The following is a 57671-nucleotide window of genomic DNA, read 5'->3' as shown; positions in this document are numbered from 1 at the left end:
ATCTCACTCACGTATTTTACACTGTTGGTATGTTCTTCGCCTTTGTTGTTTTCTTTGTTGCATCCAACAACTATATGATGTTCAACATCACTGTTAACAGTATCAGTAAAGACATCTTCTCTACATTGGGAACAGGTCTGCTGGTGTTCGATACCAACTATCACCTCAATTTATCCAATGAATATGCTGACAAGCTTTTGGGTCTCGACCATGAGCCACATCGTATTCGTTTAAAAGAGATTTTTGAGTTAAATTCAGGCGAGCCACTTAAGATGTTTGAAAAAGCCTCCGAAGGCGATGTAATTGACTATCGATTGACGTCAAAGTTGACAAACAAGGTTATCCTCGTCAATTTCTCTTGCAAATTCGATCGAAGCAACCAGCCAATGTGCTATATCCTTGTTGCTACTGATCTTACTGAAGAAAACCGACTTATCGATGAAGCTCAGGCAGCTAATAAAGCAAAGTCCGAATTCATCAGCAATATTTCTCACGAAATCCGTACTCCTATTAATATTATTTCCGGTATGGATGAGCTGATTCGCCGCGAATGCAAGGATGAAACCATTTTAAAATACGCAGAAAACATCAACGTCGCCTCAAAGAATCTTACATCCTTAATTAATGACGTACTTGATTTCTCAAAGATTGAGTCCGGCAAGCTTGAGGTTGTCGCCGGCGAATACAACATTCAGCATCTTTTAATAGAGTGTTATCACATGTTTACAGGACTTTCTTCCCAGAAGAATCAGATGCTTTCATTTACCTGTGACCCAAATCTTCCAACAGGGCTGATTGGCGACGATATCCGAATCAAGCAGATTCTATCTAATCTTCTATCTAATGCTGTGAAATACACTCCTGAGGGCGGAAGCATACATTTTAGTGCCACTTACAAAGAAAGAAATGATAACTTCCTTGCACTTGTTATTCAGGTCAAGGACAACGGTATCGGTATAAAAGAGGAAGACTTACCTCATATTTTTGAGAACTTCCAAAGATTTGAACTTTCTAGAAATAGAACAATCCAAGGTACCGGCCTCGGTTTAACAATCACCCAAAACCTTGTTTCCTTATTGCATGGTGTTATCAATGTAGAAAGTACTTACCAGCATGGCTCTACATTCACTGTTGAAATACCTCAGCAGATAAGCAACCCTGAACCAATCGGTGAGTTAACTGATTTGGATATGCGCAAGAAGCTTACCTATACAAATAGCTTTATTGCGCCAAAAGCTCGAATACTTGCAGTAGACGATGTGCAAATGAACCTGGATGTATTTGTTGGTCTATTAAAGAAAACACAGATACAAATTGATACTGCTTTAAATGGCCATGACGCTCTCGCTCTGGCACATAAACGTAAATACGATATCATCTTCCTGGATCACATGATGCCAGAGATGGACGGTATCGAAGTGCTTAAGCGCATTCGTGCAAATGGTGCCAGTGCAAACCTTGAAACACCTGTTGTTATGCTTACAGCTAACGCGATGATGGGTGCTGATAAGAAATATCTTGAAAACGGATTTACGGATTATCTTTCAAAACCTATTAAGCCTGATGCTTTAGATGAAATGGTATTGAAGCATTTACCAGAAGATTTGATTCAAGCTACTGAGGAGCCAGAAGCTGATTCTAATCAGGAGCCAGAAGAAAGTGAATTCATCAAATCACTAAGCTTTATAGATGCAAAAGCTGGCCTGGAATTTGCTGCAGGCGATGAAGATTTCTACCGCCAAATTGTAACCACATTTGTTAACGAGGACAAACGTGAAGCGTTGAACAGCCTCCTTCAAAAAGAGGACTGGCCTAATTATCAAATCATAGCCCACTCCCTAAAGGGCACTGCTCTTACTATCGGTGCTGAGGAACTATCCAGTGCCGCAAAGAACCTTGAATTCGCAGCGAAAGAAAACAAAATTGACTATATAAAAAGCCATCACAACGACGTCATCGACCAGTACGGAAAGTTGCTAGAAAAACTAAAAAACGCATTGCAATTATCAATCTAATTTAGTATACTAGTCTGCGGACGCCGGCTTGTCGGAATTGGCAGACGAGGCAGACTCAAAATCTGTTGATGGCAACATCGTGCGGGTTCAAGTCCCGCAGCCGGCATATGGAAATGAAAAAGACCTAGGTACATACCTAGGTCTTTTTCTATAAAATTAAAAATAACTCTGTATTTTCCTCCACAACATTGTTATACTATCCATTAAAAATACAAGGGAGGAACATCATGATTATTAAACACCACATACCAATACTTGAATACGACGACCACTCAGCTGAAGTAATAGCTCCAGCATATGAATGGAATAATGAAGCCCTTCCAAAGAAATGTCTTTTTGCATTCCTAGGTGATGTAGTTGAAAAATACGCCCTGGAGCACAATGCCAGAAAAGTGGAAGAATTCAAAACCTTTTCCCATATTGTAAATATTTATGTTTTGCAGAATGGCGATGAAGATATCTGCCTGGTGCAGCCAATAATCGGTGCTCCTGCCGCTGCTTCACTTTTGGATTCGTTGATAGCATGCGGGTGTGAAAAGATAATCGCAGTTGGTTCCTGCGGTGTACTGGCTGATTTACCTGAAAACGCTTTTATCGTTCCTACAAAAGCCCTCAGAGCCGAAGGCACTTCTTATCACTATCTTCCTGCTTCTCGATTTATAGAGCTTGATACAGAGCCTGTAGAAGCCATTGAAAGCTGTTTTAATGACCATAATCTTCCATTTGTAACCTGCACTACCTGGACTACAGATGCATTTTTCAGAGAGACAAAAGATATGGTTAAACATAGATTAGATGAAGGCTGTTCTGTTGTGGAAATGGAATGTTCTGCCCTTGCTGCTGTTAGCAAAAAGCGCGGCGCAAAGTTCGGTCAGTTCCTCTTCACCGGAGATTCCTTGGCAAACGTTCATGATTACGATGCCAGAGATTTCGGAAAGGACTCTCACGAAAAAGCTTTATTACTAGGACTTGATGTGTTAAAACATTACAACTAATAATTCTCAAGTAAAAACAAAAGACAAGGCCCAATAAGCCTTGTCTTTTTAATATAATCAGCTCTATTTATTTTACATAGTTGATAAGAAGCTTGAATGTGTTTTCAACACCCTTTTTGTGAGAGCGTTCGTATCCGTGGCTTGCATAAACACCAGCTCCGATAAGTCCATGCTTTACATCGTAGCCCGCGTTAAGAGCCGCATCAGCGTCAGAACCATAGTGAGGGTAAACATCTACGGCAAAATCGATATCATTCTCTCTAGCGGCCTTTATCAACGCAGAAACCACATCATAATTGTAAGGGCCACCGCTATCCTTTGCACAGATACTTACCTGTGTCTCCTTGCAATCAAGTCCCTCGCCAATGCATCCCATATCTACTGAAAGAATCTCTGTAACACCATCTGGAACAGTACCGCATGCGCCATGTCCAACCTCTTCATAAACAGTGATATGATGGTATACCTTTCTCTCTGGTGTGATTTTATTGTCTGCCAAATATTTTGCCTGGCCAAGAAGAATTCCAACAGAAAGCTTATCATCAAGGAAACGACTCTTGATGTAGCCTGACTCTGTAACTCTTGTGCGTGGCTCGAAAGCAACGATATCACCAATCATGATACCAAGTTCCTTTGTATCATCTGCAGATGAAACCTCCTCATCAACAACCACTTCCATACCCTTAAACTCACGAGTCTTTGTAGAGTAATCTCCATTAACGTGAACAGATGCGTCATTAAGCTGGAATGTTCCCTCGTAAACCTTGCCATCTCTGGTGTAGATGCGACAGTTTTCAGACTCACCATTGTTTGGATTGAATCCACCAAGTGGAGTAAGCTCAAGATTACCGTTATCCTTAATCTTACAAACCATTCCGCCAAGTGTATCCATGTGAGCTTCGATAAGAAGCGCATCATCCTCTGCCTTGCCTCCCAAATCAACAAGGATACCTCCCTTAGTTGTCATCTGAGGCTTGTAACCAAGCTTTTCATATTCTGCCATCAAATGCTTGGCTGCAGTGGCTGTGAACCCTGTAGGGCTATCTATGCCCAGAATATCAACAGTTTGATTTACCATGTAGTCTACATATTTACTAGTGTCCATTTATATACCTCCTAAAATTATAATCAGTTGTGTAAAATCAGTTTACATTAACACTTTATTATGTTAAAGTATTCCCAATCAGAGAAAAGAAGATAATAAAAAAGAGCTGGTGACGGGAATTGAACCCGTGACCCCTTCCTTACCAAGGAAGTGCTCTACCTCTGAGCCACACCAGCTTGCTTATTCAGCAAGAAAAAGCATATCAAAGTTGAGTATCATTGTCAAGGAGATGAATAGCTATGAAAACCCCATTTGTTACAAAAGAAAAGATTCAAGAAATTACACAAACAATCCCAACTCCTTTCAACATTTATGACGAAAAGGGAATCCGCGAAAATGCCCGTGCGGTAAACAAGGCATTTAGCTGGAATAAAGGTTTCAAAGAATATTTTGCTGTTAAGGCAAATCCAAATCCATTCATCCTAAAGATTCTTCAGGAAGAAGGTTGCGGCGTTGACTGTGCATCATATGTAGAGCTTGCATTATCAGACCAGATTGGTTTCAAAAAAGACGATATAATGTTTTCTTCTAATGATACTCCTGCTAGCGAATTCAAGTACGCTGATGATTTAGGAGTCATTGTAAATTTAGACGACTTTACACACATTGATTTCTACGAGAAAGCCGTTGGTCATTTTCCTAAGAAGATGTGTTGCAGATACAATCCAGGCGGCGTATATGAGCTTTCAAACGGCATCATGGACAACCCTGGGGATAGCAAATACGGAATGACTAAGGAGCAGATTTTCGAGGCATATCAGGTTCTCAGAGATAAGGGCGTTGAGGAATTCGGAATCCATGCATTCCTTGTTTCAAACACTGTTACAAATGATTACTACCCTGCCCTTGCAAAGACTTTATTCGAACTAATTGTTGAGCTTAAAGAAAAGACAGGTATTTCCATTTCGTTTGTTAACCTTTCTGGCGGAGTTGGTATTGCATACCGTCCAGATCAAAAACCAAACGATATTGCAGTGATTGGTGAAGGCGTTCATAAGGCCTTCGATGAAATCCTTGTTCCTGCCGGCCTTGGAGATGTTGCTATCTTCACTGAAATGGGTCGTTTTATGATGGGACCTTATGGTGGACTTGTTACAACTGCTATCCACGAAAAGCACATTTACAAGGAGTACATCGGAGTGGATGCATGTGCTGTAGACCTTATGCGTCCAGCTGTATACGGTTCATATCATCATATAACAGTTCTTGGAAAGGAAAATGCTCCAGAGGATAAGGTATACGACATCACTGGTTCACTCTGTGAGAATTGCGATAAATTCGCTGTAGACCGTCAGCTTCCACAAATCGATATGGGAGACATCCTATTTATCCACGATACAGGTGCACACGGCTACTCAATGGGTTATAACTACAATGGAAAGCTTAAGAGCGCTGAAGTTCTTCTTAAGGAAGATGGTAGCTTCAAGCTTATCCGTCGTCCAGAAACAATCAAGGATTATCTTGCAACATTTGATGGACTTGGGGTTGTTGATAATCTATTAAAATAATCACTTATATGTGCATAAACAAAAAAGCTAGGAGTAATAACTCCTAGCTTTTCTTTATATACAAGCTCTAATGTACAAATCTGTACGCTCCTGCAAATCTACGAACGAACCGTCATCCAGCTGTATTAGTGGACTTGCTAAAGCGTTCTTTTTAACCATAGTGATAATTCCACGAGAATTATCCGAAAGAAGCACACCTGTCCCTATATAGGACTGGGCAATATTCTGTAGAAAGACATGTAATACATTTTGATCGTACTTGCTTGGCTCCACTCTTTGGAACTGAGCAATTACTTCAAATGGACAAATTCCAGCTCGATATACTCTATCAGCTGTCATAGCGTCATACACATCTGTAATAGCTATTATCTTTGAAAATGGATTGATAAAGTCCTTTGTAAGACCATAAGGATAACCGCTGCCATCATTACGCTCATGGTGCTGAAGAGCAGCAAGCTTTATGCGTCTATCTATTGGCAAATCACTAAGCAGATTATATCCGAGAAGTGGATGCTCGGCCATTCGACCATACTCTTCTGCATTAAGTGGACCTGGCTTTGTCAAAATACTGTGAGGCACAAGAGATTTTCCTATATCGTGATAAAGACCACACATAGTAAGAACATCAAGCTCTTTCTCATCTGTAATACCAAGCCATCCTCCACACACTCTGGAAATGATTGCCACATTCACAGAATGCCTGAATGTACTACGGTCAATCTCCTGAATGTTTAGCATCATAGCCATAATGCCAAGACCTGTAGAGTGCTTTTCAAACACCGAATGAATCTCCTGGATTAATTCGGTATCATCCAATGCCCCCTGTTTCTCAGCAAAATCACTGATAATCCCTTCAAGCCTATCGGAGCATTTTTCATATGCTCGCTTGAACTCTTTGAACTCCTCACTATTGAGAATTCGCCAAGACTGGGTCTCACCGATGAACTCATCAGGCGCATCGAATTGATATTTTTCAATCGCATCTTCCTCGTCCTGAATCTTTAGTTCCTTGATGCCATAATAGCTCATGTGCAAAAGCTGCTGAGCTGTTACGGCTGTACCTTCATCGGCAAGAACCTGTCCCTTAGGACTTATTATCTTTTCCGCCAGAATCATTCCCGGCTTCATTTCGTCTACGTTAATTATTTTCATATGACAATTTATCTAGCACCTTTATCGTATGGAATTCCTTCTGCCTTTGGTGCACGTGAATTCTGTGATGTAAATGCAAGAACGATAAGTGAAACAATGTAAGGGAACATGTTGTAAACAGTTCCTGAAATAGGTAATGCATGTAAGAATCCGATTGCTGTATATACGTTTGAAAGTGATCTAAATACAGCGAAGAGGATTGCTGACCACGCAATACGCTCTGGCTTCCACTGACCAAAAATCATAACTGCAAGAGCAAGGAAACCTGCTCCGGCAACACCGTAATCAAAATGCCATGTTGAGTTTGCAGCTGCGATGTAGATAATACCACCGATACCTGCAAGGAATCCTGAAATAAGAACACCTGCATATCTCATAGCGTATACATTGATACCTACTGAATCTGCTGCCTGTGGATGCTCACCACATGCTCTAAGTCTAAGAGCAAACTTTGTCTTGTAGAATACAACAATTGCTGCTACAAGAAGAACTAAACCAACAACCTCGAACCAGTTGAAGTCGATTTTGCTAGTGTGAATAATAAATGCTTTGTAACCTCTGTTGTAATCAAGCTTTGCAGAGAAATCTGAACCGTGAGAACGTGTTGTGTTGAAAGCCTTGATAATAACAGTAGCTGCTGCTGTTGCAAGCATGTTTACAGCTGTACCTACAAGGGTCTGATCTGCCTTGAAGTTGATGCAGGCAACTGCTATTAACAGTGATGAAAGCATACCTGCGATTGCTGCTGCACAAAGTGTGCAAACGATGATTGCTGCCTTTGGCCAATTTTCAGGAACAAGAACCATTACCATAGCACCTGCCATAGCTCCGAATACCATGATTCCTTCAAGACCAAGATTGATGATACCGCTTCGCTCTGAGAACATACCACCCAAAGCTACAAGAATCAGTACTGCTGATGAGATGAGGGTGTATTGAATAAGTAAAGCCATACTACACCTCCTTTTCTTCAGCCTTAGCTGACTTTGTTGCTGGCTCGGCATTGGCGTTAACCTTTACCTTAGCTGGTCTATTAACTAATGTCTTAAAGAACAATACGAAACCGCAAAGGTAAATGATAATAGCGATAACTAAATCAGCAACCTGTGGGTTGTAATAGTTTGTGTTGAGGTACTGACCACCAAGAGTAATGTACTCTACAAATAAGCCAGCGAAAATTGTTCCGATTGGATGTAAACCACCAAGGAACGCAACGGCGATTCCTGAGAATCCCATGCCTGGAACTGAAGCAGAAATTGTGTAGTGCTCCATTCCTGTAAGATAGAACTGAGAAGCTGCAAATCCTGAAATAGCACCTGAAATAACAAGTGTAAGGATGATATTGCGCTTTGCATTCATACCTGCATATTTAGCAGCCTCTTTGTTGTGACCTGTTGCCTTTAATTCATAACCAAATGTTGTCTTGTTAAGAACTACAAGGATTGCGATAGCAATAATAATTGTTGCTGGTATTGCGATTGTTGTGTATTTATTGCCACCGAAGAAATCCTGTATGAATCCAGGTAATATTGCTGAAGGATTAACTGATACAATATCAAATGTCTCAGACTTTGTCTGATTCATACATTTTTCGCCACCAATGATAATGTTGCAAAGATATAAGCCAATCCAGTTGAGCATGATACCTGCGATAACTTCGTTTACGTTGAAGTATGCCTTAAGGAGTCCTGCCATAAATCCCCAAAGAGCACCTGCAGCAATTGCTGCAACAACACATAAGAACCAGTTCCAACCAAGTGCCAATGAGCAATAAAGGCTGGCGATAATACCTACTGTGTACTGACCGGCAGCTCCGATATTGAACAATCCGGCTTTGTAAGCAAAAAGAATTGCTTCAGCACAAAGAATAAGTGGCATTGATTTTACAAGGAATGATCCCATGTATTTCATAAGAACTGTTGAGTTCCCGCTAAACTTGAAAAAGTTTGTAATGATTGCCTGCATACCTTCAGTCGCATGCTCAGCATTCATTGTAAGTAGAATGATATATCCGATGAATATACCTAAAACTGCACATAGAATTGACGCAATAATCGTCTGAACGGCAGGGCGTCTAAAAAAGCTAATCTTCTCTCCCATTAGTTAGCCTCCTTTCCGTTGTCTCGCTTTGCGCCTGACATATAAAGGCCGAGTTCCTGAAGTGTAGTCTGCTTTGGATCTACTTCTCCAACGATTTCACCTTCATACATAACAAGAATTCTATCAGATAGGTTCATAACCTCATCCAACTCTAAAGAAACAAGTAAGATTGCCTTACCGTTGTCTCTCTCTTTAACGATTTCCTCGTGGATATATTCGATAGCACCAACATCAAGACCTCTTGTAGGCTGAACTGCAACAAGAAGCTCATGGTCTCTATCCATCTCACGAGCAACGATAGCCTTCTGCTGGTTACCACCAGACATAGAACGGACAATTGTGCGAGCGCCCTGACCAGAACGAACATCAAATGCACTTGCAAGTCTGTCAGAGTACTGTCTCATCTCTTTCTTTTTGATAAGTCCACACTTCTGGAAAGCTGGCTGGAAATATCTCTGAAGAATCATGTTTTCCTCGAGAGTATAGTCAAGAACAAGACCATGCTTATGTCTGTCTTCTGGGACATGACTCATACCATGTGTGTTCTTATATCTGATAGATTTCTTTGTGATATCCTCACCACAAAGAGTGATTTTACCACTTGAAATATCATCGAGACCTGTAAGAGCTCCAACGAACTCTGTCTGACCATTTCCGTCGATACCAGCGATACATACGATTTCACCGGCGCGAACATTGAATGAAACATTGTGTACAGAATCATTTGAATGAATCTTACTCTTTACACAAACATTTTCTACCTTCAATACTTCTTTGCCAGGATTTGCTGGTGCCTTGTCTACTGCAAACTTTACATTACGTCCAACCATCATAGAAGAAAGCTCTTCCTTGGTAGTGTTTGCAACATCAACTGTACCGATGTATTTACCCTTTCTAAGGATTGAACATCTGTCAGCAACTTCCATGATTTCATTGAGCTTGTGAGTGATGAAAAGGATTGACTTACCTTCTGCTGCAAGCTCCTTCATGATTTTCATAAGCTCATCTATTTCCTGAGGTGTAAGAACAGCTGTAGGCTCATCAAAGATAAGAACTTCGTTATCTCTGTAAAGCATCTTAAGGATTTCTACACGCTGCTGCATACCAACAGTGATATCCTCTACCATAGCATCAGGATCAACCTTAAGATTGTACTTTTCAGACAATCTAATAACCTTTGCTCTAGCTTCTTCCTTTGTGAGGAAACCAAACTTGCTTGGCTCTGATCCAAGAATGATGTTATCAAGTACCGAGAAGATATCTACCAACATGAAATGCTGATGAACCATTCCGATACCTAGGTCAGTAGCATCATTTGGATTACTAATTTTAACCTCTTTACCGTCTTTTTTAATTACTCCCTTTTCTGGAGTGTACAGTCCAAAAAGAACGCTCATAAGCGTGGACTTTCCAGCTCCATTTTCACCGAGAAGTGCATGAATTTCTCCGCGCTTAAGTTGCAAAGTGATGTCGTCATTTGCAATTATGCCTGGAAATTCTTTTGTAATATGCAGCATCTCAATTACATAATCTTCCATCGCAATACCTTTCTACAATAAAATTTTTGATTTACGCCTAGCCTGACTCAGCTAGCAAAACCATAAAAATCATTACACTTCATATAAGGATTTTTATAGCCTTGCTATAATTTCAAAAAAAGGGAAGGACTAAGCCTTCCCTTTGTAATCTAGTTACGCCTTAGTGAATATTATCAAACTCTGTAACCTTGATTGTTGTTGTTGGCATAGCATCGATGCTTACGTCAACTGTGATTGTTCCATCATACATCTGAGAAACAAGTGTGTTGTAATCATCAACTGTGAAGTTTTGCATTGTCCATGTGTCTGTTGGAAGCTGAACATAGTTTAAAGAAGGATCTGTACCTGATACAAGACCAAGGTTCTCGATCTTTCCTGCATGAGCATCCCAATTTCCATTGACAACATCTGTAAGTGTAGCCTCTACTGTTGCAGCAAGACCCTTCATAGCAGATGTTACGCAAAGACCCTCAACATCATACTGATCGTGAATTACGCCTGACTGATCAACGTCGACACCAACAACGTGTCCATCAGCCTTTACAGCAGCTTCGCAAGCTGATGTGTAGATACCACCACCACAAGCGAATACGATTTCAGTACCGTTTGAGTACCAAGAATCCATAGTAGCTGTGATAGCCTCATCACCCTGGAACTGACCACCATATACATAATTAACTTCAACCTCAGAAGAATTTCCAAGCTCCTCAGCAGCCTTATCAGCACCTGCTACGAAACCGTATCCATAACGGATAACAGCTGGAACAGCGATACCACCAAGGAAACCAAGCTTTGTATAGCCTTCTTTAACTACTGCATAACCTGCCATGTAACCAGCAAGCTCTTCCTGGTATGTGAATGCACATACGTTTGAAGGGATTTCTGTCATGCCTGCATCAGCGAAGTCGCCCTCACCACAGTCAAGTGCGATGATTGTAACATCTGGATAAGTGTCAGCAACTTCTGCGATCATAGCAGCGAAAAGATAACCTGGACAAACTACTACGTTGTAACCATCAGCTACTGCGTTCTCAAATGCAGCAACACGGTCATCGTCTGTGTTGTCTGCTGGCTTGTAGTACTGGAAATCAGCACCTGTCTCAGCAGAAAATGCCTGAATAGCCTCGTATGTTGTCTGGTTGAATGACTGATCTGTAATATCACCAGAGTCAGTAATCATTGCGATTCTAAAATCGCTTGCTGCCTCAGTTTCTGCAGCCCCCTCAGTTGTTGTAGCTGATGAGCTATCAGATGATGCAGATGATCCACATGCAACAAATGTTGATACAGCCATAGCAGCTACGAGAAGTACACTTAATAACTTCTTTTTCATTCTTCTATTCCTCCTATTTGCTTTGTTTCCTCTGATAAAGAAACACATAGTTAAATTATAATTTATTTTGCTATTTTTGCAACAAATATAGGACTTTTTGTGACTATTCTATATACAAGTTTTTTGGTCCAAAACCTAGTGGAAGTATCTCTTTTAAGGTTTTGTTTGTCATTTTGACATCATCCTCTGTAATGCTAGACAAATCATCTACATTTTTAACTTCTGCAAGAATAATTCTAAATGTATCAGGATTACCAAATTCATTAAGTACCTGACGGCATACACCACAAGGTGCACAAAGTGGAAGATCCTTTAGATTATCCATTCCACCAACTACTGCAATGGCTTCGTATTCTTTGTAGCCCTCGCTTACTGCTTTGAACACTGCAGTTCTCTCAGCACAATTTGTAGGAGTGTATCCTGCGTTTTCTACATTGCATCCCTTGAAAACTGTGCCATCTTTGCATAAAAGAGCAGCGCCAACTTTATGATGAGAATATGGTGTGTACGCCATTTCTCTAGCTTCTAGAGCTAACTTTACTAATTCAAAATCTGTCATATTATTCACCTACTTCTGTAGCACTTAATTCTGTGTCATCAGCGGCAATGTAAACCTTTGCCTGCTTGCCCCATTTATTACTTGGGTAAAGTTCAACAACACGATTAAAGCATTCAAGTGCTAGCTCAGTCTCTCCTGTAAGTCTGTAGCAGTCTCCAAGTAAGAACAGAGCTGCTCCGCTATTGTATGTCTCATCTATTTCAACAACTGTCTTGAAATTTGTGATTGCACTTTCATAGTTTTCTTCTGTATAGAAGTTATTTCCATCATCGTAATACCCCTGGATAATTGTAGGTGACAAGCTTGCATATAGATTGTCGTATGCTGTCTGCCCCTGTTCCCCAAGCACATCCCTTGTAACAAGCTGAATGTAATCAGCTGCAGTAACACTATCGCCCTCGTTGTAATAATTCTGAGCCGCAAAAAGATTATCGTAAGATGTAGCAATATCCTGCTTGTCGTCATAAGCGCTTAAGCTTGACTGTAAGCTTTCGATTTCTGATTGAAGAGATTCATTCTCTGTTTTTGCATCTGATAATTCTTCATTTAAAGCAAGAACAGTGTCTGTATTATCATCAGTCATGTTGTCTCTAACTGTTGGCACAACAAGGAAGAAACAAATCAACAAACCGATAACCAATCCAAGCAAAATATTCATGAAGCTTGCTCGTGAGTTGTCCAGCATGCTTCTAAATGAATTCTCAGACATGATAACTGTGTCGTTACCATCTGCGAAAGTAACTACATCGTTTTTCTTTCTTCTTCTGCCGGTATTCTGCTCCTTGAGACGTTCCTTCACCTCGTGGATATATCGTATTGTCGTAGTATTATTGCTATCGATTTTAGCTGCCTGACTCAGGAATTTCCTTGCGTCAGCATACTTCTTTTCCTGAATGTAAAGAAGAGAAAGCAACTGCAAAGCCTTTACAAAATTTGGATTCTGGCTTACAACCTTTTTCAGCTGAATCATCGCCAAATCTCTACTACCAGCCTTGCAATATTCGATAGCCTGATTGTATTTTTTGATTGTGGAATTAGTTTTTGTTAATAATCCTGGATCACTCTCGATTTCTGCAAGATATCTGTCCGCATCAGGATTATCCTCTTCCTGCAGATTTTTTGAAAGGACCCATTCGTTTAGAGCTCTAACCATCTCTCCTGTCTGATAATAGCAGAGTCCAAGAAGGTTACGTGCTCTAGTATTATACTTGTAGTATTGAAGTGATGATTTCAGTGAATCAATTGCACCAGATAAGTCCTTGACTTTGGCCTTTTCCAAGCCCTGATTATAGAACACATAGGATGTGTATATGATTTGTTTGTATAACAAAATATCGGCACCGCAGTTGTAACAAACTTTGTCGTTACCAACTTCGGTACCACACATAAAACATTGCATTTATTATTCTCCGTAAAATATAAGCTTCAATTATTTCCCGTTATTCTGCTGAGTAGATAAGTTCATCAACAAATCTGTTAAATCTGTTAAGTCTCTGGCCTTAATATCTGCCTCGGCCTGCTCTACTTCTATGGCAGGTTCATATTTTTTTAATTCTTCTTCGAAATCTATCATGATTTACCTCTGTCTAGCCTCTTATTTTAACCAGTCTTATGCCCTCTTCGCTTTTTTCTATCTCGATTGCTTCATGAGTTTCGTTGATACTTGCATGATGATCATCTACAGAAAGATTGCTTCCTGCATATAGACGTCTATACACCTTGATAGTAGCGTCCTTGCCAGACATAATAACTTCTTTCATGTAATTAAGCTTTTTGGTTTCTTCCAAAACGATTGCCTCATCACGAATACGTACACGCAGAAGCTGCATACGTCTTGGATCTTCTTTTACATTGATACCGCGTTCTTCACCTAGCTTGTCGAAGTCCTCGATACCCTTTTTTATCTTCTGAACATTGGCATTAAGTGCCATTATTTTCTTCGCTAACATCTCGTATTCAGCAGCACGCTCAACATCTACGCCTACTGATACATTTGTAATAGTTCCAAATGAGTTGCCAATATCATTGACCTCTACTCCCTGAACTGCAGAAACATATCCTCCTATAATAGAAGCATTGTTTCCATTTAATTCTATATGACCATCACAGGAGATTTTACTCTTAAAGAAATAATCTGCTGTAATATTGCCTGAACATGTGATGATTGCATACTCTACGAACTGAGCTGTGATAGAGCCCTTGCAATCAATAATTGTTTTTTCATTTCCCTTTACGCCTGAAAGCAAAAATAAATCCTTGCCTGCGCGAATGTCACAATCCTCTATAAGCCCATGTATTATGACATTTCCTGCTGCATCAATAACGGCACCATCATGTACGCCGCCATGCACAATAACATCACCGTTAAACTTGATGTTACCTGTTTCTATGCCAACATCACCTTGCACTTCATGAACAGGAGAAACTAAAATCTTTCCCTGGTTTACCTCTATTTTCCCATCAATCTTTGCTGTGTATGTAAGATTGTCACTTGATCTGTCAAAGCCTCTACCAATCAATGGTGGCAAATCTCTCACAGGCTTAGGCTCGAGAATCTGTCCACGAACAGACATACCTCTACTGCCTTGAACCGCTGGGTGATATGTAGCAATAACATCGCCCTCCTGCACTGTCTCTATTGTTTTAATACTCATATAGTCGGCAGTGCCATCTGGACGAATTGTTGGTTTTCTATTGAAGTTTGTATCAAAAAGATACTCATAATATCCCGGGGTACCTTGCTGCTGTGGTGTGCCCGCTGCAACCTTGATAGGCCTTCCGTAAATAGGACTATCGGCAAGCCTTGCCAACATCTCTTGGTCGATACCAAAGGAAACATTGGCATTACTCAAGAACCCAAGTAACTGTGCTGCAGTAAACTTAGGTACTTCATTTTTTCCATCAGGAATCTTGAAAGTCATAGTAGCTTCCAAGCCATCTGATGATACTTGTACTTTTGGTGCAAACGCGCTAACCGGCTGAGCCATAAGTCCCCCAAAACATTATGCTAGTAGTATTTTAAGTACATAATAACCATAGTACACGTACAGTACTATATTAAGATAATTATAGTTATTATTTCTAATTTTGTCATGAAATATTCTAATTTTACTAGAATTTTCATGAAAATTTCACAGCTGATTAGTATTTACCGTCGTTTGGAAGTCCTTTTACAGCTTTTACAACTCTACTTGTACCAAGTCTAGATGCTCCAAGGTCGATAAACTTCTGAGCATCCTCAAGTGAAGCAATTCCACCTGCAGCCTTGATAAGCTTGCCATTTGTCATGTGCTCTGCCATAAGCTTGATGTCATCAAATGTAGCTCCGCCTGTAGAGAAGCCTGTTGAAGTCTTGATGTAATCTGCATCTGACTTAGAAACAACTTCGCACATCTTAATCTTCTCTTCGTCTGTAAGAAGGCAGCACTCGATAATTACCTTTAAAAGCTTTCCATTGCAAGCAGCCTTGATTGCATTAATCTCAGCAAGAACGTCATCATAACGGCCTTCCTTTACCCAGCCTACGTTGATAACCATATCTACTTCTTCTGCACCATTATTTACAGCATCTGTAGCCATGAAGCATTTGCTTGCTGTTGTAGCATAACCATTTGGGAATCCGATTACTGTGCAGATTGGAAGGTGTCCACCCTGCTCCTTTACATAATCAGCAGCCTGCTTTACAAAGCTAGCTGGGATGCAAACTGAAGCAGTCTCATACTTCATTCCATCATCAACAATCCCCTTAATGTCGTTCCATGTTGCATCAACACCAAGTAAAGTGTGATCGCATTTGCTTAAAATGTTCTTAATATCCATAGTTTCCTCCTCGCCTGTTACACTCTCAAGCCTGAGTATTACTCCGTCGCGAGATTGGCTCCTTGAGTAACACTCAGAGCTTGATAGTTACAGGCTAACTTTAATAATTTTATTACTTCATGCTTGCGAGGCGGGCCTCAACCTGTGCCATCATTGCCTCATATTTTGCGAGCTTTTCACGCTCTTCGGCAACCTTTGCCTCTGGAGCCTTGCTCATAAACTTTTCATTTGAAAGCATTCCGCGTGAACGAGCAAGCTCTTTCTCGAGCTTCTCTTTTTCCTTTGTAAGACGCTCTTTTTCCTTTTCAAAATCTACAAGATCCTCAAGTGGAACAAAGAGTGTTGCATCAGGAATAACTGCTGAAACAGCATCATCGCCAATACCAAGCTTATCTGCCTGAACATATACTTCTGTTGCACCTGCAAGTGTCTTGAAGATTGGTGTGATTTCATCAAATGTAGCACGTACCTCAGCATTATCTGAAACGATGTGGATAGCTGCCTTCTTTGAAGGTGGAACATCCATATCTGTACGAAGCTGTCTCATACCACGAACAACATCCTTTGCACGCTCAACCTTTGCCTCATCAACTGGGAAGTTCTTTGTCTCATCATACTCAGGCCAAGCTGAAAGCATGATTGTTTCTTCCTCGCTCTGAAGAGTGCAGAAGATTTCTTCTGTAATGAATGGCATGAATGGATGAAGAAGCTTAAGTGCATTTGTAAGTGCATACTTAGCTGTCCAAAGTGCTGCGTTCTTGCTTGCTGTATATTCCTCTGAGTACATACGTGGCTTAACGATTTCGATATACCAATCGCAGAACTCATCCCAAATGAAGTCATAAACTTTCTGAACTGCAATACCAAGCTCATACTTATCCATGTTTTCTGTAACATCTTTTGCAAGTGTGTTTACCTTAGAGATAATCCACTTATCTTCTGTTGCAAGGTCTGCTGTTGCTGGCTCAGTAACCTGATTGTCAGCAAGATTCATCATGATGAAACGTGAAGCGTTCCATACCTTGTTTGCGAAGTTACGGCTGTTTTCAACACGCTCGTTGTAGAATCTCATATCGTTTCCAGGTGCATTACCTGTGATAAGAGTAAGACGAAGTGCATCAGCGCCATAATTATCGATAATCTCAAGTGGATCGATACCATTTCCAAGTGACTTAGACATCTTGCGTCCCTGTGAATCTCTAACAAGGCCGTGGATAAGTACTGTGTGGAATGGGCTCTTACCTGTGTGAGCGTATCCTGAGAATACCATTCTGATTACCCAGAAGAAGATGATATCGTATCCAGTAACAAGCACGTCTGTTGGATAGAAGTAATCAAGCTCTTCTGTGTTGTTTGGCCAACCAAGTGTTGAGAATGGCCAAAGAGCTGATGAGAACCATGTATCAAGTGTATCCTCATCCTGCTTCATGTGAGTGTGTCCACACTTAGGGCAAACTGTTGGAGCATCTTCTGATTTAGCAACAACTGTCTCACCACACTTCTCGCAGTAGTAAGCAGGGATTCTGTGGCCCCACCATAACTGACGTGAAATGCACCAATCACGGATGTTCTCAAGCCAGTGTAAATATGTCTTGTCATAATTCTTTGGAACGAACTGAAGCTCACCTGTCTTGATAGCCTCGATAGCTGGCTTTGCAAGCTCTTCCATTGCAACGAACCACTGTGGCTTAACCATTGGTTCTACTGTTGTGTTACATCTATCATGTGTACCAACATTGTGTGTATGGTCTTCGATTTTTACAAGGAGACCCATCTCGTCCATCTTCTTAACGATGATTTCACGAGCTTCGTATCTATCCATTCCCTCAAACTCGCCACCGTTTGAATTGATAGTAGCATCATCATTGAGAACGTTGATAACAGGAAGGTTGTGTCTCTTTCCTACCTCGAAATCGTTAGGGTCATGTGCTGGAGTAATCTTAACAACACCTGTACCAAATTCCATATCTACATATTCATCTGCAACAACAGGAATCTCACGATTTACAAATGGAAGCATTACTGTCTTGCCAATGATATCCTGATATCTTTCATCCTTAGGGTTAACAGCTACAGCTGTATCACCAAGCATTGTCTCTGGACGTGTAGTAGCAAATGTTACGTAGCGACCTGGCTCGCCAACGATTTCGTACTTCATGTGCCAGAAATGTCCTGCCTGCTCCTCATGCTCTACTTCTGCATCTGAAATAGAAGTCTGGCAAACTGGACACCAGTTAATAATACGGTTGCCCTTGTAGATGTAGCCTTCGTTGTAAAGCTTAACAAAAACTTCTTCTACAGCCTTTGAGCAGCCTTCATCCATTGTGAATCTTTCACGCTCCCAGTCAGCAGATGAACCCATCTTCTTAAGCTGGTTGATGATACGTGTTCCATACTCATCTTTCCAATCCCAGCACTTTTCAAGGAATCCCTCACGACCAAGGTCATCCTTTTCGATTCCCTGCTTCTTAAGGTGCTCGATAACCTTTACCTCTGTAGCGATAGCTGCATGGTCAGTACCTGGCTGCCAAAGAGCTGAGTATCCCTGCATTCTCTTGTATCTGATAAGAATATCCTGCATTGTGTTATCTAATGCATGTCCCATGTGAAGCTGTCCTGTAATATTTGGTGGTGGCATCACAATAGTGAATGGCTTCTTGCTGCGATCAACCTCAGCATGGAAATAGCCATTCTCCTCCCACTTCTTATAGAGTCTGTCTTCCAGACCCTTAGGATCATAAGTTTTTGCTAATTCTTTCATTTTCTTTTCCTTTCTAGGCATTAAAAAAGCCCTATGCACGTATTACTACGTACACAGGGCGAAAATTCGCGTTACCACCTGCATTTATAACTCATCTTATTCCTTACGGGAACGACTCGGGTTGGCTTATCCACGACTTTTTCCGGCCGCGCTTTGTTCACCACCTGCTCCGAAGCTACCTTCCACAATTCTATCCTAGGCCACCTTTCAGCCGGTGAGCGGCCCTCTCTACAGGACGAGGTCTGTGTACTCCTCTCCATCAACGCATTTAAACTTATCTAATAATAGAAAAATTTCCCTATTCTGTCAAGATGAGGGAAGCTAATCTGAAAGGATGTATCATATGAATTTATTCTGGGGAAGTATTGAATTTGCAGTCTCTACTTTTTCTAATGTAATACTTCAAACTGGCTCTTTCCTTGGATTACTGTAGTTCTAAAGTATTGAATGGTTTTTATTTTCTAATTTAATACCTCAGACTGACTCCTCATCTCATTTTTTAAATTCAAATCTGACAATATCATGTCTATAATAATTTCGGGGTGGCGATACTTAAAACTATTTAACTGTATTCAAGCTAAAAGTCGTGGTAAATTTGGTATTTGTAATTTTAAAAGTATTAAAAGTAAGATAATTTCAATTTTAATACTTGGAATACAAGGATTCATAACAGAATATAGCGAAGAAAGTATTAAATTGACTTGTATTTTATTTTTAATACTTCAGCCGCTCCCCTTTATCTACATAGTAATTATTATGTTGCAATTCTTATATGTCTCACAGTATTATATTTCTATTTTTAACTATTTTAATACTTTTATCTATTTATTTTGCCATGTCTTCTTGCTCTCCAAGTATTAAACTTACAATCTTCCTACTTTTAATACTTTTCAAATTGCAATCACCTCATTTTCTATGTTTTTATAGCCATTTTTAGTTAAGTATTTTTAAGTTTTATTTCCAGATCATTTAACAGCAATCCTATTCCACATCTCTTAAGATTATTTCCATCTCACCATGAAAATATGCTTCTCATATGTTTATTTCCATTCACACTTATCTATTCATTTATTTATATCAAATAAGGAATAACAGATACATTTATTCATAGATTTTTGTTTTTCATCAGAAAAACAGAAATCGTAAATACTAAGAAAATAGATTCATCTATTTTCTTGTACTGCAAAGCAGGATTCTTGCTGACAATTTCATTTTTCTGTCAGCAAGAAGTCCTAGATTTTTGATTTTCCTCAGGAAATCAAGAGCCGGACACAGACCAATATTTTCTGAAAGAAAATGTTGCCCGCCAAAGCGGGTTCTTGTGGCTTTTCCCTTAAGCCGCACATATCCCACTCAAAAAAATATTAAAATTTTTTTCATCCCACAACCCCTGTAAAAATAATGTCTCGCAGCACTTCGTTATAAATCTCGATACAAAAATAAAAAAATTTCTTCTTGTAATTTATCATCTCCCATGATATAGTCTCCAAGTATCTTTTGATACATCTTGGCGTTTCGCCAAATTTTTCTCAATCATTTTTAAATAGTGCAAAAATCTCAAATGAAAGGAGTTGATTGAATCCAAGAAGAAAAAAACAGAATACAAACAAAGCTTAATCAATTGAATAAGTTATTAAAGACTCTGCCAGAAGGAGATTTGTCTATTGGACATTGTACTAATTCTACAAAATGGTTCATAACAATCAATCAGAAGCAGCATTACCTAAAGAAAAGTGAAATTGGATTGGCAAAGAAGCTTGCTTTAAAGAAATATGTAAAGCTTAAGATAAAAGCATTAGAAGCCTCTCTTGCTGAAATCAAGCTACATGAAATAAAAACATCAAAAGCTCAAGTAGCACTCAATAATCTTCTAAATGATAATGCTTATGTCGAACTACTCTCTGACTATTTCGGGAAACTAGATTCAGAGGCAACTGTTTGGGCTAATGCAGACTATCCCAAGAATACCAATTATCCAGAAAGCTTGGTTCATCCTACAGTTGGCGGGCTAATGGTTCGATCTAAATCAGAGTCTATGATTGCGATTGCTCTATCTGAGCATGAAATTCCATTCAGATATGAAAACTTAATTACAATTGATGACGCAAAAAATCAAATCTATCTAGGAGAAAATCTGATTGCTACTTTTGAAACTTCAGATTGTCCCCTGGACTATCAGTCTATCAACAATAAAATCAAACAATTTCTAAAATAAGGAGATACGAGTTATATGAAAAAGAAATTAAACGATACAAGGGACAACTATACCCTTTTACAGGACATTATTGACACTTATAGATATCCAGATGGCACCTTAAACAAGATTGCTATTTTCATTTCGACACTGGCACTTGTGCTTTTGATTACACTTGGGCATTTCATGATTTTAGGTATAAAAAATCTTCGTTCTATGAAGACTGTTTCAGCATCAGAATTAACAGTGGATGAGATCCAGGAATACATCACTAATTCTTATCTTGATGCAATTGACGATTATACAGATGGCGACCTAAACCAGGAAGCAGCCAAAAGAAAGATTTTAAAATTCCTTGCAGAATATATAGAGTCTTCAAACGGTTTTACAACAGAGCAAAACCAGGCATTAGAAGAAATCATCAATCAATATCTTACAGAAAATGATATCTATTCTGATATACAAAGCAACAAGGATGCCATAGAAGACCTGACTAGTATCATTGAAAACAAATATGCAGAGAACAAGACTTACGTTGATCAGCTTATTCAATTACTACAAGGTGAGCTGGATGAAAACAAAACCACCGATGAGAAAGACCGCAAGGAATTAATCAGCGAAATCGAAAAGCTAAAAGCATACACCGATGGTCAATTAAATGAGCAGTCCGAAAATCTCACATCAATGATTGATGGGCTTCGCAGAACCTATCAGAATTCACTTGGCGCAGCAGATTATGCTCCAGGAAGCACTTATAACAAAGGCGCCTATGTCATTTATAATGAGCACCTTTATGTTTCTTTAAAGGACAACAACACTGCTTCCCCATCTGATTCTAGTGCGTGGGAACTTACTGATTTAGAAAAAATCATAAACAACTTGGAAAAATCTATTCACGAAGAAATGGAGTCCATGCATGATGAATTGAAACTTTCTCAGGAAGAAGGGGATGCCATGCTTCAAGAAAACATGGATACCAAAGATAATGATTTACAGGAACAAATAGACAGGATAAACGATCGCATTTCCGATAATGAAACCTACTTTGAATTTGGTTACGATCCAATGACTAACTCCCATGGTTACTACGTCGGCAATGAGTTTAAGCCTTTTTAATATCAGGAGGAGTTAATGAAAAAAATGGTAAGAAATATCATCAACACGCTGCTGTCGTTGGTGATTGTATTTAGTGCGCTCTTTGGCACTTCTATAACTGCACGCGCAGAAGAAACAAAACAATTTATTCCTTTCAGATCTGACTACGTTAACTACTTATCCAAATATTCGTATAGCAAAAGTGATGTCACTCAGTACGTCTGGTTAAAGCTTTTTAAAGAGGAACTAAACTGGACCCCAGGCATGCCTTGGTATCATCCGCAGTTTGCCAGCTGGTCCAATCGCTATTACAGCAACTACGTAAGCTCAACTGGGACAACCGAAAGTTCCCAGAATAAGCAGGTCACTTACAATCCTGAATTTGACACTTTCCTTTATCAAACTGTTGTTAATAACCCTGAATTTGTCGTTAATTGGATAAACGAAAATCCAGCAGTGTTTACCCAATACACAAAAACTATCAAAGACCATCCTGTTTTTGCAAAATCTGTTGTAGACCTGACAGCAGAAGGGAAATATCTTGGTGGCGGATTTAACTCTCCTACTAATGTATTTTTAATGGGCATCAATTCCACTTCAAATGATAAGCTAAATGCAAAATGGTCTGCCACATGCACCACTGCATCTACACATGATATAGATGTACTTCGTATATACGGTAATCAGTATTCAAAGCTAAATACCCCTCAAAAGGACTGGGTGCACACATATATGCAGTGGATGGTAAATGACTATGTAGACCATGGAGCAGCCGCTATTGCAGCAAGAAATAATTCTGTAGAATTGTACAATCTTATTGCAGCATCCTATGAAGGCTTTGTTTCAGCAAAAGCTCAGGAATTCTTTAACTATGCTATTGGCAATAACGATGTGCATGTTGGTGACATTATCGTAAATGGAGCTGAAGGTTACAAAGTATCAAATCAACTATGGACAGGTGCTGAAGATGTAGCTCAAAACAACAATGATATGTATCTGATTTTCATGGTTTCCGATGCTGACTGCGATTACAAATCTGCTACCGACCTGGGTGATAACGACTATGATTGGCTGGCCTACAATATTTGCTTCGGCGGTGGATATTGGGCACGACTGCGCACTCTGGTTTCCGGTAACGGAACCACCTACGAGCAGATGCAGGATTGGCTTATGCGTTACTATCTTAAACACCCTAATGCTTCCGGCGGATGGAGCATCAATAATGCAGTAGCCAGAGCCGGTCAGACACACAATATTTATCACGATGGTAATATCAACGTTTCCGCTTGTAACAGCAAAGCCGGAGTTCGTCCCGGTGGTCATGTCGATGCATCATTTTGGTGTAGCGGTCACTGTGATGAAGCAAGCACCGTATTTAACAAACCAGTGGGTGTAGGCAGGATTAATCTTTCAAGCGGTTACCCTGGTGGTGCCGGCGGTGGACAAGGTTCCACATACCGCTGGAGAATTTATGATTCCAAAACAGGCCGCGTCATCTCCGAATCAGGGTGGACTGAAAATAGTTCTATCGTCCTTTCAAGCAGGGACACCTGGTCATCTACCATAGTTGTCGATTGTGGTGTAAAAATCTATCACGGTCACGGAAACCAGCGTACTAGCTATTCAGAGCATGTAGGTAGTGGCGAGTGCTATGGAACAAGCAATAATGGAAGACACAATTCTTTTGACGTAAACGGTACCTACGCTGATGTAAAAAGATGTATTAGATACGGCCATTCTTTTGCTGTTTCAGATTACAACTGGAATGCAGACCACACAAGCTGCACTTGCGTAATGCGATGCGTAAACTGTGGTACTGCTCACAATATTATTGATGATTCTATTACTAGCACATCCTATGCAGATAGAATTGAATACACTGCAGACTTTGCTCACACTAATGCTGTTCCAAAAACTGACACTGTATTAAAAGGTTCTGGTGAAATCACTTTTACTGGCGCTGATTTAAGTGGTTCAGCCTCAGGAGTTGGAAAAGGCTCCTGCTCACTTCCAGCAAGTAAAATTACAAAGGGACCAAAAGGCGTCACCATCAGTGCAAACGCTACAAAAACAAGCTATACCATTCTAAATAGGTATGGTGAAATTATAGACTCTGGCATCTTTAGTTCAAATGCCATCGATACACAGACAAAGTTTATTGATTTATCCTATTATGATGACAATCAATTGGAAGGATTATACGTCATCATAAATATGGAAGCCGAAAAACCTACTTACAACAGCAAAGATGTATATGTTGGCCAGGTCCCTGGAGACTACCGCGTAAACTACATTAAGTTCCACTATTAAATGATTAAATATTAGGAGTAAAACATGAAGAAAAAATTACTAACTGCCATAGTATCTATTGCTATTCTATGGTTTAGTTTTCCAACAGAAAGTTTAGCTGCTGAAGAAGACACTACATCTGCAGAAATTACTGAAATAACAGATGAAGAAAATAGTTATGACTCTGTAGAGGATACTGTAAATAATGAAACCGAATCCTCTGTGGAATCTGAAGATGAATCTAAGACTAAGTCTGAAGCCAAGGATGAATCTGCTGAAGAAGTCACAGAAAACGCAGAAGAAGAAGTTAAGGAAGAAGTTGAAGAAACTGAGGACGAAGCTGAAGAAGTTGCTGACAAAGCCGAGGACGAAACTATTGAAACAGAAACAATAGTCGAAACACATTCAGAAAATCACTGCACCATAATCGTCTCCTACACAAAGGAAGTATATGATGATCCTTTTGCTAGACTTGATACGACTGAATTATCGCTGAAATCTACATATGAGCTAGTAGAAAGTCAATCCGCCGATGAGTTTATCCAAAACATTGAAAACGACGATATCAAAATGATTCTATCAAAGGTAGCCTTTGATGATGATTTTACAAATGGCTACAATATTTCAGCATCTATTGATGTAGATAATAATGTAACTATTAAATCCATCAAAAAAACTGAGAAACAAGAGGTGGTTACTGAAGTAGAGGTGGAGGTCACCTCTACCAATGAAAGCGAGCCCCTCGACGAAGAATAAACAAAAAGGCCCTACCGTATATACGATAGGGTCTTAATTCTATTTAGTTTCGAAATAACTGCACTCCTCACCATCCAGCACTCGATCTGGTTTCTGGTAGAACTTTGCACATTCAAGAATTGAATCCTGACAATGCTTGCAGGATTTGCATACCATATTTTCTAAGGTGATTCCTTGGAAATGAAGATCCGAATGGAATCTTTCCTCTCCCTGCATAACCATTGCTGCTTCAAAATCCATAGCATATATCAATTGTTTGCCTGAATCTTTTGTAGAATCAAAAAGATTATCCAAAAGCTTGTCAGACGCTTCGTTTGCTGCCAGGAATGATACTTCCACATCTGCAGGATACTTCTCAGCTATAGCAGAGGCTGCAGCAGACAACAAATACATCAACTCCACTTTTTTAATATCATTACGAGGAACTTGATATACCAAAACGTTCTGTATAATATCCTCCTGCATCTCTTCAAAAAGAATACATGCAGTTATTTTTCCATCGTCAACTGTAAATAGACTAATGTCTTCATCAAGATTATCTGAATTCAATCTATCTACAACTTCCTTTTTCTCTGAAAGGTCATATAAGAAATCACTGACACTCTTTTTTGACATTTCTTTTAATGGCACTATTCTGTTGGAAGCAATTCTTTTATTTACCTTTTCTTTGACAGATGGAATATTTAAGTTTTCACTTTCCTTCAACTGCTTTACTGTTACAGTCTGAAATGCGCCTGTATCAAACTGTTCAAAACCAAGCTTTTCAAGTATTTTAGCTAGAGCAGCACTGCATTTAAACTCAGATGAAAAAGTTGCATAGAAAATAGTATCCATTGCCATGTCTGAGTCATAGAGAGTCATTGTTTTTTCCAATGCTCCTCGTAACAAATCAGTAGCTACCCCCTGGCCTTCGTACTTAGGATTAACTGCCAGGCTAAGTACTTCTATCATATCAGGCTTTGGATCAATAACTGCCATTCCTAGTAATTCCTTATCCTGAATAGCAATATAAAACCCATAGTCTGAAAATCCCTGTGAGCCTAAAACTGGCGGAAAAATATACTCCCCAAGAGACTCTGCTTGTTTTGATGAAATTGTTTTTATATCAAAATTCATTATGAAGCCTCCTTTAATTCACCATCTTCACTGGATGGTATTGTTGTCAGATAGATTTTCCAGCTACCCTCACTTCCATTTTCAAGATTCGCGGATCCATCAGTAATAGCTTTCACCATCTTGAATTTCGTACCCGGCTTTAATAATAATTCGCATTCTCCAAAATGTTTAGATGTGGTAGTTAGATTAATAGCTTGGGTTCCTTTCTTTGCGAGAATTATAAATTCTATACCTACTGGAGAATTATTAGAAGGATTATTAATACTATTTTCTCCTTCTGCCGTATACGAAGGGAGCACGAACGGTAAGGATGTACTTATAAACCCCTTGTCGCTCATAATAATTTCTTCTTCGGAATGAATCTTTTGTTCAAATGCATTTTTTATATCCTCATATGACATTTTATCTACGTTAGGTAAATTGAGCATATAACCAAGTGATTTTACCCCTTTTACACCACGGCGAACGACCAAATCCCTTCCGATTTTGTTTGACCTGATTAAATCACGTCCCTTTTTAGCATAGTTTTCAAATCCAGATATTGCTCCGAATCTAAGATAATTGTTCATTTTAACACAATGTTCAGTATAATCCGTATAAAAACCAAGTGCTGTCATTCCTTCCGACTTATTTATCCCTTGAACCTTAGCCTCATAAGCTGCCACGTCTAATTCCGCTCTTCGGAACTCGTTGCTTTTTTCTCTTTGATATGCTGCCTCAATGGAATCCGCATCTTCCTGTACATCTTGATAAACCCCAGCATTGTAATAACCGTTTATCTTTTCTTGAATTCTAACCTTTTCGTCTAGTACGAATAGTTTTCTATCAAGTCTTGATGCTTTTATTTCTTCGTCTTTAAGGTCCTTGAATTTTTTACCTTTATCGTAGACTTCTTTTCGGTTATCTCTTCTCTTTTTAAAATATTTTTTTACTTTTCTTCTATATTTATATTTTGAAAGGCGATTTTTGCTATTGTACTGCTCTTGAGTGATTACATCGAAAGCAGGAGCAGCATGCATATTGTCTTTAATGCCTTTTATATCATCGTCAGTCATATCTATTTTGGTCTTATAGTAGTCAATAAGCCTTTGTGATTCCTCATTTCCACCAAAATAAGACCGATCAAACATATGTGCTTGATAATCATCCCCTTCATGAAGCTTTTTTTCATCTTTGTAAGCTTTGAAACTATTGTCAATCTCATTATAATTATCATTTGCTGCTTTGCGATCCATCTTCAGAATAGTTTCGCTATTTACAAAATCCATTCAAACCCCTCCCCACATTATAAAAATTTAGATTAGCCCAAAGTGTTTTAATCCATTGTATATACCATCATCGTCAAAGGCAGTTGTCACATAATCAGCTGTTGCCTTCGCACGTTCAGTACCGTTCCCCATTGCAATGCCTACAGCAGCTGCTGCAAGCATATCTAAATCATTCTCACTATCACCGAATGCATATGTATTCTTTGGATCAATGCCTGCAAGCTCACATGCTTTCATCATGCCAGTCGCTTTGGTATGACCGATTGGCACCAACTCACAAACAGTGTCACTATGCTCAATGATTTGATAGTCCTTACGAAGTCTATCGTAGCACTCTATTCTCATTTCCTCATCAACATCTGTTGCACATGACATTTTGTTGATTGTCCACTTGCCATAGTTGCTGTCGATTCCAAGCAAATTACTTCCCATGTCCCTGCGCAAAATATTGCCAAATCCATCATCCAAGCCAAACTCACGGTCTTCCATATATAACTGATTTGGTCCTTCTAGAATAGGTCTGAATCCGTATCCACGAATCAGTTCAACTGTTTCGATAGCTTTATCCACATCAATTAATTTTTCGTAAACTGTTTTTCCACCTATTTCAATATGGCATCCACATGAACAAACAATTCCATCAAATCCCAGACTAAGCAAATCTGGATCCTGAATAAAAGATCTTGCTCTCCCACTACAGATAAAAGCCAAATGCCCGTTTTCCCTGAGCTGCTTTATTCCTTCTCTACAGCTATCTGGAATGAATTTATCGTAGTTCCAAAGTGTACCATCTATATCAAAAAATACTGCTGATTTCTCTGCCATTACATTTCCTCTATTCTATACCCAAAGTCTCATCCAAAGATTATGCTTAGCTCGGGTAAAATTATGTCTGCGATAATAACTGATTCTATAAAGCTTTGGCTTTGAGCCTATATGGACAAAACCATTCAGCACTTTTAATTTGTCCTCAGGTATATCCTTTAGTCTAAGAATCTCCCTGGCAAAAATTCGTGCTTCATTTATGAAAGCCTTTTTCTTGCAAAGAAATCCATTTGCTATGTCACCTGCATTACGAGCCACCTTTTCAGATGTTGATTCAGTAACTGCACCCATAGTGTTGTGTCCCGTCTGACGGTAATAAACCATTGGCTCATCGATTGCATAAACTGTTCCAAATATGGATGCTATTTCAAGAAGCCACGCATCGTGCATTGGCACATTTTCCCACTGAACACTATCGCATGACACGGCTATATCTCTCAAAGCTCTATTAAAGCACATAGTTGTCCCTGCTGCTGGATTATCAATAATTACCTGAGTGTAGGCTATGTTCTTTGGGCTTCTACCTAAGTATCGTATAAACGAATTATCTATTACATTAAGATTCTCATCCACGACTGTCATGTCCGTAAATACGATAGCCGGCTTCCTATCCATCTCACCGGAGTCTATCTCTGTTTCAAGTAGCTTCTCTATGCTCTTCTCAACCTTATCGGGATACCAAACATCATCCTGATCACAAAAGAAATAGTAGTCCGCTTCTACTTCAGACAATAGATACATGAAATTTGCCTTAGGACTTCCTGTCGGATGACCGTAAATGATTTCCATTCTATCTGGATACTTATCCATGTATTCATTTAAAATATTGATAGTCTCGTCTGAAGAGCCATCGTCATGTGCAACTATTCGAAAGTCCTGATTTGTCTGTCCGAAAAGACTGTCCAGCTGAGCTCGCAAATACTTTGCCCCATTATATGTGGCAAGCAGAATTGCTACATCCTTCATTCCATATCTCCTAGATTATCTGTTAAAACCATACTTGGTTTTAGTCTCTCTCTTAAATTTAAGATTAAAAATAAATATTCCAAGATTTGCTAAAGAGCATCCAATTTTGCCAACCAGGCTACTCTTTCTAAACTGAGCTTTATATGTAATCATTTCGTGAAGAGTGATTATGTCTTCCTCTTTAAAATAATCACAATCGTAAAGTAATTCTATAAAATCGTATACCGAAGCATCAGTAGCTGACGTATCAGCTGAAATGTTTGCTCCAGTGTATTTATGAATGTATAAAGCTTCTTTTAAATAAGCTGCTCGCTTTCCTGCTGCAAGCATAAGAAGCCATAAATAATAATCATCGGCTCCATTTACTCTGACTAAATGCTCATTCCAAAATTCTGGAATCGCACTTTTCTTTATCAAACACTGTCCCGGTGAGATAATCTGAATTCCTACCTTGAGATATGTTTGCAAATCCCAAACTCTATTCCAATGTGCATCAGTTCTATACCATGATAAATATGAACCATCTGCCTGCTCCAGCTTCGCATTTGCGATAATCATATCGCAAGATTTTGAAGACAATGCGTCTGCCATTTTTGCAAGAGCATCTGCCTCAAGCAAATCATCTTGATCAAGGAACATAATATAATCTCCAGTCGATGACTTTAAGCCTGATACCCTGCTATAGTGTATTCCCTTGTTTTCCGGATTAGTAATAACAGAAAAATATTGGTTGTTAATTGGCACGGCCTCCAGCTTTTTCCATGGGCTGTCATTTACAAGTACAACCTCCAAACTGTGTCCTGCAGCCTCCAATGACTTACGATTTGCTTCCATGCAAGCCACATATTTTTCCATATACTTTTCCCCTTCATAGAAAGGGGTAATCACTGATATTTTCATTATTCTCGCCTCTAATTTACATGCTTGCTTTATATTTCTTGCCGAAAAATTTAGCCTGCAAAAATCCCATAATCTTCTTTGGCCAATTGATTGGTTCCATATCAATTACAGGGCATTCTACAATGGATAAACCTTCCTCCTGCTTTTTGTCAATCCAAACATTAAAAAGGATTTCACTAACTCTTCCATAAAGTCGTGCTGAAAAAGCATCCAAAGATGTAGTATCTATCTTTTCTTCCATGCGTTCCAATATATCAAAAAGCCAAGTACAATACTCATCCAATTCCTTCTTTGGCATGATGGCCATATTGAACATGTAGCCCCATGACCTTGCATAAACCTTTACCAATGAGTTCATGTATTCTGGATAGCACTGACCTACAATTTCTTTTGCAATATCCAAATGAGCGCCATCCAAGGTATGAGCATAGTGACTGTATAAGCTTTCAATATAGTAACGACGCTTTTTAGGCACTATCACATCTGCTCTTGTAAGAAGAGCCTTTGTCTCATCATGGGATAACACCGAATCAAAACATCCATGATGCTTTCTATATTTCTTTGACTTCAGTGAAAAGTATCGTCTGTAATGAACCAAGCCTATGGCATCTGCATCCATATTCTTCCATGCATAATAAAGACCAGTAAGCTCACAATAGTAGGGATTCTTTGCTGAGATATTATCTCCCTCATCGTCCCTTAAAATATCACCTATACTATCTTTGCCTGCCGCACCAACCTGCAGTGGAACATAGTCCTCACCTGCCGGAATCTGAAAAGGTTTGTGCATTGCAATAATAATTTTTATATCCAAATCTATCTCCTAATTAAAAGTATAGGGCACCATAAAGGTGCCCTAGCATAACCTGATTAAACGTGGCTTAAGACTCTTCCTCGTCCTCTTCATCGACGATTGCAGCTGCGGCTCCTGACACTGCAGAAACTACTGCTATAACTGCCACTATAACTACTAAAAGTATTAATACAAAAAAGAAAATTAAAAACCCTTGATCTGTCATCCTTAACCTCCTCTTCGAAACTTAGCTATATTATACCTTAGCCAATTGTTAAAAGCAAATCAGCCTATCTAAGCTGCTTAGCTCTATTAAACACTCCAGGGAAATGGCTCTTTGTGTATTTCATAAGTCTGGCTCTTCTAAGAGCTGTTCCAAACATCCCCTCTGTAAGAGGCTTATACAAAAGCTTCAGGGTCTTTGAATCCTCTGGCATATATCTGCGAAGATTCTGATACAATTCTGTCTCTGCTTCTGCATTACACCATTTTAAAATATCGTCTGTTTTTACGCCTGATTCCAACTGACGAACCATTGCTGATTGGAAGCTTCTGAAGTATTCCTTTGAAAGAGTACCCAGCGCTTCGAAATCGCAGGTCTTCCATTTCTGTTGCTGGTCGTAAATTCTCTCGATACGAATCTTTTGGAGCTTAAAGTAGTCCTCGATTTCTCCACCTGTAAGACGAACCTGCCCCTGATTTCTATAGTGATATAAAACATCGTTTAACACAGTAAGCGATGTTGTGTAATCTAAAAAGTCACAGTTAAAAAGAATATCTTCTACATGCTTAATCTTTTGATATTGAAGATTATTCTCCTTAATGATGCTTGTCTTGTAGCATTTATTCCAAGGATAACCAAGCATTGTTATGGCTTCCATCTGCATCGCCATTTTATGGATTGTTGCAGCATCACTTGTGGTAACCATATCATCATCGTAATCCATCATATCAAGGGTAATCCCCTTCATGAATTCGATTTTGCCGGATGCATTTCTGTAGTCCTCAGTAAAGCTGAACACAAGCAAATCCACAGGGTTTCTTTCCAAGGCTGCTGCACATACTCTAAGAAGATTTCTTTCATATAAATCGTCTGGATCCAGGAATAAAATGTAGTCCCCAGTGGCATGCTCTATGCCTGTATTTCTAGCAGCAGATACTCCTTGATTTGTTTCATGCTTAACATAATAGAAGCGGTCATCACGCTCCATATATCCTCTAGCAATGTCTCCCGAAGAATCAGGAGAACAATCATCCACTATGATAACTTCGAAGTTGTCATAGGTCTGCATTTGAAGACAGCCAAGTGCATCACCAATATAATCGCCCACTCCGTATGTAGGCATTATTACGGAAAATTTGATTTCCTCGCTCATACTTCAAATAATACCAAAAAGCCCCATTGCGCGCAACATGTCTTAATTTTTTTAATCAATTAAAAAATCCCCCGGTCGATACTGACCGAGGGATTCGTATATACGTTAGTGACATCCACAGCTTCCGCCGCAGCTACCACAGTCTCCACCACATGCTGGATGCTCGCCACGCTTGCGGGCTTTGACCAATGAACGAACTATCGCTGCAACAATTGCAATTAATATAACTACTACTATGAATGTACCCATAATTATTACCTCTTATTTATTGTATTTATCCTTACGGAACAATCCGTATACAAGGCAGCAGATAGCTGCGATACCAAAGATTGTACCGAATGTAAATCCTTCGCCTGTGAATACCTTACCTACCTGATATACGATAAGTCCGATTACCCATGCGAAACCACACTGATATCCGATTGCTGTCCAGAACCACTTTGTGTTGTTCATCTCACGCTTGATTGCACCCATAGCTGCGAAGCAAGGAGCACAAAGAAGGTTGAATGCAAGGAATGCGAAACCTGATGCATCTGTAAATGCAGCACGCATTGTCTCATAAACATCACCAGAAGCACCGTAGATAATAGCAAGTGTACCAACGATGTTTTCCTTTGCAACAAGACCAGTGATTGAAGCAACTGTAGCTTCCCAATCACCAAATCCAAGTGGAATGAAGATCCATGCAAGACATCTACCAAGTGTAGCAAGGATTGAATGATCAATCTGATCTTCCTCAAGCATTGTAAATGCTCCATCAACAACACCGAAGAATGTGCAGAACCAAACTACGATTGTTGAAAGTAAGATAATTGTACCAGCTTTCTTGATAAATGACCATCCACGCTCCCACATGCTACGAAGCACGTTTGAAACTGTTGGCCAGTGGTATGCAGGAAGCTCCATAACGAATGGCGCTGGGTCGCCTGCGAAGAGCTTTGTCTTCTTAAGCATGATACCTGAAACGATGATTGCAAAAATTCCAAGGAAGTATGCTGCTGGTGCAACCCAAGCTGCTCCACCAAAGATAGCGCCTGCAACCATTGCGATGAATGGAAGCTTAGCTCCACATGGAATGAATGTTGTTGTCATGATTGTCATCTTACGGTCTCTATCATTTTCGATAGTACGTGATGCCATGATACCAGGAACACCACAACCTGTACCGATAAGCATTGGAATGAATGACTTACCTGAAAGACCAAACTTTCTGAAGATACGGTCCATGATGAAAGCAACACGAGCCATGTATCCGCAAGACTCAAGGAATGCAAGGAAGATGAAAAGTACAAGCATCTGTGGAACGAATCCAAGAACTGCACCAACACCTGCTACGATACCATCAAGGATAAGTCCCTTTACAACATCGTTACAGTTGATTGCATCAAGAGCTGCCTCGATATAAACAGGAATACCAGGAATCCATACGCCGTAGTTTGCTGGGTCTGGCTCCTCGTTAGCCTCTACATAAGCTGCAGCTGCTTCATAATCAGCAAGTGTTGCTGTCTCATACTCAACAGCAGCTGTTTCTTCATCCTCTACAGGATATTCGAAATCGCCTGTAGGCTCTGTGCCATTTTCCTCTACGTATAAATCATAACCATCTACGATAAGCTGATTTGCTGTGAACTCATCAGCTGCATCTGCGTAATCAGCAGAACCAATAGCAAATAAATGCCATCCATCACCGAATACACCATCATTTGCCCAATCAGTAGCCCATGTACCAACTGTTGTAACTGATACAAAATATACAAGGAACATAACTACTGCAAAGATTGGAAGTGCAAGGAATCTGTTTGTAACAATCTGATCAATCTTATCAGATGTTGTCATTCCCTTTGAAGCCTTCTTTACACAACCATTGATGATTGTACCGATGTAGTTATATCTTTCGCCAGTGATGATTGACTCTGAATCATCATCCATTTCTTTTTCGCATGAAGCAATGTCGTTTTCGATGTGAGAGATAACATCAGATGAAAGACCAAGCTTTTCCTGAATCTTCTGATCACGCTCGAATAACTTGATTGAATACCATCTCTGAACATTTTCATCAGAAATGTTATGTAAGCAAAGCTCCTCAATGTGAGCAAGTGCATGCTCTACTGAACCGTCAAATCTGTGCTTTGGTGACTGTGGCTTAGCTTCCTTTCCAGCCTTAACTGCTGCATCAACGATTTCCTTAAGACCTCTGTTCTTTAAAGCAGAAAGCTCATAAACTGGAACACCGATTTCCTCTGAAAGCTTTGCAGCGTTGATTTTGTCACCATTCTTTTCTACAACATCCATCATGTTGATACCGATAACTACTGGGATACCAAGCTCAACAATCTGAGTTGTAAGATAAAGGTTTCTTTCAAGGTTTGTACCATCAATAACATTGATAATAGCATCTGGCTTTTCATCAATAAGATAATTACGTGATACAACCTCCTCTAATGTATATGGAGAGAGTGAATAGATACCAGGAAGGTCGACAATTGTAACTTCCTTATCACCTTTGAATTTACCCTCTTTGTACTCTACAGTAACACCTGGCCAGTTACCAACGAACTGGTTAGAACCTGTAAGTGCATTAAACAATGTTGTTTTACCGCAGTTTGGATTACCTGCAAGCGCAATACGAATTCCCACTTTTTTAGTCCTCCTTTAAAAGAATCATTTCTGCATCAGCCTTACGTACAGAAAGCTCATATCCTCTAACTGTAATTTCAACTGGATCTCCCAATGGTGCAATCTTACGAACGTAAATCTCAACACCCTTTGTAATACCCATGTCCATGATTCTTCTCTTTACAGCGCCTTCGCCCGTAAGCTTTGCGACTGTAACTGTTTCACCGACACTTACATCTCTTAATGTCTTCATTTTTCTCTCCTTTTTACTATATAAATATCTTTTGAGCCAGTTGTTTATCAACAGCTACTCTTGACTCCTTAACATTAACGATTAGGTTGCCACCTATTTCGTTTACTACAGTTACAAATCCCCCTGGTACAAAACCAAGCTCTTGCAAGTGACGCTTCACTTCTTCTGAACCGCCAATTCGTTTAATCATCTGTTCTTCGCCTGTTGGCGCAACTACTAATGGCATCATATATTACTTCCTTACTTTTATTTATCCCTCAATTAGCTATTCCGGCCTATAATTAATTGTACCCAACCGATGTTAGCTAACATGAATCAGCGTTAGCCTTCTCTAACGCATGTATAACATAGCACAATTTGGATGTAGTTTCAAGCATCTAACTTAAGTTTTCTATATTTAATTTTAGAAAGGTATTTCTCACTTGAATTAGTGTAAACAAAAAACAGAGCTCCACGTATGTGAAACTCTGCTAAAGATATTCAGTATTAAACTAGACCCATGAGAAGTCCTATTGTATGTACTATAAATGTGCAAACCCAGGCGATAGCACACTGCCAAATAACAACACATACTGCCCACTTGCTTCCCATCTCTCTTTTTATAGATGCAATAGCTGCAACGCATGGTGTGTAAAGAAGTGAAAATACCAACAAACAAAATGCTGTCAGAGTGGACATCGAAGCTGCAACACCAGTACTTCCAAATAGTACTTCCAATACAGATACAACACTTTCCTTTGCCATAAATCCTGAAATAAGGGATGTACAAATTCTCCAATCTCCCAATCCGATAGGTGAAAAGAGAGGAGCTAATCCTCCAGCTATAAGTGCAAGAATACTATCCTTTTGATCTGATACTAAATTGAGATGTGTATCAAAGCTTTGAAGAACCCAGACAATTACAGTCGCAAGGAAAATCACAGTGAATGCTCTCTGCAGGAAATCCTTTGCCTTTTCCCAAAGTAGCTGAATTACATTTCTAGCACTAGGTAATCTATAATTAGGCAACTCCATAACAAATGGAACTGCTTCACCTTTGAATCTGATTTTTTTAAAGAACAATGCAGCAAGCACTCCCAAGAATATACCAAGGAAATACAAAACTGTAATTACAAGCCATCCATGGTCAGGGAAAAATGCAGCTACAAAGAATGTGTATATTGGTAGCTTTGCTGTACAGCTCATAAATGGCGTAAGCAAAATTGTCATCTTTCTATCTCTATCACTAGGTAATGTTCTGGTAGACATAACTGCTGGAACAGTACATCCAAATCCAATCAAAAGTGGTACGATACTTCTTCCAGATAATCCGATTTTACGAAGTAATTTATCCATAAAGAAGGCTACTCTGGCAATGTAACCACTATCCTCCAATATTGATAGGAAGAAAAACATTGTTATGATGATAGGCAAGAAGCTTAGTACGCCTCCTACACCTTCAAAAATGCCTCCAATAACCAGCTCGTGAACAGTTACATTAACATTAGCAGCTGTCAGTGCATTGTCTGTAATATTGGTCAACGCTTCAATTCCTATTTCTAACAAGCCCTGAAGCCATGCTCCTATAACATTGAAAGTAAGGAAAAATACAAGTGCCATTACGCAAATAAAAATTGGGATTGCAGTGTATTTACCTGTAAGCCATTTGTCAATTTTCTGACTGCGAATGTGCTCTTTACTTTCTCTAGGTTTGATTACACATTCATTGCAAACTTTTTCAATGAAAGCAAATCTCATGTCTGCCATGGCAGCACTTCTATCGAGACCTCTTTCCTTTTCCATCTGCTTTGTGATGTGCTCTAATGTCTCTATTTCATTTTCATCTAAATCAAGACGCTTTATTATCTGCGCATCGTTTTCTATGGCTTTGCTGGCTGCAAAGCGAACAGGGATATCTGCTCTTTTAGCATGATCCTCCATAAGATGAATAACACCGTGGATACATCTATGCACTGCACCGCCGTTATCGTTTTCATCACAGAAATCGTCCATCTCTGGCTTTTCCTGATACTGAGCTATATGAAGTGCATGAGCAACTAACTCATCAATACCTTCGTTTTTAGATGCAGAAATAGGAACAACTGGAACTCCCAGCATTTTTTCCATTCGGTTAATATCTACCGAACCACCGTTGCCTCTTAACTCATCCATCATATTAAGAGCAACAACCATAGGAATACTAAGTTCCAATAGCTGCATTGTAAGGTAAAGATTACGTTCGATATTTGTGGCATCAACAATATTGATAATAGCTTTTGGCTTTTCTTTTAAAACAAAATCTCTGCTAACAAGTTCTTCACTAGAATATGGTGACATTGAATATATTCCAGGAAGATCTGTGATGCATGTAAATTCTTTGCCCCTGATTACACCATCTTTTCTGTCTACTGTAACACCAGGGAAATTACCAACATGCTGATTGGCTCCAGTGAGCTGATTAAAGAGAGTCGTCTTGCCACAGTTCTGGTTGCCCACAAGAGCAAATGTAAGCATCTCCCCCTTTGGAAGTGGAGTTCCGTCACCCTTGAGATGATACTTTCCCTCCTCACCTAAGCCAGGATGATTTATATCGTGTTTATCTTTCTTGGACTGAGTAATTTCCTCCTGAACACTCTTTTCCACTGGAGTAGCTTTTATCTGGGCAGCATCTGCTAACCTAAGAGTAAGCTCATAGCCATGTACACGAAGCTCCATTGGATCACCCATAGGCGCCAGTCTCACAAGAGTGACCTCTACACCTGGTATAACTCCCATGTCCAAGAAATGTTGTCTAAGTGCCCCTTCTCCCCCTACTTCATCAATTCTCGCTGTTTGTCCAATCTCTAAATCTTTTATGGTCATTTATTATTTTCCAATCATTGTACCAGTCTGGCCGCCTACAGCGTTGCCAGCATCTGATAGTTTTGTAATCAATACCTTTCTAATGGCTGAATCACCAATGTAATCAATAGCTGCCTGAATCTTTGGTGCCATATCTGTCTCGCCAAACTCTCCATCAGCAAGCATCTTTTTTGCTTCTGCAATTGAAATATAGTCGAGAGGCTCCTCGTTTGGCTTACCAAAGTTTTTGCATACCTTTGTAACACTAGTAAGAATAACCAGCATGTCTGCTTCAAGCTCAGAAGCAAGAAGACCTGCTGCTGTATCCTTTTCAACAACTGCAGATGCACCCTTTAAGCTATTGTCCTGTGTAAGAACAGGAATACCGCCACCACCTGCTGCAATAACAACCTGATCTGCTTCGCACAAAGCTTTGATAGCATCTATTTCAACAATCTCGATTGGCTTTGGAGCAGCAACAATTCTTCTGTAGCCGCCTTCAACCTTAACTGTGTGATTGCCTTTTGCTTCTTCTGCCTCAGCCTGGGCCTCAGTCATAACTCTGCCAATTATCTTTGTTGGCTTGTAGAAGGCTTCATCATATGGATCAACAGTAACCTGTGTAAGGATAGTTGAAACTGGCTTGTAAATTCCGCAGCTAACAAGCTCAGAACGGATAGCCTGCTGCAAATCGTAACCGATATATCCCTGGCTCATTGCTGAACAAACTGACATTGGTGTAGATGTGTAATCAGGATGATTCTGGTAGAACTCAGACATTGCTGTGTGAATCATGCTAACCTGTGGTCCGTTGCTGTGAGTAACGACAACCTGATAATCCTGCTTAATAAACTCTGCTACTGCAACTGCTGTACGCTTTGTAGCATTCCACTGCTCAAGTACAGTTGTGCCTAATGCGTCATGTCCCAGTGCGATAACTATCTTCTTTTTTCCCATATGCTGCCTCCACTTTTTAGAATATATTATTTAATCTTGCACTTAGTATTTTCTACGGGTTCGCTTTCCGCTTGAAAAAGCAAGTGCAATAAGTGTTCCAAGTACAACTCCTCCAAAATCAAACCAAATGTCTCTTACTTCCCCTGAGCGTCCTACAACAAAAAGCTGTATTGTCTCATCGATGAATGCTATAAAAAGACCTGTAAGGGCTGGAGTTGTGAATCTGTTAAACCTTCCATATATTTTGTTTGCAAAAGCTACTGTAAGCAGAATTCCTAAAATGAGAAACTCTGTAATATGAGCAGCTTTTCTAACAATAACCATTCCGTCTTCGCTTGCCAGTAAAGCGGGGAATATTTTGCCAAGATAATATAATACGCGTCCACTTTCATGCTCCGATATTGTGGCTGGCTGCATGCTGTGTCCCCAAATCAGCATAATCCAGAGAGCAATTACTACTGTTATAAAAATTCTTTTCTTATCCATAAGTGCTATTGTAGCATATATTCCACTAAAATAGATTTGTTATTTATACTAATTTCCAATCATTAACACTAACCACGCCATGAGTGGTAATTCTCAATTCCGGTATTACCGGCAGCGCTGTAAAACTTAATGTCATAAATGGGTCAATATTTTTATTTACGCCTAACTGATAAGCAGCCTCATGAATCTCATCTAGCTTAGTTTTTGCATCAGCTGCACTAACCTCGCTCATCAATCCGGCAACAGGAAGTGGATAGGTCTTAAGCACCTTTTCTCCATCGTACACCACAATTCCACCACCAATTTTCTTTAGCTCATTGATAGCCGCTGATATGTTTTCCTCTGATACTCCGATAGCAATAATATTGTGAGCATCATGAGCAACAGAAGTTGCAATTGCTCCTCTTTTCAAGCCATAGCCTTTTATAAATCCCATTCCTATATGGCCCGTTCCACAGTGGCGTTCAACAACAACTGCCTTTAGAATATCCTTTGATACATCTATCGCCTCAGATTTACCCTCGTCTGTTGTTATGAGCTGTCCTTCTACCAAGCCAAGAACCGGCAAAGCTTTATTGTTTAACAACAGTTCCTTTGTTATCTGTGGCAAGTTAAATGTATTATGAGACTTGTCTATAAGGTCAGAAGATACATTGCTTTTACAGTGTGTTTTTAAGTAGTCATGAGTCATTTCCACACCTGCTTTGTATACTCTATCGATATCCACACTATTCACATCATTCAACACCACAAAGTCTGCAAGAAATCCAGGTGAAATAGCGCCCCTGTCGCGAAGTCCAAAATACACTCCCGCAGTGCATGAAGCCATTTTATATGCAATTACAGGATCCACTCCTAAATTGATTGCTTTTCTTATTATATTATCAATATGACCATAATCCATTATGTCATTGATGTGTCTGTCATCAGTGCAAAACACACATCTGGATGCGTATGGTTCTTTACACAAATCGATAAGTGCCTCCAGGTTTTGTGCTGCTGTACCTTCTCTAATCATTATCCAAAGACCGGCGCCAAGCTTTTCCATTGCCTCATCAATATTTGAACATTCATGATCTGAAAGCACTCCTGCTGCAACATATGCCATCAATTGCCTTCCAGTTACTAAAGGCGCATGGCCATCTATCAGCTTATCCTCCATAATAGCAAGATACGTCTTGTCGATAACATCGAATCTGCGATTAACGACGCCATTTACATCCATCAGTTCTGCAATACCATATACTCTTTTGTTAGATAAAAATGGCTTCATATCCTGGGCGAATATCTGAGCACCACTTTCGTCGAACTCGCAGGATGGAACGCAGGATGGAATCATAAAGAATATGTCCATAGGAAGGTTCTCTGTAGCTTCCAACATGTATTTTATTCCGTCTGTCCCCATTACGTTTGCTATCTCATGAGGATCTGTCAGTATAGCAGTAGTTCCATGCAGGATTGCCTCTTTTGCAAAAATCTCCGGAACTACCGTAGTACTTTCTATATGAATATGACCATCGATAAATCCAGGCACAATTGTCTTGCCTGTCATATCGATGGTCATTTTACCTTCGTATTTACCTATTCCCGCAAAGCTACCTTTGCTAATTGCGATATCGCCTTTTTTGAACTGATTTGTGAATACGTCCAGATATACTCCATTGCGCAGTACTAAATCAGCTGGCATTTCGCCAGCTGAAACTTTCAAAAATTCTTCGTACTCACTTCTCGTCATATTTTTCTGCTGATAATTCAAATTATTCTCCTTATATAAAGCCGAACATTTAAAACTATTTTACTGCAGCAATTTCATCCTCTAACCATGCAACAACTTCATCAAGTCCCTCGCCAGTCTTTCCACTTACGAAGAAAATCTTTGCATTTGGATTGAGCTTCAAGATTCTTTCTGTAACTTTTTCTTTGCTAAAATCAAAATACTCAAGAGTATCTATCTTATTAATTAATACTACGTCACTAATCTCGAACATAAGAGGGTACTTAAGTGGCTTATCGTCTCCCTCTGGAACTGAAAGTAACATAAGGTTTTTGTTGGCTCCAACATCAAACTCTGCTGGACAAACAAGATTACCTATGTTTTCCAAAATTAATAAATCAAAATCCGTTGTGTCGTATTCCATTAATGCACGACTTGTCATGTCTGCATCGATGTGACAAAGTCCCATATTGTGAATCTGGATAGACTGAACACCTGTAGCGTCGGCTACACGCTGAGCGTCGATACTTGTCTCGATATCAACATCCATCTCACCGATTTTGTATTTATCTTTCATTCTATTAATAAGAGCAGAAAGTGTAGTTGTCTTTCCTGAACCTGGACCAGACATTACATTTAAAAAGAATGTTCCCTGCTCTTTCATTTGATTTCTAATTGCATCAGCTGCCGCTTCGTTTTCCGCGAAAACGCTCTCACCGATTTCAATTACTTTAACTTCACCCATTATTAATACTCCTAACTAAAAACATACGAATTACTCGTATGATTTATTATACCTATACGGCGTATAAAAAACCACCTCTATTTAAAGAGACAGCTCTTTTGAAAAGTAGTAAATTGCTTCTTTTGATTCTATGTGAATTTTTATGATTTCCATATGAATAAAAAAAAGCCGGCGCCAACGCGCCGACTGGAAGTTCGGGGAGTGCGACCAAAGTTGCCCTTGGTCGCTGAGTTATGAAAAATTTGGTATTAGCTTTTCGCTAGTACGATATAGAATATAACACTTAATACACATTTGCGCAAGTCTTTTTTCATAATTTCTTCACATTTTTTCAAATTTTATTTTTTAATAAATTATCCCCCAAACCCTTGTGAAATGGAGCTTTACCACTTTATCAAAAAGAAGAGTTTCGAAAATTTAAAGTAGTTGATTCTTAATATAATCCACAAATGCCCTTGCTTGATTGCTTTGTCTTCCCTTCTCATTTGTAATGATTCCGAAGTCAATACTTCCTCTTGTATTTTTTAGTCGAATTCCTGGTCTAATTCCTAAATCATAACTATTAAAACTATCTGCACTAAGATTTGCTAATGAATTATTTTTCAATAATGCATGCATAACATAATCACTATTTGTAATTACAGCAATATCATTTTTTATATTTACAGGCTCTCCCTCCTCGGTCTGGAAAGATTCCTGTCTAATATAATCATCCTGTTCAGATTGAATATATTTCAAATCATGAATAATCTTGCTTGAATAATCCCTATTCTGCTGTATATCATCTGGCTGGAAATAAATCATTCCATCCACAGACTTTAGTCTTTCGAATTTCAACTGATATTTTTTTATTTCATATTCAAACTGTAATCTTGTATCAGGAAATACATATACAAAGCCAACCTCATCCTCCATTATTCTCATACGATTAATGATATTATGGGTTGTGTCTGTATGAATGTTATAGCAAACATCATCGTCTTTATTTAATTCATAAAAATCTGAGAAACAGTTTGCCAACCATGAACTATGGTTAATACTTATTTTTACGATATTATTATTCTCCACACTAGTTGTTTCCAGTGCTTCAAAATCAGAAACAAGGACGCTTGCCTTGTTGTGAAACTTCACTCCCTCATATGTCAAAGCAATACCTTTGCTCTCTCTTTGGAAAAGGTTATAACCTAATTCCTTTTCGAGAGCAGAGATTACCTTGCTGACGCTAGATTGAGTTGTGTATAAAACCTTTGCAGCTTCACTAAAAGACCCTACATCTGCAGCTACAACAAAGTATTTTAATTGCTTTATTTCCATAATAATCCCCCATCATTATGCTTTAACAGCTTTGATACTAAACATTTTGTCTGGTATATAAAACTCGTCATGCTCTACAAATATTCTATTTCCAAAATCATCGTCAACCTCAATTGATGAAAATCCTATATCAGATAAAACATGTTCATCCCAATGAGGTCTATCGAGCATACTAATTGTAAGCATGTGATAAATATCATGACATTCTTCTTTAAGATTATCCGGTATATCCTTGTGCGCAAGGTTCTCTGGACTTTTAAGGTTATGAGCCCCTTTAGCATATTCCGCATCAAAATTAAGCAGGACTCCACCCTTTTTAAGAACTCTATGCCACTGTGTATAAGCATCAATTGGATGTGGAAGTGTCCATGTAAGATTTCTGCTAATCACTACATCAAACTCTTCATCGGCAAAATCCAGATTCTCTGCATCTCCAACCTGAGCCTTTATCTTTGAAGAGTCCATATCGTATATACGAATCATTTCATTTGCTTTAGCAACCATCTCTTCAGTTAAATCGACACCAGTAACACTGTGCCCAAGCTTTCCTAAAATAATTTCAAAAAATCCTGCTCCACATCCAACATCAAGAATCTTAAGGCTTCTATCTGTTGGTAAATATTGGTCTATTTCCTTAAGCCATCTATCAACTTTATTGCTTTCTATTTCATCGTGTCTTAAATCGAAAAAACCATCGGCTCTTTTGGTCCAGTAGCTTTCTACTTTCTCTTTTATATCATCTGCCTCTTCCTCAAAGGCAATATAGTGTAACTCACCCATTAAAATAACCCTTTTACTGTTCTAACCATAAATAGTGGGGTAGAATTATAATTTATCCTTTCTTTTTCAGAATAGAGTCTGCTTCCCACATCCTCAAGCACGGACACCTGCCCTGCTTCAATACTATTTAAAAATTCATAATCCCACTTAGGACGAATTTTATCTGTAAGTGGCAATGAAAGAGCAATGCGTTCCATCTGCTCAAAATTATCGCCTATATTGTAGTCATCCAGACAACTATTTTTTACATTGTCTCGATCTGTTTTGTATTCTTGCATTTTTTCTTCATCTACTAGATATGAATACCAATTTGCATCAAACACAAGCATTAGCCCACCTGTCTTTAAAACAGAAAGCCACTGAACATATGCCCTTGCAGGGTCTGAAAGATTCCATGTAAGATTTCTGGAAAATACCACATCAAAAGAATCTTTTTCAAATGGAAGATTCAATGCATCTCCTTGAACAAAATCTATTTGATTTGATAATTCGCCAGCATTAGCTTTAGCCTCTGCCAGCATGGTATCTGCGAAATCGAATGCAGTAACCTGATAGCCTGCTTCCGACAAAATAATAGATATAAAACCTGGTCCAGCTCCCACATCTAAAATCTTTATTGAGCCTGGCTCCCTTTCTGGGAAACACTTGGAGATTTCTGACACCAAAAACTCTTTCCATGTGCTATGCTGAATCCCGGATAACTCTTCTTTATTAACCTCTGAATAGCCTTTGGCTCTTTGAATCCAATAGGCTTTATTATCGTTTACTAACTTTTCCATAATCTTAAAAAATAAAAAACCATTCAGAAACTGGATTGCCTCCGAACAGTTTTTATTGTACTTTATTTTACTGTTAATAGCCATAGTTTTGGGCTATGTTGGACCAAAAGTTCTTTTTGTTGTGCCATTTTCAATCAAAATGGCTCGATCACAAAACATTTCTACAAGTGCCATGTTATGACTGATAAATATAATCGTTATATCCTGCTTGCTTCTAAGTTCCTGCAACAGTTCGATTACTTGTTTTTGTACCGTCACATCCAACGCACTTGTCGCTTCATCACATATAAGTATATCCGGATTCATAGCTAACGCTCTGGCTATAGCAGCTCGCTGACATTGGCCTCCGCTGATTTGGTGTGGGTATTTATTTTTCAACTCCCTTTGTAGACCACACATGTCGAAAAGATAATCTATCTTTTCGTCAATTTCATCCTGTGGCACCCCCTTATTCTTTAAACCTTCACCGACACCATACCCAATAGTTTTACGAGGATTAAAAGATTCATTTGGGTTCTGAAAGACCATCTGGCTTCCAAGTCTAATCCCTTTTTGCTCTTCTCCATTGATGATTATCTTTCCATCTGTAGCAGGAATCAGCCCAAGCATAATTCGCGCCAATGTGCTTTTTCCACTTCCGGACTCTCCAACTATTCCGAGACATTCACCTTTGTTCACCTGAAAAGAAATGCCCTTTAGGACTTCTGTATTCTGTTTATCATTCCTAGAAAATGTCTTACATATATTTTCTACTTTAATGAAAGGTTCCATCCTTTTCTCCCTGAAACTGGCACTGCGTCACATAAAAGCTTTGTGTAATCGCTTTTAGGATTATTTAAGACCTCTGTTGCCTTGCCATATTCCATTACTGTTCCATCTTTTAAAACTAATATTTTGTCTGCTATTCTTGGCACAATTGACATGTCATGAGTCACAATGATGATAGAAGTACCAAGATTATCACGCATATTATTGAGTTCCTCTAAAACCATATCTGTAGCTTTGGGATCCAGAGCACTGGTTGGCTCATCCGCCAAAAGTAATGGCGGATCAAGTAACATCGCCATAGCTATTCCTACACGTTGATTCATTCCACCAGACAGCTCAAATGGATAGCTTTTCCATAGCTTTTCCGGTTCACTAAAATTCAGCTTATGAAATAGCTCCAATGCTTTTGCCTTCACTTCTGGTTTGCTTATTTTTTCATGAGCTCTCACCGCTTCTGTTATCTGGTCTCCGATTGTCCTTATTGGGCAAAAGGAACCTAATGAGTCCTGGAAAATCATTCCTATTTTTTTTCCGCGTATATTTCGATACTCTTTTTCCTTTTTAGAAAAGAGATTTTCACCTTCGAATACCACTTCGCCTTCAGTTACTTTTCCATCTGAATTTAGTATTCCAATTATCGACTTAATTATTGTAGATTTACCACTGCCAGACTCACCTACTAAAGCAAGCACTTCGCCCTTATTAATAGAAAAGCTTACGCTATTAACTGCCACTTTTCCATCAAATTCTATACTTACGGAATTGTAATCAAAAAAAGTTTCATTCATAGCGTAAGCTCTCCTCAAATTAATTAATATCTAATTCTGCTGTAAGCTCATAATAATCACTAGAATGAGCTGTCAAACCTGTAACATTGGCTTTGCTAATCATGCTCATACGAAGGAATGAACAGAATACAAATGCATCATCATCCAAAATTATCTGCTGCATCTGAACAGCCAAATCATTTCTTGCATCAACATCAAATGTGTTGTTCATCTCCTGTGCAAGCTCCTCCAACTGTGCATTAGAATATGCTCCACGATTCTTTGTTGAATCTGATAAACAATGTGTACTAAAGAAATACATTGGATCACCAATACCGGCAGTAACAAATGCTGCTGCATATACGTCCCATCCTGTAGGCTCTGAAACGATTGTGCCGTGGTCAGCTGTTACATTTAACTGTACATCAATTCCGATATCCTTTAGATTAGCCTGAGCGCTCTCAGCTAAAAGAGGAAGCTCCTGACGGCTAGGATATGATACCCAATTGATTGTTAATGTCTTTCCATCTTTTTCTCTGATTCCATCACCATCGGTATCAACCCAACCTGCTGCTTCCAAAACCTCTTTAGCCTTTTCAGGGTCATACTCCTTGGCATTTACGCCCTTACCAAATGGAAATGAATCTGGGAATGCACCTGAGCCCACATATCCATATCCATTTAATAACGTATTTACGAATCCTTCTTTATCGATGCCAAGAGCAATTGCCTCTCGTACTGCATCATCCTTTATGATATCTGAATTATAGTTCATCTGAAGATAGAAAGCTCGGCTTGTAGCTGTGCTTGTAAATACATAATCATCATTTTCAAATAATGGATAACTTGCATAAGCCATACCATAAGCAGCATCAATATCACCATTCTGAAGTGCCATTGCAAGTGTATCTCCATCAGAGATAGTAAGAACAGTTACTTCATCAATATTTACATTTCCACCCCAGTAATTCTCGTTCTTTACTAGATTTAAATGGTCATCTGTAACCAACTCTGTTGCAACGAATGGACCTGTACCAACAACAATTCCATCTGCATTTCCAGCTGTAACATCTATGATACAACCATAAGGATCACAAAGATAATTAATTAATGTTGGCTTTGGTGTTGTAGTTTTAATTGTAAGCTCAAGACCATCTGCCTCAATTGAATCAATTGCTAAATCTCCTGCTGCACGTTCATGAACTGCAACCAAATCCTCGATGCAAGCCTTTACAGCCTCTGCGTCACAAGGATTTCCATTAGAGAATGTTACTCCATCCTTAAGTGTAATTTTCCATGTTAATTCATCAATGTTTTCATAACTTTCAGCAATCCATGGCTCAAGTTCCATATTGTCATTGAACTTGAATAGTGTCTCTCCCACACCATAACGGATTGCAGCCCATCCACAATATGTATCATGTGGATCAATATTTGCCTCTTCATTTTCCGCATTAAATGTTGTGTCTCCAAAGACAAAAGTCTTCTTTCCTGATTCTACATTAGAATCAGCTGTCTGGTTTTCTGCTTTTGTTCCACAGCCTACAAATGTAGCAGCTGTAAGAGTTAAAGCAAGAATCATTGCTACTAGCTTTTTCATTATAAATACTCCTTAAATTTATATATTAAAAACTTCTTTATTAAGAAATTTCTAATTACCTTAATTACTCCAATGTTCGTGATGCGTTTTTAGGATCTACTGCATCGCGTAATGTATCTCCAAAAAGATTGAAAATAACTACTGATATAAAAATTGCGATTCCTGGTGACAATACAACCCATGGATAGGTCTGTAGCATGCTTCTTCCATTGGACATCATACTTCCCCACTCTGCTACAGGTGGCTGTGCGCCAAGTCCCAAAAATGATAAACCTGCAATCTCCATCATCATTGTTCCAATATCCAATGTAGCGGTTACTATTATTGGACCTACGATATTTGGAATCACATGGCGACATATTATTTGTAATGAATTGTCGCCTGCCAGTTTTGCTGCCTCAATATATGTGCAATCCTTTATGGATAATGTAAGTCCTCTAGCAACACGAGAATACTTTGGCCAACTTATAACCGCAAGTGCGATTACCGCATTTACGATACCTCCACCTAGTATTGCTGCTACTGCTAGAGCAAATACTAATCCTGGGAAAGCAAGACATAAATCTGATATTCTCATAACAACAAAATCAACTTTATTACCAAAGTATCCGCATATAATTCCTATGGTTGTGCCAAATACTGCAATAATTACTACCAGAGCCAGTGTCGATAATATACTTACCTGGCCACCTATTATTACTCTTGAAAACATATCTCTGCCATAGGCATCTGTTCCCATAAGATGCTGCAAGCTAGGCGCCTGATATGCAATACTCAAATCCTGTTCATAAGGGTCGTATGGACATATATATGTTGCAAAAATAGCCATGAAAATAATCAGAACTACTAAGCAACTCATTATGATTAATTTGATTTTCTTTTTCATGATTCTCTATCCCCCAATCTAATTCTTGGGTCCAAGAATCTGTATGATAAATCTGTAATGAGATTAACGAGCACATAGATAATCGCCATCCACATTACATATGCCTGAATAATTGGATAGTCACGCATATTAATTGCATCTACTGCCATTTTGCCAACGCCATCCCACATAAAAATAGATTCAACAATAGCTGTTCCCCCCAAAAGGCTTCCAATAGATAATGCCAACAGCGTAATTATTGTTACCAGTGTTGCACGAAGCACACTTCCCATGAGTGTAATTGAAAACTTTACACCTCTTGCCTTAGCTCCAACAATGTAATCCTTGCTTAGCTCGTCCAACACAGTTGTACGAACCTGACGTAAGTATTTTGAAGACATAGCTATAGCCAAAGTCAAAGTTGGCATAATTATGCTTGTGCTATTTATATCTTTAGATATGATAGGTAGCCAGCCTAACTTGATTCCTAAGAAATACATCAATACTAGTGATACAAAGAAGTTAGGAAGACTATTTCCTATAAAACTAAAGAATCTTATTATGTAGTCTATGAATTTGTTTTGATATACAGCTGATATAACTCCAAGAGGAATGGAGATAATGACTGTAAGTGCAATCGATGTGACTGTAAGCAGTATTGTAGCTGGAAGCTTTGAAACAAATGTCTCAAATACATCTTTGCCCGAGACATAACTAACGCCCATGTCACCGTGAAGTAAATTGCCAAGCCATCTAAAATATTGAACTAAAAAGGGAGAATTAAGACCTAATTGTTCCCTTGCCATATCTAACTGCGTTTCTGAAATTACTTGTCCTGTGTTCAACATTTTCTGCTCAACAACATCACTTCCAGCAAGTCGCATCATTGCAAATGAAAGAAATGTAATTGCAAACAGAATCGGTATTAACTGTAATACCCTTTTAATTATATATACCAAAAAAATACCCCTTATTCTTTAAAACATACAAAATAAATTTTATAATCATACTTCGTTTATCTCAATAGATTTAAGGGGTATCTGGTATTCTTTTATGTATAGCTTATATTCCATTTCGGAATACTTTTATTACATGAATCGCTCCATAACTTCTGTGGTATGCATGGCCAAGATTCCTGCTCCAAAAGCTTCCATGATTTCTGTATAGCTATCATCTATAAACATAATCTCGTCCATATTGTAGCCGTCGCGTTCTGCAATCATTTTCATTATGAGAACTTTTTTATGACGTGTTTCTGTTGAAATCAGATCTCCATGATGCTCGAAAACACCTGGGTAACACTCTCTCAGACGGTTATATTTTGAGTTGTATTCAAAAGAGTTGCTACATTCTGTTAGGCCATAAATCTTAACACCATGATTAAAATGTAAATCATCGATAAGATTCTTTACTCCTCTAGGAGCCTGGCATTTGATGTAAGCATTATTGTTTATATTATACTTAAGCCAGTCGTTAGCATCTTCAAAACCAACTATTCTTTTACCAGCTTCGTTGTACATTTTTAGGCAAAGAAGTGTGTTATCTACATCACCAAACAAAACCTTTATCTTTTTTAGTTTTTCCTGCATGATTATGACTCCTTTCGACCGCTTTCTATTAGCTCCTTTTCAAAGGCTTCCGGATTTTTTAAATAATAATCCTGATGTTCTTCCTCTGCCTCATAAAAGCTTTTAAACTTTTCTAAGGAGATTTGAACCTTCTTACCTGTCTCCTGCTCCAGCTCCTTTATCTTCTTTTCAGCAATAGCTTTTTCTTCATCAGCATTGTAATAGATAGCTAATGTATAAGAAAAACCTTTATCAATGAACTGGCCTTCTCCATCAAAGGGATCAACATTTGCAAGATAAATATCAAGCAATTTGTCATAGGTCACATTTGCTGGATCATATGTCAATTCAATAGTTTCCCTATGTCCTGTCTTTTGCGCCTTAACATCCTCATATGTAGGATTTACTTCATCACCACCGGAGTAACCACATGTTACCTGGTCTACTCCATATATTTTATAAATTGGTGTTACACACCAAAAACATCCACCTGCAAAATATGCTTTCATTTCATACCTCCATAAACTAGTCTGTAGAAATTATATCACATACCATTGAATTGCATCAGTTTTTTTGTTTTACCAATCATCCTTATATTTTGACCAGTTATCAGTCAACTAAATCTGCAGAGTTTATTTGTGCTATTATTCACTCTGTTATCAATCAATATATGGGAGGATTTTTACAATGAGGAAAAAAACTATTTCTCTAGTGATGGCATCATTGTGTGTCTTCGGTCTTGTGGGTTGTGGTACAACTGAATCTTCAAACAGTGATACCACAGTCGATGCAAACACTCCAGTTTCATTAACTGGAACACAAAAGGCTGTAGTAGTTGGTGATGATTGGGGACCAGCGGTAACTACTACAATAATCCACTTTAATGATTCAATTGATTCTTCATCAGTATCGGCTGATACATTTTCTGTATCTGAAACAAAAGAATCATTTAACTATGCCGCACTTATGGATGAAAACTTTGAAGGTGATCCTTCAGAACACATTACAGCAACTTCAGATAGGACCGTATTAGATGCCTACACCTGTGATGAGAACGGAAACAAAACTGATTCATCTGAATATGTTGCCCTTGAGCTTTCATATAGTCCAGATGAGGGTAACCCATTCTGCTACGATGTTTTCACTTGGCAAAACACTGTGTGCTCACCTTATGAATTGGAAGTAACATTAACTGATGGTCAATCATTAAAAAATGCAAATGGTGCTGAGATTTCTGACGTATCAATTGACCCAGCTATTGATTTATCTTTAGATGGTTCGATTTATCCTCAACTTGAAAACGTTGATTTAACAGGAACATATTCAGATGACAAGTATACACTGACATATGGTTCTTATGTTCCAGAAGATGACGGAAATAAACACCCGCTTGTTATTTGGATTCATGGTGCAGGAGAAGGTGGTACACAAAACGAAATCGCTGTATTAGGCAACGAAGTAACAGCTTTATATTCCGATGAATTTCAAGAAGTAATGGGTGGAGCTTATGTACTTACACCTCAAACAGATACCTTCTGGCTTACTTATAATGAAAATGGAGATTGGGCCGATAATCCTGGTACAGACTCTGTTTACCTTGAAACCTTAAAAGGCCTTATAGATGAATACGTTGCATCTAATCCTAATATCGATACAAATCGTATTTATATTGGAGGATGCTCAAATGGTGGCTACATGACAATGGATATGATTATGAATTATCCTGATTATTTTGCAGCTGCTTTCCCAATCTGTGAAGCATACGCTGACAGTGGAATCACAGATGCTCAAATTGAATCAATTAAGGATTTACCAGTATGGTTCATATATGCGAAAAACGACACAACTGTTGTTCCAGAAAATTTTGAAATTCCAACAATCGAACGACTTGAAGCAATCGGTGCTAATGTTCATTCTTCAGTATTTGACGATGTACATGATACAACTGGCCGTTTCACCGGAGATGATGGTGAAGCATACCAATACATGGGCCACTGGTCATGGTTGTACTTCTTCAACAATGAATGTGAAGAAGATGGCGTAAATATGTGGTCATGGCTTGCGGAACAGAGCAAATAATAACTACTAGATAATAACTTCATTTTTCATTTCAATACATTTAATAAAAGAAGCGCTAGCATTCAATGCTAGCGCTTCACCCTTTTTATTGAATTACATCGAAATTGAGGATTGTAGCTTCATCATATTCATTCTGAATGCTGTCTACTGCATCAGAGCTTTCTGATTTTGTTTCTTCTCCTGCTACCTCATGGTAATAGAATTCTTCGTTACCTTCATCATCATATTCTATCCATGAAGACTCCACTTCAATTAACTCATTATCTTCAATAGTATATTTTGCAGTTCCATGATAGATTCCAACATATAAATAGCCATCCTTTACTGCAAGCGGATAAGCTGTGCCTATAGAGGATACATTTCCAATACACTCTGGCACGCCATCATTATAAACATATATCGCCGAATCGATAGCTGCCATATTGCCATCCATGTTATCGTAAGCAAATGTGCATACTAACAAAGCGTCTGTATCACCGATTGTTTCGTTTGTATAGCCCATTCCTGGCTCAAGAACTGTGTCTACAATCTGAGTAAATGTATCACATCCTGATATATCTAGGTTTAATGGATATTCAGCTATTTCAGGCTCTGCTTCAGTTATTTCTTCTGACTCTTCTGGTTCACTTTCAACTGATTCTTGTACCTGATTAGTCTCCTCTGAGTTTTCTAATTCTGATGTGTTATCTGTGTTGGACTGTCCACATCCAACTAATAATAAACCACAAAGACAACATACAAGTAATTTTTTCATCTCTTCCCCTCCAATTTAACTATATATTATATTTCCAAACACTCTTCATCTGGGATACTAATGTATTTACATCCCAGTGTTTGTTACTATTCTTAGGACTGTTTGGATCATTTACAATGATTTTTCCGTTTGAATCTATTCCAGTTAATACAATAAAATGCCCTGTTTTTGTAAAATCTCCTGGTGACATTGAGCAAATCATAGGCGTTTCGCTGGACAAATTGTCTGTAATATATTCCGAAGAAACATTTCCACTAGAAACGCTCAGTCCGTAATGACGCGCACCTTCTGTCATAATATCCCAGGATGTTCCCTGACCATATGTATAGTATCCCTTGTCTGATGCATATTCTGCAACAACATATGGATTTATATCTGCATCTTGCTCTAATCCACAAACAACCATTGCAAGACATGTAGGCCCACAGCCTGCTACACCCACGTAATTAGCGCCATAGTTTTTATATCCCCATCTTTTATCCCACTGGATAAAAAGAGGAATGTCTTTCTTGGACATTTCATCTGACACATCCATGTCAAGATCAGCATATGCGTATTTATTGAAATTCTTAACGTATTCCTCTGCTTCTGGATAATTTTCACCAAACTCGATAACGTTTTCCGGTACGCCATCTAAACTTTTTTGCTTAGAAATGTTATGAATACCTAGCCCGATTAATAATAAAGCTACCAGTGAACAAGCCAGGAAAGAACGACGTAAATGATTTGGTTTCTTAGTGTGAGCATGATAAGTCTTTACAGGCTGATACTCATCATAATATGTATCTTCATACTCTTGTTTCTTATTATATCTCTTATTACTTCTTTTAATTCCAAATATAAAATGAATAAAAAAAACTAGACCTAAAATAAAAAAGACAATATTGTCATTGTATAACCAATCTGGACTAACATAATAGTCAATCGCCATAATGCCTAACATGGTCAAAGCCAACAACAATATTCCCTGTATTAACCACAAGAAAAAGCCAATTATTCTCATACTTCAATTCCCCATATGTTCTAGACTGTACTACAGCTTATAGTACAGTTTTATCACATCATATAAACACTGTCAATGTTAGCTGTCTATGATTATAATAAAGATTGCGCCCAAAATAGCGTGCGTGAGAGGGCGCTGACGTCCAGTGGACGTCGATTAGCGCCGACCGAGCCGGCAGGCGAGAGTTCGAAGTCTGTCAAGAATTCTTTCAACAACTTTTCTCAAAGAAAAAACGATTGGAATGCATTGGAAAAGAAGTTAATTGGTTTTTAAAATTTAAACATATATAATATTGACAAAACATATATATAATAAAACACCTCTTATGGTTGATTCTTCTCTAGAGGTGTTTTATGCATGACAATAATATAAAAAAATCACGTTTTAGAAATCCAATCTTTCTGACATACGTCATTTTATTCCTTGTATTTTTTCTTTCACTTTCATATGGTTATAATAACAGATATAACGATGATGTTATATTCTACAAACTTGTTTATAGCAAAGATTCAATTTTTGATTTTCTTGCCAGCCGTTACTCAACATGGTCTTCACGTTTAATAATTGAAGCAATCGTAGCTCTATTTTCTGTATTACCATTAGTAGCTTTTAGATTGTTTTTTTCACTAATCCTCTGTTTAGTTTGTTATTATTATTGTCTTTTACAAAATAATTTATCTATTAAACAAGTTATATCCGTAGACTTACTAATCTTATCTTTTCCATTATTTTATTTATCTGATACAGGATTTATAGCAACAGGATTAAATTATGTATTACCAGTTCTAGGCCTTCTTATGACTGCATTACCTCTAATAAATGTTATGAGAAATGAATCCGTCAATAAATGGCAATGGTGCTTGTGTATATTAGGTGCAATTGTATGTTCCAATTTTGAAATCACAGCTATTGTACTCTTTACACTTTCATTACTATTAAATGTTAAACTCATGGCTAGTAAAAGAAAGCCTTACATCTTTGTAAATATAATTAGTTTTATTGGAATTCTATTTTCTGTATCCTGCCCAGGAAACAGCATAAGAACTACATATGAAATAGAAAATAACTTTCCAATCTTTTCAAGCTGGAACACTCTCGATAAAATTGCCAATGGAATTTTTCATGGTTTAATTGCATCTTTTACAAATACAGATACCAAATTCTTTATAGCATGTATGCTTATTATAATTATGATAAAGAATTTCAATACACCTAAAAAGTTTTTACTAACATCAGCTGCATTATTGTTTTGTTTGATATCGAGTATTGTGGATCAATTATTTCCAACGTTTTTTACACAAGATTTCAACTCTTTATATAATGGTACAGCGGCTGACAATATCTATCTATGTGTATTGCTTGTTGCTTTTTTATTATCTTCAATTTCTTTGTTATATGCTTTTGATGATATACGAGTTGGATTCATATATTTGCTCATATTTTTTGCAGGTGCTTGTAGTTTTATTATTATAGGTTTTTCTCCAACAATAATTGCATCAGGGTATAGAGTTTTTAACTTTATGATCTTCGCAGTTATTTTTTGCATCTCTGGAATTATTAATGAAACAACCATATCCAGCAAAAAACAAGTAGTTATGTTCTTGCCTATTATTCTTATTTTTATTCGAATGATTTTTAATAATATCAATTATTTGACATATATAAGAAACTTTTATTAATTAAATAAAGCGTAGTCAATCATTTTTGCCTACGCTTTATCATCCATCCAACTTATTTACTTTTCATTCTAGTAGTCCAATCAGGATATTTCAAAAATCTAGTCCTACTTTCCAATTCTCCAAAAATTGATTTTAGCATTGCTCCATATACAAGTACTACTTCCGGTTCCAATTCATCTAGCATTGAAATAAGTCCTTCTCTTAAATACCGCTACGATTCTGAGTTTCTAATTTGTCCATAAGTACCTATAGAAACAATGCTGTGCTTAGCTACTCCCATTAAACCAAAAAGCAAGAGTAACCTTTGAATGGATTAAACAACTAAATGCGGCAAACGAGATTCCAACAAGCTTAGATGATTATATCTTTCTTAAAAATGAAAAAGCGTGCGTGAGAGGGCGCTGACGTCCAGTGGACGTCGTTTAGCGCCGACCGAGCCGGCAGGCGAGAGTTCGAACCTGTTCGAATTCGACCTGCCGGTGAGTTAAAAGAAAAAGAGATAGGTATGAACCTATCTCTTTTTCTTTTAATTTAGCGTGCGTGAGAGGATTCGAACCCCCGACACCTTGGTCCGTAGCCAAGTGCTCTATCCAGCTGAGCTACACACACACAATATTCAGTTTCACTCAAAAGAGTGAATGCCGTAGACCGGAATCGAACCGGTACGATGTCGCCACCACGGGATTTTAAGTCCCGCGCGTCTGCCAGTTCCGCCACTACGGCATCTACAATCAAATTAATGATTGTGAATGGGACCTACAGGGCTCGAACCTGTGACCCCCTGCTTGTAAGGCAGATGCTCTCCCAGCTGAGCTAAGATCCCACAAATAATATAGAACTGGAAACGACCCCAGAGGGACTTGAACCCTCGACCTCCGCCGTGACAGGGCGGCGCTCTAACCAACTGAGCCATGAGGCCATATTATATTTTATAGAAAGTGGACCCTCAGGGACTCGAACCCTGGACCGACCGGTTATGAGCCGGTTGCTCTAACCAACTGAGCTAAAGGTCCATATTGTGTATACAAGCAAGACCCTTATAAAAAAAATTGGCCTCTTTCTACTCAATAGAAAAAAGCCGATGATCGGACTCGAACCGATAACCTGCTGATTACAAATCAGCTGCTCTGCCAATTGAGCCACATCGGCTTATTGTTTGCCAAAGGCAAGTGACTCCGACGGGAATTGAACCCGTGTTACCGCCGTGAAAGGGCGATGTCTTAACCGCTTGACCACGGAGCCATCAGCTCCCCAAGTAGGACTCGAACCTACGACAACTCGGTTAACAGCCGAGTGCTCTACCAACTGAGCTATTGAGGAATATTAATTTGGTTGACTAGCAACCTCAAAACTTCACACAGTATTCCGATACTACATATCTTCTTTTTAGAATAAACCTTCGATCTATTAGTATTCATCAGCTGAATGCGTTACCGCACTTACACCTTGAACCTATCTACCTTATCGTCTATAAGGGATCTTATTTCCTTGAAGGAATGGGATATCTCATCTTGAGGGGGGCTTCACGCTTAGATGCCTTCAGCGTTTATCCCGTCCAGACTTGGCTACTCAGCTATGCCGTTGGTCGACAGCTGATACACCAGTGGTCCGTCCACCCCGGTCCTCTCGTACTAGGGGCAGCTCCTCTCAAATATCCTACG

At 38.7% G+C, this 57671-nt stretch carries 51 protein-coding genes, 10 tRNA genes and 1 rRNA gene (1 of these 62 running past the window's edge); 10 read left to right on the top strand and 52 right to left on the bottom strand.

Going from position 1 to position 57671, the window contains the following annotated elements:
• The 3 genes from T375_RS13220 to T375_RS07705 form a co-directional block, all read left to right on the top strand.
• Positions 1–2015, top strand: the 3' portion of a protein-coding gene (locus tag T375_RS13220; protein WP_049960349.1) for a hybrid sensor histidine kinase/response regulator. 451 nt of this gene lie to the left of the window's left edge; the window shows 2015 of its 2466 coding nt (coding positions 452–2466); its start codon lies beyond the left edge, outside the window; it ends in the stop codon at positions 2013–2015.
• Positions 2016–2037: 22 nt separating this feature from the next.
• Positions 2038–2121: transfer RNA gene (locus T375_RS07710), tRNA-Leu, on the top strand.
• 121 nt (positions 2122–2242) lie between these two features.
• On the top strand, positions 2243–3010 hold the full coding sequence (locus tag T375_RS07705; protein WP_044936968.1) for a nucleoside phosphorylase: 768 nt from the start codon (positions 2243–2245) through the stop codon (positions 3008–3010).
• Between the two features lie 67 nt (positions 3011–3077).
• Here the strand turns inward: T375_RS07705 and T375_RS07700 are convergent, their stop codons facing one another.
• Positions 3078–4115 carry a M42 family metallopeptidase gene (locus tag T375_RS07700; RefSeq protein WP_044936965.1) on the bottom strand — a complete coding sequence of 346 codons (1038 nt, stop codon included), beginning with the start codon at positions 4113–4115 and terminating at the stop codon, positions 3078–3080.
• A gap of 104 nt (positions 4116–4219) precedes the next feature.
• Positions 4220–4291 (bottom strand) — tRNA-Thr (locus tag T375_RS07695).
• 63 nt (positions 4292–4354) lie between these two features.
• On the opposite strand from T375_RS07695, the gene T375_RS07690 reads away from it, so the two are divergent.
• Positions 4355–5623 (top strand): diaminopimelate decarboxylase, encoded by a 1269-nt coding sequence (locus tag T375_RS07690; RefSeq protein WP_044936963.1) that lies wholly within the window; start codon positions 4355–4357, stop codon positions 5621–5623.
• 54 nt (positions 5624–5677) lie between these two features.
• On the opposite strand, the gene T375_RS07685 is transcribed toward T375_RS07690, so the two are convergent.
• The 11 genes from T375_RS07685 to T375_RS07640 form a co-directional block, all read right to left on the bottom strand.
• Positions 5678–6775 carry an HD-GYP domain-containing protein gene (locus T375_RS07685; RefSeq protein ID WP_044936961.1) on the bottom strand — a complete coding sequence of 366 codons (1098 nt, stop codon included), beginning with the start codon at positions 6773–6775 and terminating at the stop codon, positions 5678–5680.
• Between the two features lie 8 nt (positions 6776–6783).
• Positions 6784–7728: an ABC transporter permease gene (locus T375_RS07680; protein ID WP_044936959.1), complete on the bottom strand. Its 945-nt coding sequence runs from the start codon at positions 7726–7728 to the stop codon at positions 6784–6786.
• Position 7729: 1 nt separating this feature from the next.
• Positions 7730–8875, bottom strand: a complete 1146-nt coding sequence (locus T375_RS07675; protein ID WP_044936956.1) for an ABC transporter permease — start codon at positions 8873–8875, stop codon at positions 7730–7732.
• Positions 8875–10413 (bottom strand): ABC transporter ATP-binding protein, encoded by a 1539-nt coding sequence (locus T375_RS07670; RefSeq protein WP_044936954.1) that lies wholly within the window; start codon positions 10411–10413, stop codon positions 8875–8877. Before T375_RS07670 ends, T375_RS07675 begins: the two co-directional genes overlap by 1 nt.
• Before the next feature lie 160 nt (positions 10414–10573).
• Positions 10574–11746 (bottom strand): BMP family lipoprotein, encoded by a 1173-nt coding sequence (locus T375_RS07665; protein WP_044936952.1) that lies wholly within the window; start codon positions 11744–11746, stop codon positions 10574–10576.
• A gap of 103 nt (positions 11747–11849) precedes the next feature.
• The gene (locus tag T375_RS07660; protein WP_044936949.1) at positions 11850–12305 is read right to left on the bottom strand and encodes a cytidine deaminase; all 456 of its coding nucleotides are present in this window, start codon (positions 12303–12305) and stop codon (positions 11850–11852) included.
• A gap of 1 nt (position 12306) precedes the next feature.
• Entirely contained in the window at positions 12307–13704 is a 1398-nt protein-coding gene (locus tag T375_RS07655; protein WP_044936947.1) for a tetratricopeptide repeat protein, read from the bottom strand.
• 30 nt (positions 13705–13734) lie between these two features.
• Positions 13735–13878 (bottom strand): hypothetical protein, encoded by a 144-nt coding sequence (locus T375_RS13710; protein ID WP_167541212.1) that lies wholly within the window; start codon positions 13876–13878, stop codon positions 13735–13737.
• A 13-nt stretch (positions 13879–13891) separates the two neighbouring features.
• On the bottom strand, positions 13892–15292 hold the full coding sequence (locus T375_RS07650) for a FapA family protein (RefSeq protein WP_049960348.1): 1401 nt from the start codon (positions 15290–15292) through the stop codon (positions 13892–13894).
• A 154-nt stretch (positions 15293–15446) separates the two neighbouring features.
• Positions 15447–16124, bottom strand: a complete 678-nt coding sequence (deoC, locus tag T375_RS07645) for a deoxyribose-phosphate aldolase (protein ID WP_044936945.1) — start codon at positions 16122–16124, stop codon at positions 15447–15449.
• 112 nt (positions 16125–16236) lie between these two features.
• Entirely contained in the window at positions 16237–18885 is a 2649-nt protein-coding gene (locus T375_RS07640) for a valine--tRNA ligase (protein ID WP_044936943.1), read from the bottom strand.
• A gap of 1621 nt (positions 18886–20506) precedes the next feature.
• On the opposite strand from T375_RS07640, the gene T375_RS07635 reads away from it, so the two are divergent.
• From T375_RS07635 to T375_RS07620, 4 genes are read left to right on the top strand one after another with little or no spacing between them, the layout of a single operon-like run.
• Positions 20507–21100, top strand: coding sequence for a hypothetical protein (locus tag T375_RS07635; RefSeq protein ID WP_155952472.1), 594 nt, complete (start codon positions 20507–20509; stop codon positions 21098–21100).
• A 15-nt stretch (positions 21101–21115) separates the two neighbouring features.
• Positions 21116–22195 (top strand): RND transporter family protein, encoded by a 1080-nt coding sequence (locus T375_RS07630; RefSeq protein ID WP_044936939.1) that lies wholly within the window; start codon positions 21116–21118, stop codon positions 22193–22195.
• A gap of 15 nt (positions 22196–22210) precedes the next feature.
• Positions 22211–24484 carry a hypothetical protein gene (locus T375_RS07625; RefSeq protein WP_044936937.1) on the top strand — a complete coding sequence of 758 codons (2274 nt, stop codon included), beginning with the start codon at positions 22211–22213 and terminating at the stop codon, positions 24482–24484.
• A 24-nt stretch (positions 24485–24508) separates the two neighbouring features.
• Positions 24509–25219, top strand: coding sequence for a hypothetical protein (locus T375_RS07620; protein WP_044936936.1), 711 nt, complete (start codon positions 24509–24511; stop codon positions 25217–25219).
• A gap of 39 nt (positions 25220–25258) precedes the next feature.
• Here T375_RS07620 and T375_RS07615 read toward each other — a convergent pair whose 3' ends face one another.
• From T375_RS07615 to msrA, 27 genes are all read right to left on the bottom strand, one after another.
• Positions 25259–26335, bottom strand: coding sequence for a GNAT family N-acetyltransferase (locus T375_RS07615; protein WP_044936934.1), 1077 nt, complete (start codon positions 26333–26335; stop codon positions 25259–25261).
• The gene (locus T375_RS07610; protein WP_044936931.1) at positions 26335–27603 is read right to left on the bottom strand and encodes an ADP-ribosyltransferase; all 1269 of its coding nucleotides are present in this window, start codon (positions 27601–27603) and stop codon (positions 26335–26337) included. The genes T375_RS07615 and T375_RS07610 overlap by 1 nt, the downstream gene beginning before the upstream one ends.
• Before the next feature lie 27 nt (positions 27604–27630).
• Entirely contained in the window at positions 27631–28428 is a 798-nt protein-coding gene (locus tag T375_RS07605) for an HAD hydrolase family protein (RefSeq protein WP_044936929.1), read from the bottom strand.
• Between the two features lie 15 nt (positions 28429–28443).
• On the bottom strand, positions 28444–29394 hold the full coding sequence (locus T375_RS07600; protein WP_049960347.1) for a glycosyltransferase family 2 protein: 951 nt from the start codon (positions 29392–29394) through the stop codon (positions 28444–28446).
• A 15-nt stretch (positions 29395–29409) separates the two neighbouring features.
• Positions 29410–30294, bottom strand: coding sequence for a glycosyltransferase family 2 protein (locus tag T375_RS07595; protein ID WP_044936927.1), 885 nt, complete (start codon positions 30292–30294; stop codon positions 29410–29412).
• 16 nt (positions 30295–30310) lie between these two features.
• Positions 30311–31108 (bottom strand): DUF4422 domain-containing protein, encoded by a 798-nt coding sequence (locus tag T375_RS07590; protein ID WP_242839275.1) that lies wholly within the window; start codon positions 31106–31108, stop codon positions 30311–30313.
• Between the two features lie 67 nt (positions 31109–31175).
• Positions 31176–31313, bottom strand: coding sequence for a hypothetical protein (locus T375_RS13705; protein ID WP_177175576.1), 138 nt, complete (start codon positions 31311–31313; stop codon positions 31176–31178).
• Between the two features lie 64 nt (positions 31314–31377).
• Entirely contained in the window at positions 31378–32463 is a 1086-nt protein-coding gene (locus T375_RS07585; RefSeq protein ID WP_081822005.1) for a glycosyltransferase family 2 protein, read from the bottom strand.
• Between the two features lie 105 nt (positions 32464–32568).
• Positions 32569–32712, bottom strand: a complete 144-nt coding sequence (locus T375_RS07580) for a FeoB-associated Cys-rich membrane protein (protein ID WP_044936922.1) — start codon at positions 32710–32712, stop codon at positions 32569–32571.
• 12 nt (positions 32713–32724) lie between these two features.
• Positions 32725–35100: a ferrous iron transporter B gene (feoB, locus tag T375_RS07575; protein ID WP_044936920.1), complete on the bottom strand. Its 2376-nt coding sequence runs from the start codon at positions 35098–35100 to the stop codon at positions 32725–32727.
• Between the two features lie 4 nt (positions 35101–35104).
• A complete protein-coding gene (locus tag T375_RS07570) occupies positions 35105–35332 on the bottom strand; it encodes a FeoA family protein (RefSeq protein ID WP_033153260.1) in 228 nt (75 codons plus the stop codon).
• 16 nt (positions 35333–35348) lie between these two features.
• Positions 35349–35558: a FeoA family protein gene (locus tag T375_RS07565; protein WP_334291136.1), complete on the bottom strand. Its 210-nt coding sequence runs from the start codon at positions 35556–35558 to the stop codon at positions 35349–35351.
• 260 nt (positions 35559–35818) lie between these two features.
• Positions 35819–38173 (bottom strand): ferrous iron transport protein B, encoded by a 2355-nt coding sequence (gene feoB / locus T375_RS07560; RefSeq protein ID WP_044936916.1) that lies wholly within the window; start codon positions 38171–38173, stop codon positions 35819–35821.
• Between the two features lie 3 nt (positions 38174–38176).
• On the bottom strand, positions 38177–39109 hold the full coding sequence (arcC, locus tag T375_RS07555) for a carbamate kinase (RefSeq protein WP_044936914.1): 933 nt from the start codon (positions 39107–39109) through the stop codon (positions 38177–38179).
• 42 nt (positions 39110–39151) lie between these two features.
• Positions 39152–39595 (bottom strand): VanZ family protein, encoded by a 444-nt coding sequence (locus tag T375_RS07550; RefSeq protein ID WP_081822004.1) that lies wholly within the window; start codon positions 39593–39595, stop codon positions 39152–39154.
• A gap of 43 nt (positions 39596–39638) precedes the next feature.
• Positions 39639–41351 (bottom strand): adenine deaminase, encoded by a 1713-nt coding sequence (gene ade, locus T375_RS07545; RefSeq protein ID WP_242839274.1) that lies wholly within the window; start codon positions 41349–41351, stop codon positions 39639–39641.
• Between the two features lie 34 nt (positions 41352–41385).
• Positions 41386–42054 (bottom strand): hydrogenase nickel incorporation protein HypB, encoded by a 669-nt coding sequence (hypB, locus tag T375_RS07540; RefSeq protein ID WP_044936910.1) that lies wholly within the window; start codon positions 42052–42054, stop codon positions 41386–41388.
• Between the two features lie 417 nt (positions 42055–42471).
• Positions 42472–43368 (bottom strand): LysR family transcriptional regulator, encoded by an 897-nt coding sequence (locus T375_RS07535; RefSeq protein ID WP_044936908.1) that lies wholly within the window; start codon positions 43366–43368, stop codon positions 42472–42474.
• Positions 43369–43383: 15 nt separating this feature from the next.
• A complete protein-coding gene (locus T375_RS07530) occupies positions 43384–44148 on the bottom strand; it encodes a class I SAM-dependent methyltransferase (protein ID WP_044936906.1) in 765 nt (254 codons plus the stop codon).
• Complete coding sequence (locus tag T375_RS07525) at positions 44148–44927, bottom strand: class I SAM-dependent methyltransferase (RefSeq protein ID WP_044937474.1); 780 nt, start codon at positions 44925–44927, stop codon at positions 44148–44150. The genes T375_RS07530 and T375_RS07525 overlap by 1 nt, the downstream gene beginning before the upstream one ends.
• Positions 44928–45020: 93 nt before the next feature.
• Positions 45021–45698 carry an ABC transporter ATP-binding protein gene (locus tag T375_RS07520; RefSeq protein ID WP_044936904.1) on the bottom strand — a complete coding sequence of 226 codons (678 nt, stop codon included), beginning with the start codon at positions 45696–45698 and terminating at the stop codon, positions 45021–45023.
• Positions 45677–46483: an ABC transporter ATP-binding protein gene (locus T375_RS07515; RefSeq protein WP_044936902.1), complete on the bottom strand. Its 807-nt coding sequence runs from the start codon at positions 46481–46483 to the stop codon at positions 45677–45679. The genes T375_RS07520 and T375_RS07515 overlap by 22 nt, the downstream gene beginning before the upstream one ends.
• 19 nt (positions 46484–46502) lie before the next feature.
• Positions 46503–48062, bottom strand: coding sequence for an ABC transporter substrate-binding protein (locus T375_RS07510; RefSeq protein WP_044936900.1), 1560 nt, complete (start codon positions 48060–48062; stop codon positions 46503–46505).
• A 64-nt stretch (positions 48063–48126) separates the two neighbouring features.
• Complete coding sequence (nikC, locus tag T375_RS07505; protein ID WP_044936898.1) at positions 48127–48948, bottom strand: nickel transporter permease; 822 nt, start codon at positions 48946–48948, stop codon at positions 48127–48129.
• Entirely contained in the window at positions 48945–49886 is a 942-nt protein-coding gene (nikB, locus tag T375_RS07500; protein ID WP_044936897.1) for a nickel ABC transporter permease, read from the bottom strand. Before nikB ends, nikC begins: the two co-directional genes overlap by 4 nt.
• Positions 49887–50015: 129 nt before the next feature.
• Positions 50016–50516 carry a hypothetical protein gene (locus tag T375_RS07495; protein ID WP_044936895.1) on the bottom strand — a complete coding sequence of 167 codons (501 nt, stop codon included), beginning with the start codon at positions 50514–50516 and terminating at the stop codon, positions 50016–50018.
• Between the two features lie 2 nt (positions 50517–50518).
• Complete coding sequence (msrA, locus tag T375_RS07490; RefSeq protein WP_044936892.1) at positions 50519–51004, bottom strand: peptide-methionine (S)-S-oxide reductase MsrA; 486 nt, start codon at positions 51002–51004, stop codon at positions 50519–50521.
• Between the two features lie 178 nt (positions 51005–51182).
• On the opposite strand from msrA, the gene T375_RS07485 reads away from it, so the two are divergent.
• A complete protein-coding gene (locus T375_RS07485; RefSeq protein WP_049960344.1) occupies positions 51183–52574 on the top strand; it encodes a prolyl oligopeptidase family serine peptidase in 1392 nt (463 codons plus the stop codon).
• Positions 52575–52659: 85 nt separating this feature from the next.
• On the opposite strand, the gene T375_RS07480 is transcribed toward T375_RS07485, so the two are convergent.
• Together T375_RS07480 and T375_RS07475 are read right to left on the bottom strand one after the other, a co-directional pair.
• Positions 52660–53328, bottom strand: coding sequence for a hypothetical protein (locus T375_RS07480; RefSeq protein ID WP_044936890.1), 669 nt, complete (start codon positions 53326–53328; stop codon positions 52660–52662).
• A 19-nt stretch (positions 53329–53347) separates the two neighbouring features.
• Complete coding sequence (locus T375_RS07475) at positions 53348–54331, bottom strand: C39 family peptidase (protein ID WP_049960343.1); 984 nt, start codon at positions 54329–54331, stop codon at positions 53348–53350.
• 353 nt (positions 54332–54684) lie between these two features.
• On the opposite strand from T375_RS07475, the gene T375_RS07470 reads away from it, so the two are divergent.
• Positions 54685–56010 carry a DUF6056 family protein gene (locus T375_RS07470; RefSeq protein ID WP_044936889.1) on the top strand — a complete coding sequence of 442 codons (1326 nt, stop codon included), beginning with the start codon at positions 54685–54687 and terminating at the stop codon, positions 56008–56010.
• A gap of 52 nt (positions 56011–56062) precedes the next feature.
• Here the strand turns inward: T375_RS07470 and T375_RS13790 are convergent, their stop codons facing one another.
• The 10 genes from T375_RS13790 to T375_RS07425 form a co-directional block, all read right to left on the bottom strand.
• On the bottom strand, positions 56063–56194 hold the full coding sequence (locus tag T375_RS13790; protein WP_242839273.1) for a DUF4417 domain-containing protein: 132 nt from the start codon (positions 56192–56194) through the stop codon (positions 56063–56065).
• 351 nt (positions 56195–56545) lie between these two features.
• Positions 56546–56619, bottom strand: a tRNA-Arg gene (locus T375_RS07465).
• 30 nt (positions 56620–56649) lie between these two features.
• Positions 56650–56733: transfer RNA gene (locus T375_RS07460), tRNA-Leu, on the bottom strand.
• 27 nt (positions 56734–56760) lie between these two features.
• A tRNA-Val gene (locus tag T375_RS07455) sits at positions 56761–56833 on the bottom strand.
• 22 nt (positions 56834–56855) lie between these two features.
• A tRNA-Asp gene (locus T375_RS07450) sits at positions 56856–56929 on the bottom strand.
• A gap of 20 nt (positions 56930–56949) precedes the next feature.
• A tRNA-Ile gene (locus tag T375_RS07445) sits at positions 56950–57023 on the bottom strand.
• Between the two features lie 63 nt (positions 57024–57086).
• A tRNA-Thr gene (locus T375_RS07440) sits at positions 57087–57159 on the bottom strand.
• Positions 57160–57180: 21 nt separating this feature from the next.
• Positions 57181–57252, bottom strand: a tRNA-Glu gene (locus T375_RS07435).
• A 5-nt stretch (positions 57253–57257) separates the two neighbouring features.
• Positions 57258–57330: transfer RNA gene (locus T375_RS07430), tRNA-Asn, on the bottom strand.
• A 67-nt stretch (positions 57331–57397) separates the two neighbouring features.
• A 23S ribosomal RNA gene (locus T375_RS07425) occupies positions 57398–57671 on the bottom strand; the annotation flags it as partial.

The sequence above is a fragment of the Pseudobutyrivibrio sp. LB2011 genome, from assembly GCF_000701765.1.
GTDB classification, from domain to species: Bacteria; Bacillota; Clostridia; order Lachnospirales; family Lachnospiraceae; genus Pseudobutyrivibrio; species Pseudobutyrivibrio ruminis.
This window is presented reverse-complemented; position numbering and strand designations above follow the sequence as displayed.

Coding starts and splice junctions, on each gene's coding strand:
- T375_RS07535 (WP_044936908.1), bottom strand. CDS start 43,368: ATGGAAATAAAGCAATTAAAATACTTTGTTGTAGCTGCAGATGTAGGG.
- T375_RS07650 (WP_049960348.1), bottom strand. CDS start 15,292: ATGGCTCAGCCGGTTAGCGCGTTTGCACCAAAAGTACAAGTATCATCA.
- hypB (WP_044936910.1), bottom strand. CDS start 42,054: ATGGGTGAAGTTAAAGTAATTGAAATCGGTGAGAGCGTTTTCGCGGAA.
- T375_RS07470 (WP_044936889.1), top strand. CDS start 54,685: ATGCATGACAATAATATAAAAAAATCACGTTTTAGAAATCCAATCTTT.
- T375_RS07580 (WP_044936922.1), bottom strand. CDS start 32,712: ATGGGTACATTCATAGTAGTAGTTATATTAATTGCAATTGTTGCAGCG.
- T375_RS07495 (WP_044936895.1), bottom strand. CDS start 50,516: ATGCAGGAAAAACTAAAAAAGATAAAGGTTTTGTTTGGTGATGTAGAT.
- T375_RS07530 (WP_044936906.1), bottom strand. CDS start 44,148: ATGGGTGAGTTACACTATATTGCCTTTGAGGAAGAGGCAGATGATATA.
- T375_RS07680 (WP_044936959.1), bottom strand. CDS start 7,728: ATGGCTTTACTTATTCAATACACCCTCATCTCATCAGCAGTACTGATT.
- T375_RS07630 (WP_044936939.1), top strand. CDS start 21,116: ATGAAAAAGAAATTAAACGATACAAGGGACAACTATACCCTTTTACAG.
- T375_RS07485 (WP_049960344.1), top strand. CDS start 51,183: ATGAGGAAAAAAACTATTTCTCTAGTGATGGCATCATTGTGTGTCTTC.
- T375_RS13710 (WP_167541212.1), bottom strand. CDS start 13,878: ATGATAGATTTCGAAGAAGAATTAAAAAAATATGAACCTGCCATAGAA.
- T375_RS07700 (WP_044936965.1), bottom strand. CDS start 4,115: ATGGACACTAGTAAATATGTAGACTACATGGTAAATCAAACTGTTGAT.
- T375_RS07665 (WP_044936952.1), bottom strand. CDS start 11,746: ATGAAAAAGAAGTTATTAAGTGTACTTCTCGTAGCTGCTATGGCTGTA.
- msrA (WP_044936892.1), bottom strand. CDS start 51,004: ATGAAAGCATATTTTGCAGGTGGATGTTTTTGGTGTGTAACACCAATT.
- T375_RS07565 (WP_334291136.1), bottom strand. CDS start 35,558: ATGCCATTAGTAGTTGCGCCAACAGGCGAAGAACAGATGATTAAACGA.
- T375_RS07610 (WP_044936931.1), bottom strand. CDS start 27,603: ATGGATTTTGTAAATAGCGAAACTATTCTGAAGATGGATCGCAAAGCA.
- deoC (WP_044936945.1), bottom strand. CDS start 16,124: ATGGATATTAAGAACATTTTAAGCAAATGCGATCACACTTTACTTGGT.
- T375_RS07525 (WP_044937474.1), bottom strand. CDS start 44,927: ATGGAAAAGTTAGTAAACGATAATAAAGCCTATTGGATTCAAAGAGCC.
- T375_RS07670 (WP_044936954.1), bottom strand. CDS start 10,413: ATGGAAGATTATGTAATTGAGATGCTGCATATTACAAAAGAATTTCCA.
- arcC (WP_044936914.1), bottom strand. CDS start 39,109: ATGGGAAAAAAGAAGATAGTTATCGCACTGGGACATGACGCATTAGGC.
- T375_RS07520 (WP_044936904.1), bottom strand. CDS start 45,698: ATGGAACCTTTCATTAAAGTAGAAAATATATGTAAGACATTTTCTAGG.
- feoB (WP_044936916.1), bottom strand. CDS start 38,173: ATGACCATAAAAGATTTAGAGATTGGACAAACAGCGAGAATTGATGAA.
- T375_RS07655 (WP_044936947.1), bottom strand. CDS start 13,704: ATGCAATGTTTTATGTGTGGTACCGAAGTTGGTAACGACAAAGTTTGT.
- T375_RS07570 (WP_033153260.1), bottom strand. CDS start 35,332: ATGAAGACATTAAGAGATGTAAGTGTCGGTGAAACAGTTACAGTCGCA.
- T375_RS07585 (WP_081822005.1), bottom strand. CDS start 32,463: ATGAGCGAGGAAATCAAATTTTCCGTAATAATGCCTACATACGGAGTG.
- T375_RS13790 (WP_242839273.1), bottom strand. CDS start 56,194: ATGCTAGATGAATTGGAACCGGAAGTAGTACTTGTATATGGAGCAATG.
- T375_RS07600 (WP_049960347.1), bottom strand. CDS start 29,394: ATGAAGGATGTAGCAATTCTGCTTGCCACATATAATGGGGCAAAGTAT.
- T375_RS07625 (WP_044936937.1), top strand. CDS start 22,211: ATGAAAAAAATGGTAAGAAATATCATCAACACGCTGCTGTCGTTGGTG.
- T375_RS07550 (WP_081822004.1), bottom strand. CDS start 39,595: ATGGATAAGAAAAGAATTTTTATAACAGTAGTAATTGCTCTCTGGATT.
- T375_RS07660 (WP_044936949.1), bottom strand. CDS start 12,305: ATGACAGATTTTGAATTAGTAAAGTTAGCTCTAGAAGCTAGAGAAATG.
- T375_RS07510 (WP_044936900.1), bottom strand. CDS start 48,062: ATGAAAAAGCTAGTAGCAATGATTCTTGCTTTAACTCTTACAGCTGCT.
- T375_RS07705 (WP_044936968.1), top strand. CDS start 2,243: ATGATTATTAAACACCACATACCAATACTTGAATACGACGACCACTCA.
- T375_RS07675 (WP_044936956.1), bottom strand. CDS start 8,875: ATGGGAGAGAAGATTAGCTTTTTTAGACGCCCTGCCGTTCAGACGATT.
- T375_RS07640 (WP_044936943.1), bottom strand. CDS start 18,885: ATGAAAGAATTAGCAAAAACTTATGATCCTAAGGGTCTGGAAGACAGA.
- T375_RS07690 (WP_044936963.1), top strand. CDS start 4,355: ATGAAAACCCCATTTGTTACAAAAGAAAAGATTCAAGAAATTACACAA.
- T375_RS07480 (WP_044936890.1), bottom strand. CDS start 53,328: ATGAAAAAATTACTTGTATGTTGTCTTTGTGGTTTATTATTAGTTGGA.
- T375_RS13705 (WP_177175576.1), bottom strand. CDS start 31,313: ATGACAGATCAAGGGTTTTTAATTTTCTTTTTTGTATTAATACTTTTA.
- T375_RS07685 (WP_044936961.1), bottom strand. CDS start 6,775: ATGAAAATAATTAACGTAGACGAAATGAAGCCGGGAATGATTCTGGCG.
- T375_RS07475 (WP_049960343.1), bottom strand. CDS start 54,331: ATGAGAATAATTGGCTTTTTCTTGTGGTTAATACAGGGAATATTGTTG.
- T375_RS07615 (WP_044936934.1), bottom strand. CDS start 26,335: ATGAATTTTGATATAAAAACAATTTCATCAAAACAAGCAGAGTCTCTT.
- nikC (WP_044936898.1), bottom strand. CDS start 48,948: ATGAAAAAGAAAATCAAATTAATCATAATGAGTTGCTTAGTAGTTCTG.
- T375_RS07515 (WP_044936902.1), bottom strand. CDS start 46,483: ATGAATGAAACTTTTTTTGATTACAATTCCGTAAGTATAGAATTTGAT.
- T375_RS07620 (WP_044936936.1), top strand. CDS start 24,509: ATGAAGAAAAAATTACTAACTGCCATAGTATCTATTGCTATTCTATGG.
- T375_RS07595 (WP_044936927.1), bottom strand. CDS start 30,294: ATGAAAATATCAGTGATTACCCCTTTCTATGAAGGGGAAAAGTATATG.
- T375_RS07605 (WP_044936929.1), bottom strand. CDS start 28,428: ATGGCAGAGAAATCAGCAGTATTTTTTGATATAGATGGTACACTTTGG.